The sequence below is a fragment of the Geodermatophilus sp. SYSU D00779 genome, from assembly GCF_054050595.1.
Window position 1 is genome coordinate 1 of the sequence record NZ_JBJGZQ010000002.1, and the last position, 56,175, is coordinate 56,175.

General features: G+C 74.9%; 58 protein-coding genes and 2 pseudogenes (1 of these 60 only partly in view). 10 read left to right on the forward strand and 50 right to left on the reverse strand.

Features of this window, described 5'->3' with window-relative positions; genetic code table 11:
* Positions 1-413: 413 nt before the first annotated feature.
* The 8 genes from dapB to ACI79G_RS01360 all read right to left on the reverse strand — a co-directional run bounded on the left by dapB (position 414) and on the right by ACI79G_RS01360 (position 8,681).
* Positions 414-1,220, reverse strand: coding sequence for a 4-hydroxy-tetrahydrodipicolinate reductase (gene dapB, locus ACI79G_RS01325; RefSeq protein ID WP_456879006.1), 807 nt, complete (start codon positions 1,218-1,220; stop codon positions 414-416).
* Between the two features lie 48 nt (positions 1,221-1,268).
* Complete coding sequence (locus tag ACI79G_RS01330) at positions 1,269-1,637, reverse strand: VanZ family protein (RefSeq protein WP_456879007.1); 369 nt, start codon at positions 1,635-1,637, stop codon at positions 1,269-1,271.
* Positions 1,637-3,016 carry a M16 family metallopeptidase gene (locus ACI79G_RS01335; RefSeq protein ID WP_456879008.1) on the reverse strand — a complete coding sequence of 460 codons (1,380 nt, stop codon included), beginning with the start codon at positions 3,014-3,016 and terminating at the stop codon, positions 1,637-1,639. The genes ACI79G_RS01330 and ACI79G_RS01335 overlap by 1 nt, the downstream gene beginning before the upstream one ends.
* On the reverse strand, positions 3,013-5,289 hold the full coding sequence (locus ACI79G_RS01340; protein WP_456879010.1) for a polyribonucleotide nucleotidyltransferase: 2,277 nt from the start codon (positions 5,287-5,289) through the stop codon (positions 3,013-3,015). Before ACI79G_RS01340 ends, ACI79G_RS01335 begins: the two co-directional genes overlap by 4 nt.
* A 241-nt stretch (positions 5,290-5,530) precedes the next feature.
* A complete protein-coding gene (gene rpsO, locus ACI79G_RS01345) occupies positions 5,531-5,800 on the reverse strand; it encodes a 30S ribosomal protein S15 (protein WP_091212269.1) in 270 nt (89 codons plus the stop codon).
* Positions 5,801-6,110: 310 nt separating this feature from the next.
* Entirely contained in the window at positions 6,111-7,088 is a 978-nt protein-coding gene (locus ACI79G_RS01350) for a bifunctional riboflavin kinase/FAD synthetase (protein WP_456879012.1), read from the reverse strand.
* Positions 7,089-7,107: 19 nt separating this feature from the next.
* Positions 7,108-8,247, reverse strand: a complete 1,140-nt coding sequence (locus ACI79G_RS01355; protein ID WP_456879014.1) for a branched-chain amino acid aminotransferase — start codon at positions 8,245-8,247, stop codon at positions 7,108-7,110.
* A gap of 110 nt (positions 8,248-8,357) precedes the next feature.
* Entirely contained in the window at positions 8,358-8,681 is a 324-nt protein-coding gene (locus ACI79G_RS01360; RefSeq protein WP_091445711.1) for an antibiotic biosynthesis monooxygenase family protein, read from the reverse strand.
* A 165-nt stretch (positions 8,682-8,846) separates the two neighbouring features.
* On the opposite strand from ACI79G_RS01360, the gene ACI79G_RS01365 reads away from it, so the two are divergent.
* Positions 8,847-9,539: an HAD family hydrolase gene (locus tag ACI79G_RS01365; RefSeq protein WP_456879016.1), complete on the forward strand. Its 693-nt coding sequence runs from the start codon at positions 8,847-8,849 to the stop codon at positions 9,537-9,539.
* Positions 9,540-9,609: 70 nt separating this feature from the next.
* On the opposite strand, the gene truB is transcribed toward ACI79G_RS01365, so the two are convergent.
* The 11 genes and pseudogenes from truB to rimP form a co-directional block, all read right to left on the reverse strand.
* Positions 9,610-10,524 carry a tRNA pseudouridine(55) synthase TruB gene (gene truB / locus ACI79G_RS01370; protein WP_456879018.1) on the reverse strand — a complete coding sequence of 305 codons (915 nt, stop codon included), beginning with the start codon at positions 10,522-10,524 and terminating at the stop codon, positions 9,610-9,612.
* Positions 10,521-11,837 (reverse strand): MATE family efflux transporter, encoded by a 1,317-nt coding sequence (locus tag ACI79G_RS01375; RefSeq protein ID WP_456879020.1) that lies wholly within the window; start codon positions 11,835-11,837, stop codon positions 10,521-10,523. The genes truB and ACI79G_RS01375 overlap by 4 nt, the downstream gene beginning before the upstream one ends.
* A gap of 34 nt (positions 11,838-11,871) precedes the next feature.
* A complete protein-coding gene (locus tag ACI79G_RS01380) occupies positions 11,872-12,891 on the reverse strand; it encodes a DHH family phosphoesterase (protein WP_456879021.1) in 1,020 nt (339 codons plus the stop codon).
* A complete protein-coding gene (locus ACI79G_RS01385; RefSeq protein ID WP_456879022.1) occupies positions 12,888-13,130 on the reverse strand; it encodes a hypothetical protein in 243 nt (80 codons plus the stop codon). The genes ACI79G_RS01380 and ACI79G_RS01385 overlap by 4 nt, the downstream gene beginning before the upstream one ends.
* Entirely contained in the window at positions 13,127-13,642 is a 516-nt protein-coding gene (gene rbfA / locus ACI79G_RS01390; protein WP_456879024.1) for a 30S ribosome-binding factor RbfA, read from the reverse strand. Before rbfA ends, ACI79G_RS01385 begins: the two co-directional genes overlap by 4 nt.
* A 130-nt stretch (positions 13,643-13,772) precedes the next feature.
* On the reverse strand, positions 13,773-14,066 hold the full coding sequence (locus ACI79G_RS01395) for a DUF503 domain-containing protein (RefSeq protein WP_456879026.1): 294 nt from the start codon (positions 14,064-14,066) through the stop codon (positions 13,773-13,775).
* Between the two features lie 119 nt (positions 14,067-14,185).
* Positions 14,186-16,018: a translation initiation factor IF-2 gene (gene infB / locus ACI79G_RS01400; protein ID WP_456879411.1), complete on the reverse strand. Its 1,833-nt coding sequence runs from the start codon at positions 16,016-16,018 to the stop codon at positions 14,186-14,188.
* Between the two features lie 1,041 nt (positions 16,019-17,059).
* A pseudogene (locus ACI79G_RS01405) lies at positions 17,060-17,200 on the reverse strand (translation initiation factor IF-2 N-terminal domain-containing protein); the annotation flags it as partial.
* 70 nt (positions 17,201-17,270) lie between these two features.
* The gene (locus tag ACI79G_RS01410; protein WP_456879027.1) at positions 17,271-17,687 is read right to left on the reverse strand and encodes a YlxR family protein; all 417 of its coding nucleotides are present in this window, start codon (positions 17,685-17,687) and stop codon (positions 17,271-17,273) included.
* An 8-nt stretch (positions 17,688-17,695) separates the two neighbouring features.
* On the reverse strand, positions 17,696-18,829 hold the full coding sequence (gene nusA, locus ACI79G_RS01415; RefSeq protein ID WP_456879029.1) for a transcription termination factor NusA: 1,134 nt from the start codon (positions 18,827-18,829) through the stop codon (positions 17,696-17,698).
* Positions 18,826-19,422: a ribosome maturation factor RimP gene (gene rimP, locus ACI79G_RS01420; RefSeq protein ID WP_456879031.1), complete on the reverse strand. Its 597-nt coding sequence runs from the start codon at positions 19,420-19,422 to the stop codon at positions 18,826-18,828. The genes nusA and rimP overlap by 4 nt, the downstream gene beginning before the upstream one ends.
* Before the next feature lie 220 nt (positions 19,423-19,642).
* On the opposite strand from rimP, the gene ACI79G_RS01425 reads away from it, so the two are divergent.
* The gene (locus tag ACI79G_RS01425; protein ID WP_456879033.1) at positions 19,643-20,128 is read left to right on the forward strand and encodes a hypothetical protein; all 486 of its coding nucleotides are present in this window, start codon (positions 19,643-19,645) and stop codon (positions 20,126-20,128) included.
* Between the two features lie 15 nt (positions 20,129-20,143).
* Entirely contained in the window at positions 20,144-20,602 is a 459-nt protein-coding gene (locus tag ACI79G_RS01430; RefSeq protein ID WP_456879035.1) for a ferritin-like domain-containing protein, read from the forward strand.
* Between the two features lie 130 nt (positions 20,603-20,732).
* Here ACI79G_RS01430 and ACI79G_RS01435 read toward each other — a convergent pair whose 3' ends face one another.
* The 5 genes from ACI79G_RS01435 to dxr all read right to left on the reverse strand — a co-directional run bounded on the left by ACI79G_RS01435 (position 20,733) and on the right by dxr (position 27,408).
* The gene (locus ACI79G_RS01435; protein WP_456879037.1) at positions 20,733-22,580 is read right to left on the reverse strand and encodes a penicillin-binding transpeptidase domain-containing protein; all 1,848 of its coding nucleotides are present in this window, start codon (positions 22,578-22,580) and stop codon (positions 20,733-20,735) included.
* Positions 22,581-22,769: 189 nt separating this feature from the next.
* A complete protein-coding gene (locus ACI79G_RS01440) occupies positions 22,770-23,621 on the reverse strand; it encodes a GNAT family N-acetyltransferase (RefSeq protein ID WP_456879039.1) in 852 nt (283 codons plus the stop codon).
* Positions 23,622-23,634: 13 nt separating this feature from the next.
* On the reverse strand, positions 23,635-24,795 hold the full coding sequence (gene ispG / locus ACI79G_RS01445; protein WP_456879041.1) for a flavodoxin-dependent (E)-4-hydroxy-3-methylbut-2-enyl-diphosphate synthase: 1,161 nt from the start codon (positions 24,793-24,795) through the stop codon (positions 23,635-23,637).
* Between the two features lie 65 nt (positions 24,796-24,860).
* Positions 24,861-26,210, reverse strand: a complete 1,350-nt coding sequence (locus tag ACI79G_RS01450) for a M50 family metallopeptidase (protein WP_456879413.1) — start codon at positions 26,208-26,210, stop codon at positions 24,861-24,863.
* Between the two features lies 1 nt (position 26,211).
* A complete protein-coding gene (gene dxr, locus ACI79G_RS01455) occupies positions 26,212-27,408 on the reverse strand; it encodes a 1-deoxy-D-xylulose-5-phosphate reductoisomerase (protein WP_456879042.1) in 1,197 nt (398 codons plus the stop codon).
* Positions 27,409-27,479: 71 nt separating this feature from the next.
* On the opposite strand from dxr, the gene ACI79G_RS01460 reads away from it, so the two are divergent.
* The 3 genes from ACI79G_RS01460 to ACI79G_RS01470 all read left to right on the forward strand — a co-directional run bounded on the left by ACI79G_RS01460 (position 27,480) and on the right by ACI79G_RS01470 (position 30,110).
* Complete coding sequence (locus ACI79G_RS01460) at positions 27,480-27,806, forward strand: DUF2631 domain-containing protein (protein WP_456879044.1); 327 nt, start codon at positions 27,480-27,482, stop codon at positions 27,804-27,806.
* Positions 27,807-28,167: 361 nt separating this feature from the next.
* Entirely contained in the window at positions 28,168-29,136 is a 969-nt protein-coding gene (locus ACI79G_RS01465) for a hypothetical protein (RefSeq protein ID WP_456879046.1), read from the forward strand.
* A gap of 2 nt (positions 29,137-29,138) precedes the next feature.
* On the forward strand, positions 29,139-30,110 hold the full coding sequence (locus ACI79G_RS01470; RefSeq protein WP_456879048.1) for an LCP family protein: 972 nt from the start codon (positions 29,139-29,141) through the stop codon (positions 30,108-30,110).
* A gap of 3 nt (positions 30,111-30,113) precedes the next feature.
* Here ACI79G_RS01470 and ACI79G_RS01475 read toward each other — a convergent pair whose 3' ends face one another.
* The 3 genes from ACI79G_RS01475 to ACI79G_RS01485 are packed head-to-tail and all read right to left on the reverse strand — an operon-like array spanning position 30,114 to position 33,460.
* Complete coding sequence (locus ACI79G_RS01475) at positions 30,114-30,830, reverse strand: VIT1/CCC1 transporter family protein (RefSeq protein ID WP_456879050.1); 717 nt, start codon at positions 30,828-30,830, stop codon at positions 30,114-30,116.
* Entirely contained in the window at positions 30,827-32,002 is a 1,176-nt protein-coding gene (gene rlmN / locus ACI79G_RS01480; RefSeq protein WP_456879052.1) for a 23S rRNA (adenine(2503)-C(2))-methyltransferase RlmN, read from the reverse strand. Before rlmN ends, ACI79G_RS01475 begins: the two co-directional genes overlap by 4 nt.
* 54 nt (positions 32,003-32,056) lie before the next feature.
* On the reverse strand, positions 32,057-33,460 hold the full coding sequence (locus tag ACI79G_RS01485; protein ID WP_456879053.1) for a hypothetical protein: 1,404 nt from the start codon (positions 33,458-33,460) through the stop codon (positions 32,057-32,059).
* Between the two features lie 125 nt (positions 33,461-33,585).
* Between ACI79G_RS01485 and ACI79G_RS01490 the strand changes: the two genes are divergently transcribed.
* A complete protein-coding gene (locus ACI79G_RS01490) occupies positions 33,586-34,350 on the forward strand; it encodes a polyphosphate kinase 2 family protein (protein WP_091212337.1) in 765 nt (254 codons plus the stop codon).
* On the opposite strand, the gene ACI79G_RS01495 is transcribed toward ACI79G_RS01490, so the two are convergent.
* Entirely contained in the window at positions 34,343-34,984 is a 642-nt protein-coding gene (locus ACI79G_RS01495) for a TrmH family RNA methyltransferase (protein ID WP_456879054.1), read from the reverse strand. The two genes, ACI79G_RS01490 and ACI79G_RS01495, sit on opposite strands and share 8 nt — an antisense overlap.
* Before the next feature lie 59 nt (positions 34,985-35,043).
* Here ACI79G_RS01495 and ACI79G_RS01500 point away from each other — a divergent pair, with 59 nt between their 5' ends.
* Positions 35,044-36,174, forward strand: a complete 1,131-nt coding sequence (locus ACI79G_RS01500; protein WP_456879056.1) for a GNAT family N-acetyltransferase — start codon at positions 35,044-35,046, stop codon at positions 36,172-36,174.
* Here the strand turns inward: ACI79G_RS01500 and ACI79G_RS01505 are convergent.
* The 5 genes from ACI79G_RS01505 to rpsB all read right to left on the reverse strand — a co-directional run bounded on the left by ACI79G_RS01505 (position 36,141) and on the right by rpsB (position 40,669).
* Positions 36,141-37,184 (reverse strand): phosphatidate cytidylyltransferase, encoded by a 1,044-nt coding sequence (locus ACI79G_RS01505; RefSeq protein ID WP_456879058.1) that lies wholly within the window; start codon positions 37,182-37,184, stop codon positions 36,141-36,143. The genes ACI79G_RS01500 and ACI79G_RS01505 overlap by 34 nt on opposite strands.
* A gap of 19 nt (positions 37,185-37,203) precedes the next feature.
* Positions 37,204-37,761: a ribosome recycling factor gene (gene frr, locus ACI79G_RS01510; protein WP_456879060.1), complete on the reverse strand. Its 558-nt coding sequence runs from the start codon at positions 37,759-37,761 to the stop codon at positions 37,204-37,206.
* A 70-nt stretch (positions 37,762-37,831) separates the two neighbouring features.
* Positions 37,832-38,581, reverse strand: coding sequence for a UMP kinase (pyrH, locus tag ACI79G_RS01515; RefSeq protein WP_091213638.1), 750 nt, complete (start codon positions 38,579-38,581; stop codon positions 37,832-37,834).
* A 242-nt stretch (positions 38,582-38,823) separates the two neighbouring features.
* Positions 38,824-39,639, reverse strand: a complete 816-nt coding sequence (gene tsf, locus ACI79G_RS01520) for a translation elongation factor Ts (protein ID WP_456879061.1) — start codon at positions 39,637-39,639, stop codon at positions 38,824-38,826.
* Between the two features lie 91 nt (positions 39,640-39,730).
* Entirely contained in the window at positions 39,731-40,669 is a 939-nt protein-coding gene (rpsB, locus tag ACI79G_RS01525) for a 30S ribosomal protein S2 (protein WP_456879063.1), read from the reverse strand.
* Between the two features lie 299 nt (positions 40,670-40,968).
* Between rpsB and ACI79G_RS01530 the strand changes: the two genes are divergently transcribed.
* Positions 40,969-41,463, forward strand: coding sequence for a M23 family metallopeptidase (locus tag ACI79G_RS01530; protein ID WP_456879065.1), 495 nt, complete (start codon positions 40,969-40,971; stop codon positions 41,461-41,463).
* 192 nt (positions 41,464-41,655) lie between these two features.
* Here ACI79G_RS01530 and ACI79G_RS01535 read toward each other — a convergent pair.
* From ACI79G_RS01535 to ACI79G_RS01615, 17 genes and pseudogenes are all read right to left on the reverse strand, one after another.
* Positions 41,656-41,874 (reverse strand): annotated as a pseudogene (locus ACI79G_RS01535) (DUF305 domain-containing protein); the annotation flags it as partial.
* Positions 41,814-42,614, reverse strand: coding sequence for an RNA polymerase sigma factor WhiG (gene whiG / locus ACI79G_RS01540; RefSeq protein ID WP_456879067.1), 801 nt, complete (start codon positions 42,612-42,614; stop codon positions 41,814-41,816). The pseudogene ACI79G_RS01535 and the gene whiG, both read right to left, overlap by 61 nt.
* 116 nt (positions 42,615-42,730) lie before the next feature.
* The gene (locus tag ACI79G_RS01545; RefSeq protein WP_456879069.1) at positions 42,731-43,666 is read right to left on the reverse strand and encodes a tyrosine-type recombinase/integrase; all 936 of its coding nucleotides are present in this window, start codon (positions 43,664-43,666) and stop codon (positions 42,731-42,733) included.
* Positions 43,667-43,749: 83 nt separating this feature from the next.
* Positions 43,750-45,009: a DNA-processing protein DprA gene (gene dprA, locus ACI79G_RS01550; protein WP_456879071.1), complete on the reverse strand. Its 1,260-nt coding sequence runs from the start codon at positions 45,007-45,009 to the stop codon at positions 43,750-43,752.
* A complete protein-coding gene (locus ACI79G_RS01555; protein WP_456879072.1) occupies positions 45,006-46,526 on the reverse strand; it encodes a YifB family Mg chelatase-like AAA ATPase in 1,521 nt (506 codons plus the stop codon). Before ACI79G_RS01555 ends, dprA begins: the two co-directional genes overlap by 4 nt.
* Positions 46,523-46,882: a YraN family protein gene (locus ACI79G_RS01560; protein WP_456879074.1), complete on the reverse strand. Its 360-nt coding sequence runs from the start codon at positions 46,880-46,882 to the stop codon at positions 46,523-46,525. The genes ACI79G_RS01555 and ACI79G_RS01560 overlap by 4 nt, the downstream gene beginning before the upstream one ends.
* 132 nt (positions 46,883-47,014) lie before the next feature.
* Positions 47,015-47,335: a DUF2469 domain-containing protein gene (locus tag ACI79G_RS01565; RefSeq protein WP_012949990.1), complete on the reverse strand. Its 321-nt coding sequence runs from the start codon at positions 47,333-47,335 to the stop codon at positions 47,015-47,017.
* Positions 47,332-48,108 carry a ribonuclease HII gene (locus ACI79G_RS01570; RefSeq protein WP_456879077.1) on the reverse strand — a complete coding sequence of 259 codons (777 nt, stop codon included), beginning with the start codon at positions 48,106-48,108 and terminating at the stop codon, positions 47,332-47,334. The genes ACI79G_RS01565 and ACI79G_RS01570 overlap by 4 nt, the downstream gene beginning before the upstream one ends.
* 259 nt (positions 48,109-48,367) lie before the next feature.
* A complete protein-coding gene (locus ACI79G_RS01575) occupies positions 48,368-49,081 on the reverse strand; it encodes a LuxR C-terminal-related transcriptional regulator (RefSeq protein ID WP_456879079.1) in 714 nt (237 codons plus the stop codon).
* Between the two features lie 267 nt (positions 49,082-49,348).
* On the reverse strand, positions 49,349-50,272 hold the full coding sequence (lepB, locus tag ACI79G_RS01580) for a signal peptidase I (protein ID WP_456879080.1): 924 nt from the start codon (positions 50,270-50,272) through the stop codon (positions 49,349-49,351).
* Between the two features lie 74 nt (positions 50,273-50,346).
* Entirely contained in the window at positions 50,347-50,703 is a 357-nt protein-coding gene (rplS, locus tag ACI79G_RS01585) for a 50S ribosomal protein L19 (RefSeq protein ID WP_012949994.1), read from the reverse strand.
* Positions 50,704-50,849: 146 nt separating this feature from the next.
* Complete coding sequence (locus ACI79G_RS01590) at positions 50,850-51,350, reverse strand: NUDIX domain-containing protein (RefSeq protein ID WP_456879082.1); 501 nt, start codon at positions 51,348-51,350, stop codon at positions 50,850-50,852.
* Complete coding sequence (trmD, locus tag ACI79G_RS01595; protein ID WP_456879083.1) at positions 51,347-52,090, reverse strand: tRNA (guanosine(37)-N1)-methyltransferase TrmD; 744 nt, start codon at positions 52,088-52,090, stop codon at positions 51,347-51,349. Before trmD ends, ACI79G_RS01590 begins: the two co-directional genes overlap by 4 nt.
* Before the next feature lie 47 nt (positions 52,091-52,137).
* The gene (gene rimM, locus ACI79G_RS01600; RefSeq protein ID WP_456879085.1) at positions 52,138-52,671 is read right to left on the reverse strand and encodes a ribosome maturation factor RimM; all 534 of its coding nucleotides are present in this window, start codon (positions 52,669-52,671) and stop codon (positions 52,138-52,140) included.
* A gap of 26 nt (positions 52,672-52,697) precedes the next feature.
* Positions 52,698-52,934: an RNA-binding protein gene (locus tag ACI79G_RS01605; RefSeq protein WP_091153035.1), complete on the reverse strand. Its 237-nt coding sequence runs from the start codon at positions 52,932-52,934 to the stop codon at positions 52,698-52,700.
* Positions 52,935-52,938: 4 nt separating this feature from the next.
* Positions 52,939-53,379, reverse strand: a complete 441-nt coding sequence (rpsP, locus tag ACI79G_RS01610; protein ID WP_456879086.1) for a 30S ribosomal protein S16 — start codon at positions 53,377-53,379, stop codon at positions 52,939-52,941.
* Between the two features lie 133 nt (positions 53,380-53,512).
* Positions 53,513-55,696 (reverse strand): molybdopterin-containing oxidoreductase family protein, encoded by a 2,184-nt coding sequence (locus ACI79G_RS01615; protein WP_456879088.1) that lies wholly within the window; start codon positions 55,694-55,696, stop codon positions 53,513-53,515.
* A gap of 218 nt (positions 55,697-55,914) precedes the next feature.
* On the opposite strand from ACI79G_RS01615, the gene ACI79G_RS01620 reads away from it, so the two are divergent.
* Positions 55,915-56,175, forward strand: partial view of a helix-turn-helix domain-containing protein gene (locus tag ACI79G_RS01620; RefSeq protein WP_456879090.1) — the beginning only. 678 nt of this gene lie beyond the right edge of the window; 261 of the gene's 939 nt are visible here — the first part of the coding sequence; the start codon lies at positions 55,915-55,917; its stop codon lies off the right edge, out of view.

The following is a 56,175-nucleotide window of genomic DNA, read 5'->3' on the forward strand; positions in this document are numbered from 1 at the left end:
TTCGAATCCGGGCGAGAACCGAGAACTGGACGCTCTCGTCAATCAACCCAAAGAAACCCACAAAAGGGGTTGTCACTTGCTTGGCACTGACTTTCGGCACGCTGTTGAGTTCTCAAGGAGCGGACGCGCAGCGACTCGACCCTCTCGGGCTTCGTCTCTGGCGGCTTGTCCCACTGTACGCCGTGTTCGGAGTCCTGCACCCGGGGGTGCTCTCCGCGGCCCTCCCGGGCCCGTCCGGCGCGTAGAGAACCATACACGACTCTCGGGGCCGGTGCGCAAGTCGGGGCAAGGCGTCCCGCGTCACAGGTGGCCCCGTCCCGGGTCGCGGCCGGGCCGGCGGAGGTGGAGAGGACGGTGGCCCGTCCAGGGGCTCGCCGCGAGCCTGCGGAGGCCGAGGGGGACGGGGCCCTCCCTCAGAGGCCCAGGAACCCCTCGATGCCGACCGTCAGGCCCGGGTGCAGGCCGATCTCCCGGACAGCGAGGAGCACGCCGGGCATGAACGACGCCCGGTCGTAGGAGTCGTGCCGGAGGGTCAGGGTCTCCCCCGCCGCTCCCATGAGCACCTCCTGGTGCGCGACCAGGCCGGTCAGCCGGACGGCGTGCACCGCGACGCCCTCGACGTCGGCCCCCCGGGCGCCCGGGAGCGAGTCGGTGGTGGCGTCCGGCGAAGCCGGGAGACCGGCCGCCCGACGGGCGGCGGCGACCAGGCGGGCGGTCCGCACCGCCGTGCCGGAGGGCGCGTCGACCTTGTTCGGGTGGTGCAGCTCCACGATCTCCGTGGACGGGAAGAAGCGCGCCGCCTCCTGGGCGAAGCGCATGAGCAGGACGGCGCCGATGCCGAAGTTGGGGGCGATGACGACGCCGACGTCGGGCTTGGGCTCGAGCCACGCGGCGACGGTGGCGAGCTTCTCGTCGTCGAAGCCGGTCGTGCCGACGACGCAGTGGATGTTGTTGTCGATGCAGAACCGGATGTTGTCCATGACGACGTCCGGTCGGGTGAAGTCGACGACCACCTGCGCGCCGGCGTTCGCCACGTCGAACAGCCAGTCCCCCGCGTCGACCATGGCGACCAGCTCGAGGTCCTCGGCGGCGTCGACCGCCTTGACGACCTCGGTGCCCATCCGCCCGCGGGCGCCCAGGACGCCGACGGGGATGAGCGGGGCCCCGCCGGTGGGGGCGGTGGATCCGTGCTGGTCGGAGGCGGCGGAGCTCGTGGTCACCGGGTCAGGCTTCCCGGCACCGGCGTGCGATGCAAGGCCGCCCCCCGGTCAGGCCGCGGCGCGCCGTCCGGCCCGGGCCCACGCCAGCAGACCGGCGAGGACGCCGACGACGTCAGCGACCCAGTCGGCCACCGACGCCGACCGCTCCAGCGCCGACAGCCCCTGGACCACCTCGCTGAGCGCGGCGTAGACGACCAGGAGCGCGCCGAGGACGGCGGCGCGGGCACCGGCCCACCTGCCGCTGCCCGCCAGCGCGGCGAACAGCAGCAGGTGCACCAGCTTGTCCACCCCTGGCGGCGCCGAGGGGACGTCGTCCGCAGGGGCGAAGAGCACGGCCAGCGACACCAGGACGACGACGGCGAACACGCCGCGCGAGAGCGCGCCGTGGACGGCGAGGGCGGGGTGCGGACGGGTCATCAGAGCCGGTCGAGGTCCGACTCGCGGTAGGGGCCCACCACGGCCAGGCAGGTCTCCCGCGTGAGCAGCTCGGCGGCGACCGCGCGGACCTGGTCCTCGTCGACGCCGTCCAGCCGGTCGAGCACCTCGCGCACGGGCAGGTACTCCCCGTAGGAGAGCTCGCTCTTGCCCAGCCGGCTCATGCGCGAGCCGGTGTCCTCCAGGCCGAGGACCAGGCCGCCCTTGAGCTGGCCGCGTCCCCGCGCGACCTCCTCGGCGGTCAACCCCTCGGCGGCCACGCGCGCGAGCTCCTCGCGGACCAGCCGCAGCACCTCGGGCACCCGCTTGGGCGAGCAGCCCGCGTAGACGGAGAACGACCCGGTGCCGGCGTAGTGCGACAGCGACGAGCCGACGCTGTACACCAGCCCGCGCTTCTCCCGGATCTCCTGGAACAGCCGCGAGCTCATGCCCCCACCGACGGCGGTCTCCATGACCGCCGCCGCGTAGCGCCGCTCGTCGAGCCGGCCGAGCCCCACCGACCCGAGCAGCAGGTGGGTCTGCTCCGTGCGGCGCCGCACCAGCCCGGTCGGCCGGGCGGGGCCGGTCGCCGCCCCCTTTTCGCCGCGCCTCAGCGGTGCCGGACGCGCCGGACCCGACAGCCGGTCGCCGAAGGCCGCGGTGACCAGGTCGAGCACCTGCTGGTGCTCCACCCGGCCGGCCGCGGTCACCACGATCGAGGGGAGGGTGTAGCGCCGGCGGTACCAGCCGTCGACGTCGTCCCGGGTCAGGGCCTCGATGGACTCGACCGTGCCCAGCACCGAGCGGCCCAGGGCGGTGCCGCCGAACAGCGTCTCGGCGAAGAGGTCGTGCACCAGGTCGGAGGGCTCGTCGTCGCGCATGGCGATCTCCTCGAGCACCACCGTCCGCTCGCTCTCCAGGTCCGCGGCGGTGTTGAGCGCGTCGGTGACCAGGTCGCCGAGCAGGGTGACGGCCAGCGGCAGGTCGCTGGCGAGCACGTTGGCGTAGTAGCAGGTGTGCTCCTTGGCGGTGAAGGCGTTCATCTCACCGCCCACGGCGTCCATGGCCGTCGCGATCTCCAGCGCGCTGCGGCTGCCGGTGCCCTTGAACAGCAGGTGCTCGAGGAAGTGCGAGGAGCCGGCGACGGCGTCCGTCTCGTCCCGCGAGCCGACGCCGACCCAGATGCCGACGGTCGCCGACAGCACCCCGGGCATCGTCTCGGTCAGCACCCGCAGGCCACCGGGCAGTTCGGTGCGCTCAACCCGGCCGCCGAACTCGTCGACGTCGAGGACGGCCGTCTCCCCGACACCGGCCGGGGCCGGGACGGGCGTGGTGGCACCCGTCCCGGCCCCGGTCAGAGCCTGCTGCGTGTCCGTGTTCACGCCTCCGCGGGAGCGGGCGCGGCGTCGCCGGCCGGGGCGGCCTCGGCAGCGCCGTCACCCTCGGCCGCGACGGGCACGAGGCTGATCTTGCCGCGGGCGTCGATGTCGGTGATCTCGACCTGCAGCTTGTCGCCGACGTTGACGACGTCCTCGACCTTGCCGATCCGCTTGCCGCCGCCCAGCTTGCTGATGTGCACCAGGCCGTCCTTGCCCGGGAGCAGGGAGACGAAGGCGCCGAACGGCGTGGTCTTGACGACCGTGCCGAGGAAGCGCTCGCCGACCTTGGGCATCTGCGGGTTGGCGATGGCGTTGATCCGGTCCACCGCCGCCTGGGCCGAGGGGCCGTCGGAGGCGCCGACGTAGATCGTGCCGTCGTCCTCGATGGTGATGTCCGCGCCGGTCTCGTCCTGGATCGCGTTGATCATCTGGCCCTTGGGGCCGATGACCGCGCCGATCTTGTCGACCGGGATGCGCACCGTGGTCACCCGCGGGGCGAACGGGCTCATCTCGTCGGGCCCGTCGATGGCCTCGTTCATCACGTCGAGGATGTGCAGCCGGGCGGCGCGGGCCTGGGTCAGCGCCTGGGCCAGCACGTCGGACGGGATGCCGTCGAGCTTGGTGTCCAGCTGCAGCGCGGTGACGAAGTCCCGCGTGCCGGCGACCTTGAAGTCCATGTCACCGAAGGCGTCCTCGGCACCGAGGATGTCGGTCAGCGCGACGTACTCGGTCTTGCCGTCGACCTCGTCGGAGACCAGGCCCATGGCGATGCCGGCGACCGGGGCGCGCAGCGGCACACCGGCGTTGAGCAGCGCCAGGGTCGAGGCGCAGACCGAGCCCATGGACGTCGAGCCGTTGGACCCCAGCGCCTCCGACACCTGCCGGATCGCGTAGGGGAACTCCTCGCGGTCGGGCAGCACCGGCACCAGCGCCCGCTCGGCGAGCGCGCCGTGGCCGATCTCCCGGCGCTTGGGCGAACCGACGCGGCCGGTCTCACCCGTGGAGTACGGCGGGAAGTTGTAGTTGTGCATGTAGCGCTTGCGGGTCACCGGCGACAGGGTGTCCAGCTGCTGCTCCATGCGGAGCATGTTCAGCGTGGTGACGCCGAGGATCTGCGTCTCGCCGCGCTCGAACAGCGCCGAGCCGTGCACCCGCGGGATGACCTCGACCTCGGCCGAGAGCGGGCGGATGTCGGTGAGGCCACGGCCGTCGATGCGGACCTTGTCCCGCAGGATCCGCTGCCGGACGACCTTCTTGGTCAGCGCGCGGAAGGCCGCGGAGACCTCCTTCTCGCGGCCCTCGAACCGGGCCGCGAGCGCGGCGACGGTGTCGTCCTTGAGCTCGTCGGTGGCGTCGTTGCGCTCCTGCTTGCCGGCGATCGCCTGGACCTCGGCCAGCCGCGCGCCCGCGTGCGCCTCGACGGCGGCGTAGACGTCGTCCTGGTAGTCGAGGAAGCGGGGGAAGTCCGCGACCGGCTTGGCGGCCTTCTCGGCCAGCGCCGACTGCGCGTCGCACAGCGCCTTGATGAAGGGCTTGGCGGCCTCGAGGCCCTGGGCGACGACCTCCTCGGTCGGGGCGGTGGCGCCGCCGGAGACCAGCTCGATCGTCTTCTCGGTCGCCTCGGCCTCGACCATCATGATCGCGACGTCGCCGTCCGGGAGGACGCGGCCGGCCACGACCATGTCGAAGACGGCGTCCTCGAGCTCGGCGTGGGTCGGGAAGCCGACCCACTGGCCGTTGACGAGCGCGACGCGGGTACCGCCGACCGGGCCGGAGAACGGCAGACCCGAGAGCTGGGTCGACGCCGAGGCGCCGTTGATGGCCAGCACGTCGTAGAGGTGGCCGGGGTCCAGCGACAGGACGGTGATGACCACCTGGACCTCGTTGCGCAGGCCCTTGGCGAAGGTCGGGCGCAGCGGGCGGTCGATGAGCCGGCAGGTGAGGATCGCGTCCTCGGAGGGGCGGCCCTCGCGGCGGAAGAACGAGCCGGGGATGCGCCCGGCGGCGTACATGCGCTCCTCGACGTCCACCGTCAGCGGGAAGAAGTCGAAGTGGTCCTTGGGCTGCTTGCTGGCCGTGGTGGCCGACAGCAGCATCGTGTCGCCGGTGCTGACGACGACGGAGCCGGCGGCCTGCTTGGCCAGCCGGCCGGTCTCGAAGGTGATGGTGCGGCTGCCGAAGCTGCCGTTGTCGATGACCGCGGTGGCGGTGGTGACCCCGTCCTCGGGGTCGAACTCCGCGGCAGCGGTGCTGTTCTGGGTGGTGGGTGCGGACACGGTGTCCTCTTCCTACGTCGCATGCGGCGACGTCCTCTTGTGGCGTCTGCGCCGAACTGCGCCCGGGTGACCGGTCTTCGATCGAAGCCCACGGGAGACGTTCCCCCTCGCCTGGAGGGGCATGCCCGGGGGCCACTACCGAGGACCGACCACCGTCGGGCCGCCGCCGCGCTGCCTGGGTTCGTGCGGCGGGACCCGCACGAGAGAGGGGACCGTCCCGGCCGGGACGGTCCCCTCTGGTTCACCGGCGCAGGCCGAGCCGCTCGATGAGCGACCGGTACCGGTTGATGTCGGTCTTGGCCAGGTAGTTCAGCAGCCGGCGACGACGACCGACCAGCAGGAGCAGCCCCCGCCGGCTGTGGTGGTCGTGCTTGTGCTGCTTGAGGTGCTCGGTCAGGTCGCTGATCCGGCGGGTCAGCATCGCGACCTGCACCTCGGGCGAACCGGTGTCCTTGTCGACCGTGGCGTACTCGGTCATGATCTGCTGCTTCGTCGCGCTGTCGAGCGCCATGGATCGCCTCCGGAGGCAGGTCACGTGTGGCCCCCGGTCTCTGTCACGGAGGCAGGCTGCACACAGGTCGGGTCGACCCGACCATCGATCAGGTTACCCCACGCTCCGTGGTCCTCCGGTCGACGACCGGGGACGACGGCACCGTCGCCCTGCGGACGATGACATCGTCGTGCTCCGGACGAGGACATCGCCGTGCTCCGGACGGCACCGCGGCCAGGTGCCGTGCCCCTGCGGCGCTGGGCCGCTGCCCGCGTCCCGATCCGGAGGCCCTCCGGACCCCCGCGAGCGATCCGGAGCGTCCCCCACCCGGTCAGGGCGCCGACTGCGGGGTGGCTCCCAGGACCCTGCGCGTGTCGGCGATGTCGCGGTCCATCTGGGCGACCAGCTCGTCGACGCCGGAGAAGGCGGCCATCGGGCGCAGCCGCTGCACGAACTCCACCCCGACGTGCTCGCCGTACAGGTCGCCGTCGAAGTCGAGCAGGTACGCCTCCACCGTGCGCCTGCTGCCTTGGAACGTGGGGTTCGTGCCCACCGAGATCGCCGCCGGCGAGGTGCTCACGCTGGCCCCGGTCCGCGGGTCGAGGATGACCAGACCGCCGGCGTAGACGCCGTCCGCGGGGATCGCGGTGAAGGGCGGGGACTCCACGTTGGCCGTCGGGTAGCCCAGCTCGCGGCCACGCCGGTCCCCGCGGACGACGACGCCCTCGATGCGGTGCGGCCGGCCCAGCGCCCGCGCGGCCGACACCATGTCCCCGGCCGCGACGCAGGCCCGGACGTAGGTCGAGGAGATGGTGATCTCGCCGTCCGCCGAGGAGTCGCCGGCCAGCGGGACCGGCTCCACGGTGAACCCGAAGCGCCGCCCCTCCTCCGCGAGCGTCGTGACGTTGCCGGCTGCGCGGTGGCCGTAGGTGAAGTTCTCCCCCACCACCACGGAGGCGGCGTGCAGGTGCTCCACCAGCACGGTGTGGGTGAACGTCCCGGGCGGGAGCCGCATGAACTCCGGGGTGAACGGCAGGACGCACATCTCGTCCACGCCCAGCTCGGCGACCAGCTCGGCCTTGCGGTCCAGCGAGGTGAGGATCGCCGGGTGCGACCCCGGTCGCACCACCTCGGAGGGGTGCGGGTCGAAGGTGAGCAGCAGGCAGGGCCGGTCCAGCGCGCGGGCCCGCGCCACGGCCGTGCCGATCAGCTGCTGGTGACCACGGTGGACACCGTCGTACATGCCGACGGTGACCACCGTGCGTCCCAGGTCGCCGGGGGTCGCCTCGAGCCCCCGCCAGCGCCGCACGTCGATGCGTCCGGGCCGCTCAGGCGACCCGGTGCAGCCAGCCGTGGGTGTCGGGCACCCGGCCGTGCTGGATGTCGAGCAGGTGCTCGCGCAGCCGCATGGTCAGCGGCCCGGGCTCCCCGTTGCCGACGGTGAAGTCACCGGTGCGCGCCTTGACCTCGCCGACCGGGGTGATGACCGCGGCGGTGCCGCAGGCGAAGGTCTCGGTGACCGTGCCGTCGGCGACGCCGGACCGCCACTCCTCCACGCTGAACCGCCGCTCGGTGACCCGGTGGCCCATCTCCCGGGCGACGGTGATCAGCGAGTCGCGGGTGATGCCGGGCAGCAGGGTGCCGGTGAGCTCGGGGGTGACCAGCTCGGCGTCGTCCCCGGAGCCGAGGACGAAGAACAGGTTCATCCCGCCCATCTCCTCGACGTAGCGCTTCTCCACCGCGTCGAGCCAGACGACCTGGTCGCAGCCGGCGTCGATGGCCTGCTCCTGGGCCAGCAGGCTGGCCGCGTAGTTGCCGGCGCACTTGACGTCGCCGGTGCCACCCGGCGCGGCCCGGATGTAGTCCTCCGACAGGTACACCGAGACCGGGTGGACGCCGCGGGGGAAGTAGGCGCCGGCCGGGCTGGCGATCACCAGGAACAGGTACTCGTGCGCCGGGCGGACGCCGAGGAACGGCTCGGTCGCCAGCTGGTAGGGGCGCAGGTAGAGGGTCTGGTCGGGGCCGGTGGGCACCCAGTCGCGGTCGGCGTCGACGAGGGCGTCGACGGCGGCGAGGAAGGCCTCCTCGGGCACCGGCGGCATGGCCAGCCGCTTGGCGCCGCGGACGAAGCGGGCGGCGTTGGCCTCGGGGCGGAAGGTGGCGACGCTGCCGTCGGGCTGGGCGTAGGCCTTGAGCCCCTCGAAGATCGACTGCGCGTAGTGCAGTGCGGCGGTGGCCGGGTCCACCTGCAGCGGCGCGTAGGAGGTCAGCCGGGCGTCGTACCAGCCCTCGCCCACGCGGTAGCGCGCCACGAACATCGAGTCGGTGAAGTAGCGGCCGAAGCCCGGGTCGGCGAGCAGCTCGTCGCGCTCCGCGGCGGGGCGGCGCCGCACGTCCTCCACGACCACCGGCACGCCCTCGGTGAACACCCGGGAAGTGGTACGGCTGTCGGCGAGCGTGTCGGTCATGGCTCCCACCTGCGGCGTGCGCGGATCCGAGGGGCGGTCCGGCGGCTGCCGGACCGCCCGCTCACCCTAGCTCCGCCACCGGCCACACCGGCGAGGGCCGCTGTGGGCGGTCACGGCCGGTCGGGTGCCGCGCTCTCGATCACCTCGTAGGACCACAGGTGGGAGGAGTTGCTGGCCGCCGGCGCGAGCTCGGACCCGCCGCCCTCGTGGGCGCGGGCGAAGTCCTGACCGGACTCCCACGCCCGGTAGGCCTCCTCGCTCTCCCACCGCGTGTAGACCAGGTACTGGTCAGTGCCCTCCAGGGGGCGCAGCAGCTCGAACCACTCGAAGCCCGGGGTGCTCTCCACGGCACCGGCGCGGCCCTTGAAGCGCTCCTCGAAGCGCTCCTGCTTGTCCTTGGGCACGGTGATCGCGTTGATCTTGACGACGCTCATGGACGCCCCCTTCCCGGCGGGGCGGCCGGTCAATCCCGCGACGCCGCGGGGCGGGCGGTCGATCCCGCGACGCCGCGGGGCCAGCGGTCGATCCCGCGACGCCGCGGAGCGGCCGGTCGGTCCCGCGACCCTGCGTGCCGGTCGGCCCCAGGTGAGGATGGCGCGATGACCGATGCCGCACCGGCGCCGCGGCCCGGCGTCCTCCTCGACGTCGACGGCACGCTGCTGGACACCAACTACCTGCAGGTCCTCGCCTGGTGGCAGGCCTTCCGCGACACCGGTCACCCCGAGGTCTCGATGGCCGACTGCCACCGGGCCATCGGCATCGCGAGCGCCGAGCTGGTCACCCACCTGCTGGGGGACGACGCTCCCGACACCGAGGAGGTCGTCGAGGCGAAGGAACGGCGCTACGAGCCGCTGCGGGAGCTGGTCGTCCCCTTCCCCCGCGTGGACCGGCTGCTGGCGGCGTGCCGCGAGCGGGACCTGGCCGTGGTGCTGGCGACCAGCGGCATGGAGTCGGACCTGGAGTGGATGGTGCCGGCGATCGGGGGCGAGGACGTCGTCGACGGGGCCACGACGTCGGCCGACGTGGAGTCGGCCAAGCCCGCACCGGACCTGCTGCGGACCGCCGTCACCGACAACGGCCTGGACGCCGCGCGCACCGTCGCGGTCGGCGACACGGTCTGGGACGTGCGCTCGGCGCGGGACGCCGGCCTGCCGTGCATCGCGCTGACCTGCGGCGGCATCTCCCGGGCGGAGCTGGAGGACGCCGGCGCCGACGAGGTCTACGACGACCCGGCTGACCTGCTGGCCCACCTCGACGACTCGCTCGTCGGCCGGGCGGCGCGCGGCCGGTGACGGGCGGCAACGGCCCCGCGTCAGGGGCCCGTCCCGAGCCTGCGAGGGATGGGGGACGCGGGCTCCTCCCTCAGCCCGGCGGGAACCCCACGGCGACGCGGGCGTCGGCACCGGCGTCCTCGACCAGCGCGACCAGCCGGCCGGCGCCGTCCACCGCGGCGTGGAGGCCGGGGGCGCCGGTGGCCGGGATCCGCTGCCCGTACCCGAGGGCGCGCGCCTCCGCGTCGGTCAGCGTGCGCACCGGGAAGACGGCGCGGGCGGCCTCGGTGAGACCGAGCACCCCCGCTCCCCCACCGGCGGCCAGGGCCTGCCCGGCCTCCTCGACCGGCGCGGCTCCGGCCACCGTGAACGGGCCGGAGGCGGTGCGGCGCAGCGCGGTGAGGTGCCCACCCACACCGAGCGCGGCGCCGGCGTCGCGCGCGATGGCACGGACGTAGGTGCCTGCGGTGCAGGAGACGGTCACGTCGACGTCCACCAGGTCCGGCGTGGGACGGGTGACGCGGTGGACGTCGAGCCGGTGGACGGTCACCGCCCGCGGCTCCAGCACCACCTCCTCGCCGGCGCGCACCCGGTCGTAGGACCGGCGGCCGGCGACCTTCACCGCGCTCACCGACGAGGGCACCTGCAGCAGCGGGCCGGTCTGCGCGGCCAGGGCGGCGGCGACGGCGTCGTCGTCGAGGTGCCCGGCCGGGGTGGTGCCGAGGACCTCGCCCTCGCGGTCGTCGGTGACGGTGGTCTGGCCGAGCCGGATGGTGGCCTCGTAGGTCTTGTCGTGCCCGCCGACGTACCCGAGCAGCCGGGTCGCCGTCCCGACCCCGAGGACCAGCAGGCCGGTGGCCATCGGGTCGAGGGTGCCGGCGTGCCCGACCCGGCGGACCGAGAGCACCCGCCGGGCCCGGGCCACGACGTCGTGCGAGGTCATGCCGCCGGGCTTGTCGACCAGCAGCAGGCCCGGGGGGACGTCGGCGTCCGTGCGTCTGCTCACGCCGTCACGGTGTCAGGCGCCCGCAGCCACCTCTCACCCGCCACCCGGACGAGCACGCCGACCAGCCGGAGCGCGATGAAGAGGGTCAGGCCGGTCCACACGCCGGCCAGCCCCCACCCCAGCGGGCCCGCGAGCAGCGACAGCGGGACGAAACCGACGAGGGCCGCCCCGATGGTCACCGAGCGCAGGTAGCCGACGTCGCCGGCTCCCATCAGCACGCCGTCCAGGGCGAACACGACACCGGCCAGCGGCTGCATCGCGGCGAGGAACCACCAGGCCACGGTCGCCTGCGCCACGACCGCGGGGTCGTCGGTGAACAGCGGCAGCACCACCGGCCGCAGCGCCAGCAGCGCGGCTGCGACCACCACGCCGGTGCCCAGGCCCCAGCAGGTGACCCGTCGCGCGGTCTCGCGGGCGGCGTCCGGGCGGGCCGCGCCGAGGGCCTGGCCGACCAGCGTCTGCGCGGCGATGGCATAGGCGTCGAGCACCAGGGCGAGGAAGAAGAACAGCTGGATGGCGATCTGGTGCGCCCCGAGTCCGGCGGTGCCGGCGCGGGCGACCACGCCGGTCGCCACCAGGAAGGACACCTGCAGGACGGCGGCCCGCAGCAACAGGTCGCGGCCGATGACCAGCTGGGCCCGGAGCGCCCTGAGGCGGGGCCGCCAGGCGACGCCCTCGCGCAGCAGCGAGCGGACGAAGAGGGCGGCGGTGAGCGCCTGCCCGGCGACGTTGGCGACCGCCGAGCCGACCAGCCCGAGTCCTGCGGGGTGCACGAGCAGCGGGCAGAGCACCAGGCTGGCGAGGCTGCCGGCCAAGACGTAGCGCACGGGGCGGCGCAGCTCCTGCACCCCGCGCAGCCATCCGTTGCCGGCCAGGGAGACCAGCAGCAGCGGCGCGCCCAGGGAGGCCACGCGCAGCCAGCTCTCCCCCGCCGCGGCCACCGGTCCGTCGCTGCCGGCGAGCAGCCGGGTGAGCGGGCCGGCGAGCAGCTGGAACAGCACGAGCACCACCAGGCCGAGCGCCAGCGCCAGCCAGGTGGCCTGCACGCCCTCGGCGACCGCGCCCGCCCGGTCGCCGGCACCGGCACGGCGGGCGGCGCGGGCGGTGGTGCCGTAGGCGAGGAAGTTCAGCAGCGCGGCGGCCCACGCCAGCAGTCCGCCGCCGACGGCGAGCCCACCCAGCGCGACCGTGCCCAGGTTCCCGACGACGGCGGTGTCGACCAGCAGGTACAGCGGCTCGGCGGCCAGCACGACGAGCGCCGGTGCGGCCAGCGCGAGGACGCCGGGAGCCCGCCGCCCGCTCTCGACGGTCATGGCGCGGTGACCACTCCCACGGTTCCGGAGGTCGTCACGACGCCATGATCGCGGGGCCGTCCAGCAGGGAGCGGATGGCGGCCATGGTGGCCTCGCGGTCGTCGTGCGAGGTGAAGCCCGCCGCCGCGCGGTGACCGCCACCGCCCAGTGCCATGGCGACGCGGGCGACGTCCGTGGCGCCGCGGGAGCGCAGCGACACCGACCACGAGCCGTCGTCCTGGCCCTTGAGCACGCAGGCGACGTCGGCCTCCTGGGTGCAGCGGACGACGTCCACCAGCGCCTCGAGCTGCTCGCCGGGCAGGCCGTGCTCGGCGGCCTCGGCCGTGCTCGACCAGGTCCACACCAGACCCGCGCCGACCTCGGCCTCCAGCACGGCGCGACCGGCAGCGACCGAGAGCAGCCCCAGCCAGCCGAACGGGGCGGTGTCGAACAGCCGCTGGCTGATGGCGGCGTGGTCGATGCCGGTCGCCAGCAGCCGGGCGGCGAGGTGGTGGGTGTCGGGGCGGGTGTTGCCGAAGCGGAAGGAGCCGGTGTCGGCGGTGAGCCCGGCGTACAGGCAGGTGGCCAGCCGCTCGTCGAGGGTCACGCCCAGGCCGTCGAGCAGGTCGGCGACGAGGACGACGGTGGCCGGTGCGGCCGGGTCGACCACGCGGACGTCGCCGAAGCCGGGGTTGCTCGCGTGGTGGTCGACGACCACGGAGGTGGCCGCGCCGTCCAGCAGGGGGGCCAGCTCGCCGAGCCGGCCCGGCGAGGCGGCGTCGAGGCTGACGAACAGGTCGGGGGACGCCGGCACCGCCGAGGAGGGCACCAACCCCTCGGCCCCGGGCAGCCAGGCCAGCGACGCCGGCAGCGTGAAGGGGGCGGGGAACGTGGCCAGCACCCGGGCGCCGCGGCGCCGCAGGCCCTCGGCGAGGGCCAGCGTGCTGCCGAGGGCGTCGGCGTCGGGCTGCACGTGCCCGGAGAGGACGACGGTGGCCCGGGCCGCGGCCGCCTCGGCGAGGACGGCGGCGGCCCGGTCGGTCACCTCCGTGCCGCGCGGGAGGGAGACCGTCACGATGCCGGGCCGGGGTCGGCGACCGGGGGCGCGTTCTCCTCCTCGGTCACCAGGCCGCCGCCGACCGGGTAGCCCTCCCCGTCGTCGGGCTCGTCGGAGGCGATGCTCGGCGCCTCGCCGATCTCGCCCCGCTTGCCGCCCCGGGTGGGGTCGCCGGCGTCGGGCTCGGGACGGCCGCCCAGCTCGGAGCGGCCCTGTCCCTCGTCCGGCAGGTTGGGGTCCGGGTCGTTCTCGCTCATGACACGCTCCTGCGCTGGGTGGACTCGTCGGCGGTGTCATCGGCAGTCCCGCCGTCCGCCCGGTCCTCGGCGGGGTCTCCCTCGTCGTCGTCCTCGGGGGGACGGCGGTACGGATCGGCGTCACCGGCGTACGTCGCGCCGGCGCGGATGCGGGCGAGCTCGGCGTCGGCGTGCCGCACCCGCTCGAGCGCGGCGTCGAGCTCACGCGCGGTGTCGGGCACGTGGTCGGCGACGAAGGTGAGCGTGGGCACGAACTTGATGCCGGTCTGCCTGCCGACGGTCGAGCGCAGCACGCCGGTGGCCGACGTGAGGGCCTTGGCGGAGTCCTCGACCTGGGTCGCGTCGCCGTAGACGGTGTAGAAGACCGTCGCCTCGCGCAGGTCGCTGGTCACCCGGGCGTCGGTGACGGTCACCATGCCCAGCCGCGGGTCCTTGATCTGCGTCTCGATCGCGGCGGAGACGATCTGGCGGATGCGCACCGCGAGCTTACGGGCGCGGGCCGGGTCGGCCACGGCGGACCTCCGTGGGTCGGGGCGTCACGATGTGGACGCCGGGTTGGTGAGACGTGGGCCGCGGCGGTCGGCCCCCTCGCAGGGGCCCGCGGCGAGCTCGCGAGTCGTGGGCGGGGAGGGGGTCCTCCTGCTAGTCGGTGTCGCTGAACAGCTGCCGGTGCGTCGAGAGCAGCGTCACCTCCGGCCGCTCGGCCAGCAACCGCTCGCAGGCGTCGAGGACGTCGGTCACCTGAGCGGCGTCGCCGGCCACCGCGGCCACCCCGACCCGCACGCGGCGGTGCAGGTCCTGGTCACCGACCTCTGCGGCGGCCACGGCGTACCGGCGCCGCAGCTCGGCCACGATCGGCCGGACCACGGCGCGCTTGCCCTTGAGCGAGTGCACGTCGCCGAGCAGCAGGTCGGCGTTCAGCGTGCCGGTGAACACCGGGACTCCCCCGTCCTGCTGCTGGGCGATGTGACCCCGCCCCCACTGCTCGCGCGCGGAGCCGGCCCCTTCGCAGGGGCCCGCTGCGAGCGTGCGAGCAGTGGGGGGCGAAGGGGTCCTTACACGCGCGGCTTCTCGCGCATCTCGAAGGTCTCGATGACGTCCTCGACCTTGATGTCGTTGAACGACCCGAGACCGATACCGCACTCGTAGCCCTCGCGGACCTCGGTCACGTCGTCCTTGAACCGGCGCAGCGACTCGACCGTGAGGTTGTCGGCGACGACCACGCCGTCGCGGACCAGCCGGGCCCTGGAGTTCCGGGTGATCGTCCCGCTGCGGACGATGGAGCCCGCCACGTTGCCGATCCGCGGCACCCGGAAGACCTCGCGGACCTCCGCCGTGCCGAGCCCGACCTCCTCGTACTCCGGCTTGAGCATGCCCTTGAGGGCCGCCTCGATCTCCTCGATCGCCTGGTAGATGACCGAGTAGTACCGGACGTCGATGCCCTCGCGGTTGGCCAGCTCGGTGGCCTGCCCCTCGGCCCGGACGTTGAAGCCCAGGACGATGACGTCGTCGGCCAGCGCCAGGTCGATGTCGCTCTTGGTGATCGACCCGACCCCGCGGTGGATGACCCGCAGCGAGACGTCGTCGCTCACCTCGATCTTCATGAGGGCCTCCTCGAGCGCCTCCACGGTGCCCGAGTTGTCGCCCTTGATGATCAGGTTGAGCTGACGGTTCTCCTTGAGCGCCGCGTCCAGGTCCTCCAGGCTGATCCGCTTGCGCATCTGCGCGTTCTGCGCGTTGCGGATGCGGGCCTGGCGGCGGTCGGCGATCTGCCGGGCGACGCGGTCCTCCTCGACGACGAGGAAGGTGTCACCGGCACGCGGCACCGAGGTGAGGCCGACGACCTGCACCGGACGCGCCGGCAGGGCCTCCTTGAGCTTGTTGCCGTACTCGTCGAGCAGCGAGCGCACGCGGCCGTAGGCGTCGCCGGCGACGATCGAGTCGCCGGTGCGCAGCGTGCCGCGCTGGACCAGGACGGTCGCGACCGGGCCGCGGCCCTTGTCCAGCTTGCCCTCGATGACCACACCCTGCGGGTCCATCTGCGTGTTGGCGCGCAGGTCCAGCGAGGCGTCGGCGGTCAGCAGGATCGCCGCGAGCAGGTCGTCGATGCCCTGACGGGTGGTCGCGGAGACGTCGACGAACATCGTGTCGCCGCCGTACTCCTCGGCCACCAGCCCGTACTCGGTGAGCTGCTGGCGGATCTTGGCGGGGTTGGCCCCCTCCTTGTCGATCTTGTTGACCGCGACCACGATCGGCACCTCGGCGGCCTGGGCGTGGTTGAGCGCCTCGACCGTCTGCGGCATGACGCCGTCGTCGGCGGCCACGACCAGGACGACGATGTCGGTCACCTTCGCGCCACGGGCACGCATGGCGGTGAACGACTCGTGACCCGGGGTGTCGATGAACGTGATCGGGCGCTCCTCGCCCTCCAGCTCGGTGGTGATCTGGTAGGCGCCGATGTGCTGGGTGATGCCGCCGGCCTCGCGCGCCACCACGTTGGTGTTGCGGATGGCGTCCAGCAGCTTCGTCTTCCCGTGGTCGACGTGACCCATGACGGTCACCACCGGCGGACGGGCCTCCCAGTCCTCCTCGTCACCCTCGTCACCGAAGGTGAGGTCGAAGGTCTCGAGCAGCTCGCGGTCCTCGTCCTCGGGGCTGACCACCTGGATGTCCCAGCCGATCTCGGCACCGAGCAGCTGCAGCGTCTCGTCGTTCACCGACTGGGTCGCGGTGACCATCTCGCCCAGGTGGAACAGGGCGGTGACCAGCGCGGCCGGCTGGGCGCCGATCTTCTCGGCGAGGTCGGTCAGCGACGCACCGCGCGGCAGCCGGACGACCTGCCCGTTGCCCCGCGGCAGGCTGACGCCACCCATGCTGGGCGCCGCCATCTGGTCGAACTCCTGGCGCCGCTGCTTCTTGCTCTTGCGCCCACGGACCGGACCACGCCCGCCGGGACGGCCGAAGGCACCCGCGGTACCGGCACCGGAGCCACCACGTCCCCGGCCGCGGCCACCGCCGCCACCGGCACGGAAACCACCGCCGGCGGGAGCGCCACCGCCGCCACCACCGGGACGGAAGCCGCCGCCACCACCACCGGGGCCACCCCCGGGACGGCCACGACCGGCAGGTGCGCCGGGACGGCCGGCACCGGCCGGCCGCGGCGGCATCATGCCGGGCGAGGGACGCTGCGGCATCATGCCCGGGTTCGGACGCGGACCACCGGGACCGGCCGCCGGACGCGGACCGCCGGCACCGGGACCCGGACGCGGGCCGCCGGCCGCGGGACGCGGACCGCCGGCACCGGGACCCGGGCGGGGACCGCCGGGGCCGGCCGGGCCGGGACGCGGGCCACCGGCAGCGGGACCCGGACGCGGGCCACCGGCCGGGCCGGGACGCGGCGCGCCGCCGGCCGGAGCCGGACGGGGAGCGCTGCTGAAGGGGTTGTTGCCCGGACGCGGAGCCGGGCGCGGGCCCGGTCGCGGACCGGCACCCGGGGCGGCCGGACGCGGACCCGGGGTGGGGCCACCGGCCGGACCGGGGCGCGGGGCACCCCCCGGACGCGGGCCGCTGGGCGCCGCGGGCGGCTGCTGGGTCGGCGCGCTGGCCGCCGGGGCCTGGGGCTCCGGAGCGGTCGGCCGCGGGCCGGGGACGGGCGCACCGGGCCGGGCCGCGCCGGGACGCGGGCCCGGGGTCGGGGCACCGGGGACACGGGTCACCGGTGCCTGCGACGCGGGGGCCGGAGCCGGAGCGGGGGCCGGAGCCGGAGCAGGGGCCGGGGCGGGCGTCACAGGGGCGGACGGCGCGGCCGGAGCCGTGGCGGCCGGGGCCTGCGGGGGACGCGGACCCGGGCGCGGGGCGGGCCTGGGAGCGGCCGCCTGGCCACCACCGTTGCCGCCGCCGTTGGCACCGGACGCGACGAAGGCCTCCCGGAGCCGCCGGGCCACGGGGGCCTCGACGGTCGAGGAGGCGGACTTCACGAACTCGCCCTGCTCCTTGAGCTTGGCGAGCACGGTCTTGCTGTCGACACCGAACTCCTTGGCGAGTTCGTGTACGCGGGCTTTGCCTGGCACGGATCTCCTCTTTGTGAGGCCGGCGGCTGGCCCGCGCGACCTCGTCGTCAGTACTGCATGGTCTGGCTTGTCATCGTGGGGACTTCACGGCTTGCTCATCCGACGACGTCTCGCTCTCGACGTGCGGCCCCGCCGGGTGCGGGTCCGTCTGTGTTGGTGCGGTGGTCGTTCGTGCGTGCTCGCCCGTCCGGGACCCGCTCCCCGGAGGCGCCACAGGCGCGCCGAGGACGTGCTCCCGGAGCGGACCGGCCTCCACCGGGGAGCCGCCGCCTCCGGGGAGGCGCAGCGCCCGGGGGAAGGCCCGGCGTCGCTCCGCTGCGTGCAGGCACTCCGGGGTGGGGTGCAGCGAGGCACCCCGGCCGGGGAGCCTCCGTCGCGGATCGGGGACGAGTGCCCCGTCCCGCGCGACGACGCGCAGCAGGTCGGTGACCGGAGCGCGCTTCCGGCAGCCCACACAGGTGCGCACCGGGATCGACGTTTCGGCCACCCTGCACTCTAGCGCGCTGAGGGCCCCGGGTGTTCCGGGCTCCGGCCACCGGGCACCCGACCGGGGCGTGCGCCCCCACCCGGCCCCCCCAGGCGGCCGCCGCGCGCGGGGGCCGCGCCCGAGCGCAGCGGCGCGCGCCCGACGCCCGGCGAGGGCGTGGCGTCGTCGAGCTGGGCGTCGCTGCGGATGTCGATCCGGCAACCGGTCAGCCGCGCGGCCAGGCGGGCGTTCTGGCCCTCCTTGCCGATCGCCAGCGACAGCTGGTAGTCGGGGACGACGACCCGCACGGCCTTCGCCTGGCGGTCGACGAGCTGGGCGCTGGAGACCCGCGCCGGGCTCAGCGCCGAGGCCACGAAGGTCGCCGGGTCGTCGGACCAGTCGACGATGTCGATCTTCTCGCCGTGCAGCTCGCTCATGACGTTGCGCACGCGCTGCCCCATCGGGCCGATGCAGGCGCCCTTGGCGTTGAGCCCCGGCACCGAGGTGCGGACGGCGATCTTCGAGCGGTGGCCGGCCTCGCGCGCGACCGCGACGATCTCGACGCTGCCGTCGGCGATCTCGGGGACCTCGAGGGCGAAGAGCTTGCGGACCAGGTTCGGGTGGGTGCGCGAGACGGTGACCTGCGGGCCGCGGTAGGTCCGGGCGACCGAGACGACGTAGGCCCGCAACCGGCTGCCGTGGGGGTAGCTCTCCCCCGGCACCTGCTCGGCCGCGGGCAGCACCGCCTCGACCTTGCCGATGTCGACGAGCACCGTGCCGCTGGCGTTGCGCCGCTGGTCGGCCTGCACGATGCCGCTGACGATGTCGCCCTCCTTGCCCGCGTACTCGCCGAAGGTCTGCTCGTGCTCGGCGTCGCGCAGCCGCTGGACGATGACCTGCTTGGCGGTGCTGGCCGCGATCCGGCCGAAGTCCTGCGGGGTGTCGTCCCACTCGCGGACGACCTCTCCGTCCGGCCCCAGCTCCTGGGCGAGCACCGCGACCTCGCCGGTCTTGCGGTCGACGTGCACCCGCACGTGCTTGCTCGCGCCGTCGGCGTGCCGGTACGCGGTCACCAGGGCCGTCTCGATGGCCTCGATGACGGTGTCGGCCGGGATGCCCTTCTCCCGCTCGACCGCCTTGAGGGCGGTCACGTCGATGTTCACTGTCCTCCTCCGTCGTCGTCGTCCGCGGGATCCGGCTGCGCCGTGGCGTCCTGGGGCTCCCCACCCGCCTCCGGCTCGTGCCGGCCGAACTCCACCTGCACCCGTCCGGTGCCCAGCTCCTGCCACGGCACCTGCCGTCGGGTGGGCGGCCGCTTCTTCGCGCCGGGCTTGCCCTTCGCCTCCACCGCGAGGGTGACCCCGTCGCCGTCGACCTCCAGCACCCGCGCGGTCACCTGCTCGGTCGAGCCCGCGGGGCCCACGGCCACGGTGACCAGCCGCCCGGTGTTGCGCCGCCAGTGCCGCGGCTCGGTGAGCGGCCGGTCGACCCCGGGGCTGGTGACCTCGAGCACGTAGGGGGCGCTGCCGAACCCGCCGTCGTGCTCGTCGAGGGCCGTGGACACCGCGCGGCTGACCTCGGCGACGTCGTCGAGGGTCACGCCGGCGTCCCGGTCGACCACGACGCGGACGATGCTGCGCCGGCCGGCAGGGGTGACCACCAGCTCCTCGAGGTCGTACCCGGAGGCCTCGACGACCGGCGCGACCAGTCCGGCCAGCCGGGTGGCGACGGGGTCGGTGCGGGGGGCGGCGGACACGGCTCCCTCCCTCTCCTGGGCTCGGTCGGCGACACGCACGCGGTGGTGTGGAGCCGGTGTCCCGGCCCGCCGGGGGGACGGCGGACACGCCGTCGGCCCGGGACCGGGCAGAGGGTCAGGCTACCGCTCCGGCGGCGGACCCGAGACCGGGCGGCCGGGGAGGGACCCGCCCGCCGTGTGCTCCCGGCCCGGCAGAGGCCGGGCTGGGAGGATGGGGCCGATGGTCCCCCTCGCTCCGCCCGCTCCCCCGGGCTTCCCCCGTCGCGCCTTCCTCGCGGCCTCGACCGGGCTGGCACTGCTGGCCACCGGCTGCACCGCGGGCTCCTCGGGCGCCCCGGCGGTGAGCACCGAGGAGGCCGACCGGCTGGCCGGGCAGGTCGCCGTCCAGGAGGCGGTGGTCGCGGCCTACGCCGTGGCGACGACCGCCGATCCCGCCCTGGCCCTCAGCGACCTGGCCGCGCAGGCGGGCGAGCAGCTCGACCGGCTGCGCGCCGCCGCGCCGTCCTCGACGTCGTCGCCGGCCGCGTCCTCCTCCGCACCGCCGTCCCCGCCGCCCGGCGGGGACGTGCGCACCTGGCTGCGGGAGCAGGTGGCGGGCGCGGCCGCCTCCCACGCCGCCGCCTGCGTCCGGCAGACCGGTGCCCGGGCGGCCCTGCTGGGGGCGGTCGCCGCGGGGCTGCGCGGTCACGAGGCGGCGCTGGCGTGAGCGGAGGGCGGGCACGTGGCTGACGACGGCGTCCTCGACGAGGGCACCGAGACCGCGGCGCTGCGCGAGGTGCTGGCCGCCGAGCACGCCGCCGTGTGGGGGTACGGCGCGGTGGGCGCGGCGCTGCCGCCGGACGCCCGCGAGCCCGTGGTGGCCGGCGACGTCGCGCACCGGGACGTCCGCGACCGGCTGGCGGCGCTGCTGGTCGCCCGCGGCGCCGAGCCGGTGCCCCGCGAGGCCGGCTACACCCTGCCCTTCCCGGTCCTGTCGGCGGTGGACGCCGCCGCGCTGGCCGTCGTCCTCGAGGAGGGCGTGTCCGCGGCCTGGGTGCGGCTGCTCGACCAGGCGACCGAGCCGTCGGTGCGCGAGCTGGCGGTCGAGGAGCTGGGCGCCGCCGAGGTGCGCGCGGTCGGATGGCGCGCCGCCGCCGGCCGGACGCCGGTCACCAGCGCCTTCCCCGGCCTACCGCGGTAGGGACCCTTCGGACCCTTCGCCCCCGCTCGTCGACGATCACGGGGTCCGGGTGGCGACACGCGGTGCGGACCCGGCGTGTCGCCACCGCAGCTCCATGGTCGTCGGGAGGTCGCCCTGACCCGGCAGCCCCTCAGCTGCCCAGTCCGCCGAGGAAGGAGTCGGTCACGTCGACGGCCACGCTGCTGGACTGACCGGTCTCCACCAGGACGGCGAAGGCCAGGTCGCCCTGCGGTCCGCCCAGCTGGTAGCCCATGAACCAGCCGTGGGCGTCGGGCGGGGTGCTGGTGCCGAACTCGGCGGTGCCGGTCTTGCCGTAGACCTCGCCGCGGTCGGCCAGCGCGTTGGCCGTGCCCGACAGCACCACCTCGCGCATCATCGGCCGCAGCGCGTCGAGCACGGCGGGGTCCGGGCCGGCGGGGACCTGTCCGGCCGGCTCCGCGCCGACGACCTCGACCGGCACCGCCGGGGTACCGCTCGCGATCCCCGCGGCCACCAGGGCCAGCTGCGCGGGGCTCATCAGCACCTGGCCCTGGCCGATGGCGTTGGCCGCCTTCGTCGTCCCGGTGCTGTCCGCGGGCACCTCGCCGCTGAACAGGTCGACCGGCAGCTGCCAGTCGGTGCCCACGCCGTAGGAGGTGGCGGCGTCGGCCAGCGCGTCGTCGGGCAGCTGCAGCCCCTGCTGCATGAAGGTCGTGTTGCAGGACTCGGCGAAGGCCTCGGTGAACGGGACCGTGCCCAGGTCGAACTGGTCGGCGTTCTCGAACTCGCGCCCGTCGACGACGAAGGTGCCGGGGCAGGCGACCGGCGTCTGCGGGGTCAGCGTGCCGGTGGCCAGGAGCGCGGTGGCGCTGATCGTCTTCATGCTCGAGCCCGGCGGGTACTGGCCGGTGAACGCGTTGCCGGCCGCGGCGGCCTCGTTGGAGGAGGCCGCGACGATCTCGCCGGTCCCGGGCCGCACGACGACCAGGTGGGTCGGCAGCTGCTGGGTGGCGACGGCGGCGTCGGCGGCGGTCTGCACCGCGCGCACCAGCGGCGTCTGCACCGGCTCGCCCGGTACCGGCTCGACCGCGTCGACCTGGCGGCCGGCGTCCCCGGTCGCCTCGTCGGTGCTGACGACGGAGACGGTGAAGCCGGGGGTGCCGGTCAGCTGCTCCTGCAGGGCGCGCTGCAGCCCGGACAGGCCCAGCTCGTCGCCAGCGGCGTACACCGGGGTGCCGTCCTGCGCGGTCTCCTCGAGCACCTCGGCGGTCGCCGGGCCGACCCGGCCCAGCAGGGCCGAGGCGAAGCGGGGGCTGGGGGCCAGCAGCCGGGTGTCGGTGGGGAACACCGCGCCGGGCAGGTCGAAGACCTGCGCGCGGATGGCCTCGAAGTCCGGACGGCGCAGCGTGATGACCGGCACGAACTGGCCCGCGGGCGCAGCCTGGACGTCGGCGACGATCTCCTCGGCAGGGATCCCGGTGGCCGACGACAGCCCCGCCGCGAGCGCCGGCAGGTCGGTGACCTGGGCGGGGTCGACGCCGACGTTGACGACCTCGGTCGGGGCGAACAGCGGCTGCCCGGCGGCGTCGGTGATGTCGGCCCGCTCGGGCAGCTCGCGCTCCAGCAGCAGGCGCTGGCCCTCCCCCAGCTCCGGGTGCACCAGGGTCGGCTCGGCGACGACGTCCCAGCCCTCCTCGGCCTCCTGCAGCCGCAGGGTGGCGGGGTAGCTCCAGTCGGGGGCGGCGGCGAGGTCCCAGGTGGCGGTCCAGTCGACGGTGGCGGTGCCGTCCTCGACGGTCACCTGCCCGACCTCGGGGCTCAGCACGGCCTCGGGCAGGTCGGCCGCGGTCTGCTCGAGCAGGGCGGTCGCGACGTCGGGGTCCGTGGTGGCGCCGGCGGCGGCCGCGGTGTCCCCGGCCGCCCAGTCGGCGAGGAAGGCGTCGGCCGCGGAGCGGACGTCGTCCTCGGCGTCGCCGGAACAGGCCGCCAGCACCGGCACGGCGAGCAGTGTGAACGTGGACCCCAGGACCGTCCCCCGACGTGTGCGCACGGGGAGACAGCGTTCCAGACCGGGACGTCGATCCCGAGGAGGCGGGCCCCCTCCCGGGCTTGGTGACGGGCTGGAACGGCCACCCTTCAGGGCCCGCGCCGAGCTCGCGAGGCGTGGGGGAAGGGTGGCCCTACTTCCTCAGAACAGGACGCTGGCGAACTGCCCGACCTCGCGGAACCCGACCCGGGCGTACGCGGCGCGGGCGGAGGCGTTGAAGTCGTTGACGTAGAGGCTGACCACCGGCGCGATCGCGGTGCGCGCGTATTCGACGACGGCCGCGGTGCCGGCAGCGCCGATGCCGCGGCCGCGGTGGGCGGGGGCGACCCAGACGCCCTGCACCTGGCAGACGCCGCGGGAGACCGCGCCGATCTCGGCCTTGAACAGCACCTCGCCGCCCTCGATCCAGGCCAGCGACTGGCCGGCGCGGACCAGGTCGGCGACGCGGGCGCGGTAGCCGACGCCGCCGTCCACCCGCAGCGGGCTGACCCCGACCTCCTCGGTGAACATGGCCACCGCGGCCGGCAGCAGGACGTCGAGCTCGACCGGCCGCACCGGGCGCACCCGCGGCTCCGGGGGGATCGCCGGCGGGCCCTCGATGGCCAGCAGCGGCTGGCGGGGCCGGTGGTCGCGGGCCGGTCCCCACGAGGGCTCCAGCAGCTCCCACAGCGGGCCCACGGAGGCGGCCGGGCCGACGATGGTCGAGCAGCGCCGTCCGGCGCGGCGGGCGCGCTCGGCGAAGGCCGTGGCGGCCGGCCGCTCGGTCCCCGGCAGGGCGAACGGGATCAGGTTCGCCCCGGCCAGGCAGATCGCGTCCAGCGAGCGCCCGCTGTCCAACCCCCACAGCGGGGCGCCGAGGGCCGCGGGGGAGGTGCCGACGGCCTCGACGCGCCCGGCGATGACGCAGGCCGCCACCGGGTCGCTGGCGAGCAGGGCGCGGACCGCGGGCTCGTCGGTCTCGTCGAGGACCCGCGCCGTCGGCGAGCGCAGCACCGGACCGGACCGGTCAGCTGACGGTGACGACGGGCGGGCCGGACGGCGTGCCGTCGTCGACGGCCGCACCGGCGAGGCGCATGGCCTCCTCGATCAGGGTCTCGACGATCTGCGACTCGGGCACGGTCTTGACCACCTCGCCCTTCACGAAGATCTGCCCCTTGCCGTTGCCCGACGCCACGCCGAGGTCGGCCTCGCGGGCCTCGCCCGGGCCGTTGACGACGCAGCCCATGACGGCCACCCGCAGGGGCACCTCGAGCCCGTCGAGGCCGGCGGTGACCTCGTCGGCCAGCGTGTAGACGTCGACCTGGGCGCGCCCGCAGGACGGGCAGCTGACGATCTCCAGGCCGCGCTGGCGCAGGTTCAGCGACTCGAGGATCTGGGTGCCGACCTTGACCTCCTCGGCCGGCGGGGCCGACAGCGAGACGCGGATGGTGTCGCCGATGCCCTGGGAGAGCAGCGCGCCGAAGGCGACCGCGGACTTGATGGTCCCCTGGAAGGCCGGGCCGGCCTCGGTGACCCCGAGGTGCAGCGGGTAGTCGCACCGGGCGGCCAGCAGTTCGTAGGCGCGCACCATGACCACCGGGTCGTTGTGCTTGACCGAGATCTTGATGTCGCGGAAGTCGTGCTCCTCGAACAGCGAGCACTCCCACAGCGCCGACTCGACCAGCGCCTCGGGCGTGGCCTTGCCGTACTTGGCCAGCAGCCGCTTGTCCAGCGACCCGGCGTTGACGCCGATGCGGATCGGGATGCCGGCGCCCTTGGCCGCCCTCGCGATCTCGCCGACCTTGTCGTCGAACTTCTTGATGTTGCCCGGGTTGACCCGGACGGCGGCGCAGCCGGCGTCGATCGCCGCGAAGACGTAGCGCGGCTGGAAGTGGATGTCGGCGATGACCGGGATCTGCGACTTCTTGGCGATGATCGGCAGCGCCTCGGCGTCGTCGGTGTCCGGGACGGCGACCCGCACGATCTGGCAGCCCGAGGCGGTGAGCTCGGCGATCTGCTGCAGCGTGGCGTTGATGTCGGCGGTCTTGGTCGTCGTCATCGACTGCACGCTGACCGGGTGGTCACTGCCGACGCCGACGTCGCCCACCATGAGCTGACGCGTCTTGCGCCGGGGAGCGAGGACGGGCGGGGGTGCAGCGGGCATGCCGAGACCGACGGGGATGGCCATGACCACGAGTATCGCCCTCCGTCACACGTCGGTGCCGGTGACGTGGGGTGGAACACGCGCCGCGGCTACTGCAGGGTGACCGGGTTGACGACGTCGGCGATCAGCAGCAGGCCCGACAGCGCGATGAACAACCCGGCGACGACGTAGGCGACCGGCATGAGCCGGGCGATGTCGAACGGCCCCGGGTCGGGCCGGCCGCGCAGCCGGGCGACGACCGAGCGCGCCTTCTCGTACAGCGCGCCGGCCACGTGCCCGCCGTCGAGCGGGTAGATCGGCAGCAGGTTGAACAGGAACAGCACCAGGTTGACGCTGGCCAGCAGCTGGAAGAAGAAGCTGACCTTCTCGGTCGTGGTGAAGTCCTCGAAGGCGAAGACCTCACCGGAGATCCGGCTGACGCCGACGACGCCGATCGGCCCGTTCGGGTCGCGCTCCTCCCCCAGGAAGGCCGCGCGGAACAGCTGCGGGATCCGCTCGGGGATCTCGATCAGCCGGTCCACGGAACGGACGAGGACGTCGCCGATGTAGCCGGGGACGGCGGTGACCGGCTGCCGGACGTAGGTCTGCGCGGCGCTGACCCCGATGTAGCCGACCGTCTGGGTGCCGTCGGCCTCGCCGTCGCCGTCCCGGTCGACGCGGATGGTGTTGGCGATGGGGGTGACCGTGAGGTCCAGCCTCTGGGTGTCGCCGTCGACGTCGCGGTCCACGGTGAGGACGATCGGCGTGCCCGTGCTGACCCGGATGGCGTCCTGGACCTGCTGCCAGCCGGTGGCCCGGTCGTCCTGGGCGGCGTCGGGGACCTGGCTGACCGGCCGGCCGTCGATGGCGACGATCGTGTCCCCGGCCCGCAGACCGGCCGCGGCCGCCGGCGAGAGGGCGGCGTCGTCGGGGCAGGTGGTGGCGCTCGAGGTGGCCGGCAGGACGCACTCGGGGACCGAGGCGATGGTGGTCGTCGTCCCGGGGACGCCGAAGCCGACCAGCACGACGGTGAAGAAGACGACCGCCAGCACCAGGTTGTGGAAGGGGCCGGCGACCATCACGATCACCCGCTGCCACCAGGGCTTGGCCCAGAAGACCCGCCCCTCGTCACCAGGGCGGACGTCGTCGAGCGCCGCGCCGCGGACCTCGGCGATGAACGAGCGCATGCGGGTCGCCCGCTTGCTCTCGTTCTCCTCGGCCGGCGGGATCATCCCGATGATGCGGATGTAGCCCCCGAGCGGGACGGCCTTGAGGCCGTACTCGGTCTCCCCGCGCGTGCGGGAGAAGACGGTCGGGCCGAAGCCGACCATGAACTGTGGGACCCGCATGCCGAACTTCCGGGCCCAGGCGAAGTGCCCGTACTCGTGGAAGGCGATCGAGAGCAGCAGTCCGAGCGCGAAGAGGACGATCCCGAGGACGGTGAGGAGTGCTCCGCTCAGTTCAGCCTCCGGCGATGACGCCCCGGGCGTGCTCCCGGGCCCACTTCTCCGCGGCCAGCACGTCCTCGACGCAGGTGGGTGCGCCGAGGTCCGGCGCGTCGTCCAGGGTACGCGCGACGAGGTCGACGATGCCCCGGAACGGCAGGCGACCCACCAGGAAGGCGGCGACCGCCTCTTCGTTGGCGGCGTTGTAGAGCGCCGGCACCACGCCCCCCGCCTCACCGGCGGAGCGGGCCAGCGACACGGCCGGGAACGCCGCGTCGTCCAGCGGGGCGAACTCCCAGCTGCTCGCCGTCGACCAGTCCAGCGCCGGCTGCACGTGCGGCAGCCGGTCGGGCCAGGCCAGGGCCAGCGCGATCGGCAGCCGCATGTCCGGCGGGCTGGCCTGGGCGATGGTCGCGCCGTCGGCGAAGGTCACCATCGAGTGCACGATCGACTGCGGGTGCACGACCACGTCGATGTCGGCGAAGGGGACGTCGAACAGCAGGTGCGCCTCGATGAGCTCCAGGCCCTTGTTGACCAGGGTCGCCGAGTTGATCGTCACGACCGGGCCCATGTCCCAGGTCGGGTGCGCCAGCGCCTGCTCGACGGTGACGTCGGCCAGCTCGGCGGCGCTGCGGCCGCGGAACGGCCCGCCGCTGGCGGTGAGCACCAGCCGGGCCACCTCGCCGCGCGCGCCGCCGCGCAGGCACTGGGCCAGCGCCGAGTGCTCGGAGTCGACCGGCACCAGCTGCCCGGGTGCGGCCGCGGCGGTGACCAGCGCCCCGCCGGCCACGAGCGACTCCTTGTTGGCCAGCGCGACGGTGCGGCCGGCCCGCAGCGCCGACAGCGTGGGCCGCAGCCCGATCGAGCCGGTGATGCCGTTGAGGACGACGTCGGCCGGGCGGGCGGCGAGCTCCTCGGCCGCCCGCGGTCCGGCGAGGATCTCCGGCAGCGCGAACTCGCCCCTCGACCAGCCGCGCGTGGAGGCCGCGGCGTAGAAGGCCAGCTGCAGGTCCTGGGCGGCGGTCGCCCGCGCGACGGCGACGGTGCGGACGCCGAGGGACAGCGCCTGCTCGGCCAGCCGGGCGACGTCCCCACCGCCGGCGGCCAGACCGGTGATCCGCAGCCGGTCGGGGTTCTGCTCGGCCACCGCGATCGCCTGCCGGCCGATCGACCCGGTGGAGCCCAGCACCGTCACCTCGCGCACGCCGTCCACGGGCGCATCCTCCCCGACGCGCCGCCCTCCCTCGGTGGGTGCCGCCGACAGGGTGCTGGCAGGATGGCGGTGTGAGCGAGCAGACCCACCGCGAGCGGATCTCCGTGGACCACCCCGCGACCGGGCGGGTCAACCAGCCGGGGCGCGAGGAGGGCGTCGTCCGGGCCGGGGCCCCGCCCGTCGAGCACGAGCGCCCCGAGGACTGGGGCTGGCACGGCGAGACCGGCAGGTGGGGCCGCGTGGGCGGGGTCATCGCGACGCTGTTCATGCTCGCCTACCTCTTCGGCAACCACGAGGGCCGGATCGAGGACCTCTGGGTGGTCTGCATCGCCGCCCTGATGGTCCTGATCCTGCTGCTCGACTGGCGGCGCCGCCGCAACGCCTGGCGCGCCAAGTAGCGCTCAGACCTCGAGAGGCCCGTCCCCTGCCGCAGGGGGCGGGCCTCTCGCCGTCCGCGGGGAGTCGCGGGGGTCGCCGCGGGCCTCGGTGGTGACCGATGCACCAGGTGGGACGCCCGGTCGGAAGGCAGGCGGTGCGCTGCGGGCCCCACCGGGAGCGGATGTCAGTTGTTGCCCCCATTCCGCCCGCCCACATGTGACGGATGTGCCGCCTGAGCCTGCCGGGGCGGCGTTGTCAGACATGGCCGATGATCCGCCGGAGCTTGGTGGTTCTCAGCTACAGCTCCGGCGGCTCCCAGTCGATAGACAGGTCGAGAGAAGTCCGGAGCGCCCGGACTCCTGACCGAGCGGAGAGCCGCCGATGTCCCGCACCACCCGCGCCGCAGCCCTGACCGGGATGACCGCCACCACCGTGGCCACCGGTCTGCTGCTCGCCCCTGCCGCGTTCGCCGCGCCGGCGCTGACAGCCCCCACGGCGCCCTCCACCGCCGTCGCCGGTGCGACGTTCCAGGTCAGCGGTACCGGCTGCGTCGCCGATGACCCCGCGCACCCGGACTGGGAGGCGCTCGTCGTCGTCGCCACGGACAACGCCGACTTCGACACCGAGGAGGGTCTCGCCATCGCGGACCCGGCCGACGACGGCTCCTGGTCGACGACCCTGGCGTTCCCGGCCGACAGCACGGGCGGCCCGCACGCCGTCTACGCCGCCTGCGCGACCACCTACGCCGGGGAGCCGGTGGAGTACCCGGAGATCACGGTGACCGTGTCGACGGGCACCTCCGCGCCCGTGACGGAGACCCCCACCACGTCCGCTCCCAGCGAGCCGACCCCCGGCAGCGGGTGGGGCACGCCGACCAACGTCCTGCCGACCGGCAACGTCCGCGGCACTGAGGCCAACACCGCCGGTGTCGCCAGCCCGGACAAGGGCTCGGCCACCGGTGACAGCGCGGCCCCGGGCCGCAAGGTCGTCAAGGTCCTCACCGGCTTCAAGCCCGGCGAGGTCGTCACGGTGACCCTGCACTCGACCCCGCAGACCATGGGCACCTTCACCGCCGACGCCAACGGCACCGTGACGGTCGAGTTCACCGTCCCGGCCGGCACCCCGACCGGCGATCACACCCTGGTTTACGAGGGCAACATGGGCACCTACTTCCAGGAGTCCTTCACGGTGACCACGGCCGCGGCGACCTCGAACGCGTCGTCCTCGAGCCTGGCCTACACCGGCGCCGACGTCGCCCTCCCGCTGGGCCTGGGCGTGGGTGCCCTGGCGCTCGGTGGCGGCCTGGTGTTCGCCGCCCGCCGCCGGTCCGCGGAGGGCTCGCAGGCCTGAGCGTGACCGCACCGCACGACCCCGACGCCGGCCAGGGCTCCCCTGGCCGGCGTCGGCCGTTCCCGGGACGGCGGTGGTGGACGCGCACCGTCCTCGCCGTCCTCGTCCTGCTGCTGGTCGCGGCCGGCGTCGACGTCGCGCTGCTCGCCGGCCGCGTCGACGAGGTGGCCGTGGCCCTCACCGCCGACGACTCCGACGGCCGCACCTGGGTGCTGGTGGGCCTGGACTCGCGGGAGCGGCTGCCCGCTGGCGCCGACCCCGCCGACTTCGGCACCGCCGCGGACGTCCCCGGCGCCCGGGCCGACGTGGTGGTCGTCGTCCACCAGACCGACCGCGGGACCACGGTGCTGTCGGTCCCGCGCGACCTGGTCGTCCTCTCCGGCCGCACCGGCGAGCGCCTCGCCCTCACCTGGCTGGACGGTCCGGAGGCCACCGTCGACGCGCTCTGCGGCCTCGGGATCCCCACCGACCACCTGGTCACCGTCGACCTGGCCGGCTTCGCCGCCGTGGTCGACGCTGCCGGCGGCCTGGACGTCGACGTCCCGGAACCCGTCCGGGACGAGCCGGCCGGCCTGCTGCTGACCCGCGCCGGCCGGCAGCACGTGGACGGCGCCACCGCGCTGGCCCTCGTCCGCTCCCGGCACCCCGAGCACCGGGTGGACGGCGCGTGGGTGCCCGCGCCGGTCGACCCGGACGGGCGAGCCGACACCGCCGGCACCGTCCTCACGGCGTTGATGGACCGGGTGGAGGGAGCGCGCCCGGTGAGGCTGCAGTCCCTCGCCTGGGCCGCCTCCGACGCGGTCGCGGTCGACCCGGGGACCTCGGTGATCGACCTGCTCGCACTGGCCCGCGCCGAACTCGGAGCGGTGACCGTCCTGCCGGCCGCCGAGCCGTTCGGCGGGACGCTGGCCCGTCTCCCGACTGCCGACACCACGGCCACGGTCGCCGCGGCCGGGATGTCCTGCCAGCGGTGAGGCTCAGGACACGCCGACGCCGATCGCCAGCCCGATCGCGTAGGTGACCCCGGCCGCGACCGCGCCGAAGAGCAGCTGCCGGAGGGCTGCGTACCACCAGGGCCGGGGGGTGAAGCGCGACGACAGCGCGCCCGCCGTGGCCAGGCCCACCGCCCCGCACACCAGGGCGGCGGCGAGGACGGAGAAGCCGAGCAGGTAGGGCAGCAGCGGGATCACCGCGCCGGTGCCGAAGGTGAGGAACGAGGAGACCGCCGCCGTCCACGGCGAGGGCTTGTCGGCCGGGTTGAGCCCCAGCTCGGCGACCACGTGCAGCCGCAGCGCGGTGTCGGGGTCGCGGTGCAGCTGGACGGCCACCTGCTGGGCGAGGTCGGCGTCCACGCCGCGGACCCGCAGCATCTGCACCAGCTCGGCGAGCTCGCCGCGCGGGTTGCGCTCGAGCTCCCGGCGCTCCTTCTCCACCTCGAGGTCGAGCTGCTCGTTCTGCGTGCGCACCGAGGTGTACTCCCCCAGCGCCATGGAGATGGCGCCGGCGACCAGGCTGGCCACGCCGGAGAGCACGATCGTCCGGGACGAGGCGCCGCCGCCGCCCACGCCGGCCACCAGGGCCGTGTTGGTCACCAGCCCGTCCATCGCGCCGAAGACCGCGGCGCGCAGCCACCCGCCGGAGACGTCGGCGTGGCTGTGCTCGTGCGCCTCGGCCTGCGGGGCCTCGGCACTCACGCGTCGGCCTCGGCGCCCAGCTCCACGGGCGGCTCGAGGGACGGCTGCGGCAGGGCCACGGTCGGGACGCCGTCCACCCGGTCGGCCGCGGCGAGCTGACCGCACGCGCCGTCGATGTCCTGGCCGCGGGTGTCGCGGACCGTCGTCGGCACGCCGTGCGCCCGCAGCCGCGCGACGAACTCGCGCTGCGCGGGCAGCGGGCTGGCGTCCCAGCGGCTGCCCGGCGTCGGGTTCAGCGGGATGAGGTTGACGTGCGCCCGCCGGTCGGCGAGCAGCCGGCCGAGCAGGTCGGCGCGCTCGGGCTGGTCGTTCACGTCGCGGATGAGGGCGTACTCCACCGAGTACCGGCGGCCGGTGCGCGCGGCGTAGGCGTCGGCGGCGTCGACGACCTCGTCGACCTTCCAGCGCGTGTTGATCGGCACCAGGGTGTCGCGCAGCTCGTCGTCGGGCGCGTGCAGGCTCACCGCGAGGGTGGCGTGCAGCCCCTCCTCGGTCAGCCGCCGGATCGCCGGGACGACGCCGACGGTGGACACCGTGATCGAGCGCTGGGACAGCCCCAGCCCGTGCGGCGCGGGCGTCACCAGGGCGTCGAGGGTCTTGCGGACGCGCGCGTAGTTCGCCAGCGGCTCGCCCATGCCCATGAAGACGACGTTGGACAGCCGGCCGGGCCCGCCGGGGACCTCGCCGTTCGCCATCGCCGCGGCCGCGGCCACCGCCTGGCCGATGATCTCCGCGGCCGAGAGGTTGCGGGTCAGCCCGTTCTGGCCGGTGGCGCAGAAGGGGCAGGCCATGCCGCAGCCGGCCTGGCTGGAGATGCAGACGGTGGCCCGGTCCGGGTAGCGCATGAGAACGCTCTCGACCAGGGCGCCGTCGTGCAGCCGCCACAGCGTCTTGCGGGTGCGGCCGCCGTCGGCGCTGAGCGTCCGCACCGGCGTGAGCAGGCCGGGCAGCAGCGCGCCGGTGAGCTCCTCGCGCACCGCGGTCGGCAGGTCGGTCATCTGCGCCGGGTCGGTCACGCCCCGGTAGAAGTGCCGGGCGAGCTGGTCGGCCCGGAAGGCCGGCTGGCCCAGCTCGGTGACCGCGGCGCGAGCCTCCTCGCGGGTGAGGTCGGCGAGGTGGCGTGGCGGCTTGCCCCGGCGGGGGGCCTCGAACACGAGGGGGAGAGCAGTCATGGCACTCCCATGCTCCCACCCCGGAACTCCCGTCGGGCCGGCCCGCGGGGGAGATCACGTTCCCGGACCGGGCACCTCCGGCGGGAGCGGGAGCTCGGTGGGCCCCGGCACGTCGGACGGCGTCGGGGTGGCACCGCCCCCAGGGACGACCGGCTCCCCCTGCTCCTCCGATCCCTCGGGGTCCTCCCCCGATCCCTCCGGGTCCTGCGTGTCCTCCGGGTCCTCCTGGTCCTCCGGGGACGGTGACTCGGGTGTGGTCGGGGTCTCCGGATCGCCGGTCCCGTCCTTCTCCGTCGAGTCGTCGGGGGCGTCGTCCGCCGTCTCGTCGGGGCCGCTCCCGTCGGTCGTCTCCACGACCGGGGCGTGGTCCGGCGCGGACTCGGGGCCCTCGGGCTCCGGGAGGGCGACGCCGGTGTGGGCCGGGTCCTTCGTCCCCGGGACGGCGACCGGCACGACCGGTGCCGCGGTCCCGGCGGGGCGCGGGAGTGCCACGACCGCGACCCGCGGGGGTGTCCTGGTCACGTCAGCGGACCGCGGGGATGCTGGAGCGGCAGGTGCCTGCGGCGCGGGCGGCGGCGGTGCCACCGTCGTCGCGGGTGGGGTCACCAGCGCGGGGGCCGGCGTCGGTCGAGGGGTGGCGCGGCCGGTCACCGCCGGTGCGGAGGTGGTCGGCGCGGCCGCGTCCGCGGCCGGGACCGGGGCCTCGGACCGGGCGGTCAGCAGCGACGCCGCGGCGACCGCCCCGGCGACGAGCAGGCCGACCGCCACCGAGAGCGCGCGCCGACGCGAGGGGGCACGGGCGCCGACGACGACGCGGACGGGCGCGGGCTGCGGGAGCGCGTCGGTCACCTCGACCAGCTCGGCTGGCTCGATCACCTCGGCCGGCGCGGCGGTGGCCTCGACCGGTTCGGCGTCCGCTGGCCCGGAGGGTGTGGCCGGCTCGTCGTCGGGGTCCGCGGTCGGGAGGTCTTCGGCGGGGACCGCCACCGGTGCGAGGTCCGGCTGAGGGACGGGCTGGTCCTCCGCGTCCGGCGCCTCCTCGACGTCCGGCTGGTCCTCGTGGTCTTCCGGCTCCTCCTGGCCCCCCGCGTCGAGCGTGTCCTCGACGTCCGGCCGGTCCTCCTGGTCCGGCTGTGGCTCGGCGTCCGGCTCCCCCGCAGCCGGCATGGCGTCGGCGTCCGGCTCCCCGGCAGCCGGCATGGGGTCGGCGTCCGGCTCCTCGGCAGCCGGCACGGGGTCGGCGTCCGGTCGTCCGCGGTCGGGCTCGGGTCCGGGGTCCGGCTCCTCGGCGCCCGGCTCGGGAGCGGCGTCCTCGACGGGCGTCCCGCTCGTCTCGTCGCCGAGCCAGTCGGGCAGCCAGGCGTCGTCCCAGTCGACCGGCTCCTGCGCCCCGTCGGGAGCGGCGGGATCGGCCGGGACCAGCAGCTCGTCGACGTCTTCCGGATGACTGGAGCCCATGTCCTCCCCTGCCTCGCCGGGTGCGGTGCCGTCTCCCTGTCATCGGCAGCCGCGACCCGGGACGGCACCTGGCGCGCTGTGGGCTCGGCAGGTGAGCCGCGCCACGTCCTGCCACGCTGGCCGGCATGAGCCGGCTCGCCGACGTGGACCTGACCCTGCAGCTGTCCAAGAGGGAGGAGAAGGAGCAGCTCAAGGCCGTGCAGAAGCGGCTGGTGCACCTGCGTCTGCTCCTGGGCGGGCAGATCGGGCCGGGCGAGATCGGGCCGCCGCTGCTGGTGCTGTTCGAGGGCTGGGACGCCTCGGGCAAGGGTGGCGCGATCAAGCGCCTGGTCGAGCGGCTCGACCCACGGCACGTCCGGGTCGCCCAGTTCGCCGCCCCCACGCACGACGAGAAGCGCCACCACTTCCTGTGGCGCTTCTGGCCGGTCCTGCCCGGCTGGGGCGGGATGGCCGTGCTCGACCGCACCTGGTACGGGCGGGTGCTCGTGGAGCGGGTCGAGGGCTTCGCGACCGAGGAGGCCTGGCGCCGTGCCTACGGCGAGATCGTCGACCTGGAGTCGACCCTCGCCGCCGAGGGCACCGTGGTCGTCAAGTTCTGGCTGCACCTCTCACCCGAGGAGCAGCTGCGCCGTTTCGAGTCCCGCCGCGGCGACCCCTACCGCGCGTGGAAACTCACCGACGAGGACTGGCGCAACCGCGAGAAGCGCCCGGCCTACGAGGCGGCGGTCGAGGAGATGCTGGAGCGGACCGACACCCCGGCGGGCCCCTGGCACGTGATCGCCGCGGAGGACAAGCGGTGGGCGCGGGTGGCGGTGGTCCGCACGGTCTGCGAGGCCGTGGAGGCGGCCCTGACCGCCCGGGGCATCGACCCGGACCCCCCGCTCACGTGAGACCCGACCGGGCGTGCTGCCGGATCCAGGCGTGCATCGCGATGCCCGCCGCCACGCCGGCGTTGATCGACCGCGTGGAGCCGAACTGGGCGATGGAGACGGTCATCGAGGCGGCCGCGCGGGCCTCCGGTGTCAGCCCCGGCCCCTCCTGGCCGAAGAGCAGCACGCACCGCTCCGGCAGGTCGGTGGTCTCCAGCGGGACCGCGCCCGGTCCGTTGTCGACGGCGACCAGCGGCAGCTCCTCCCGCGCCGCGTGGGCGGCCAGCGCGCCGACGTCCGGGTGGTGGCGCAGGTGCTGGTAGCGGTCGGTGACCATCGCCCCTCGGCGGTTCCAGCGACGGCGGCCCACGATGTGCACCTCGGCGGCCAGGAACGCGTTCGCCGTCCGCACCACCGTCCCGATGTTGAGGTCGTGGCCGAAGTTCTCGATCGCGACGTGGAACGGGTGCCGGCGGGCGTCGAGGTCGGCGACGACCGCCGCCACCGTCCAGTAGCGGTAGCGGTCGGCGACGTTGCGCCGGTCGCCGTGCGCGAGCAGCTCGGGGTCGTAGCGCGGGTCCGCGGGCCACGGCCCGGGCCAGGGACCGACGCCCACCGTCGTCCCCCACTCCGTCGGGCCCGCCTCGCCGTCCACGCGGCCGATCGTCTCCCACGCACCGGGCGGCCGTGCGCTCCGGGGCAGGATCGGCGGACGTGACCGACGGCGTCCTCGTCCACCTCACCGACCCGGCGGCCTGGCGGGCGGCCTTGCACACCGGGGCGCTGCGCCCACCGTCCCTGGCGGGTGAGGGCTTCGTGCACCTCTCCACGCCGGAGCAGGTGCACCTGCCGGCCGGGCGGCTGTTCCCCGGACGGCGGGACCTCGTGCTGCTCGTCGTCGACCCCGCACGGCTGACCGACCCGGTGCGCTGGGTCCCCGGCGTGCCCGGCGACCCGCCCGGCACGCGCTTCCCGCACCTGCACGGTCCGCTGCCGACCAGCGCCGTCGTCGCCGTCGTCCCGTACCGGCCGCCCGCCGAGCCGGTGCTCCCCCGGCCGGACGACGCGCTCGGCCGCGCGCGGGCGCTGTGGCTGTCGGTGCGGACCCGGCGGGCCGCCGAGGTGCGCGACGTCCCCGGTGGGGTGGCGGTGCTGGACCCGCGCTTCCCGTACTCCTGGGACGACAACCGGCTGGTCCTGTCGCACCCGGTCGATGCCGACACGGTGGCGGCCGGTGTGGCCGCGGTCGCCGCGGACGCGGGATGGACCCACCTCGCCGCCACGCTGGCCTGGTCCGGTGCGGACGACGTGGCGCGCGAGCTCACCGGCCACGGGTGGCGGGCCGAGGAACTGGTGGTGATGGCCCGCCCGGCCACGCCGCCGCTCCCGGGACGCCGGGCGGAGGCCGTCGACCAGCGCGAGGTGCACGACCTCTGGGAGCGCTCGTGGCGGCGCGACCTGCCGACCTCGGAGGCCGACCTGGACGAGGTGGTGGCCCAGCTGATCGGCCGGGAGCACCGGAACGACCGGGTCGTCGCCGTCACCGACCTCGCCGTCCGGGAGGAGGGGCGGGTCGTCTCGGCCGGTCAGCTGCGCGTCGACGGCGCCACCGCCGCCTTCGAGTCGTTGAACACCGACCCCGCGGCGCGCGGCCGCGGGCACGGCGACGCCGTCCTGGCGACCGCGCTGGACCTCGCCGCCGAGCGCGGCTGCGACCTCGTGGTGCTGGAGGCCGACGCCACCGACTGGCCCCGGCACTGGTACGCCCGCCGCGGCTTCGTCGTCGTGGGGACGACGTGGGAGGTCTCGGCTCAGGCCGGGGCGACGACCGAGAGCAGCAGGTAGGCGACGGCGGCCGAGGGCAGCAGCGAGTCCAGCCGGTCCATGATGCCGCCGTGGCCGGGCAGCAGGTGGCCCATGTCCTTGATGCCGAGGTCGCGCTTGATCAACGACTCCCCCAGGTCGCCGACGGTCGCGCTGACGGCCAGGGCGACGCCGAACAGCACCCCGCCCCACCACGGCCCACCGAGGGCGAGGGTGACGATCGGGGTGGCGACCAGCACGCAGGCGACGATCGAGCCGGCCATCCCCTCCCACGACTTCTTGGGGCTGACCGACGGCGCCATCGGGTGCTTGCCGAACAGCACGCCCGCGGCGAAGCCGCCGACGTCGTTGCCGACGACGGTGGCGATGAAGGCCAGCACGCGGGCCGCGCCGTCGTCCGGTACCAGCAGCAGGACGGCGAACCCGGCGAGCAGCGGGACGTACAGCGCCACCAGGACGCCGGCCGAGGCGTCGCGCAGGTAGCCGTCGGGACCGTCACCCAGCCGCCACAGCAGGACGGCGAGGACGGTGAGCAGGAACGCCACCACGAGCCCGGAGGCCCCGCGGGTCCAGGCCAGCACGATCATCGCGACCGTGCCGACGAGCAGGGGCACAAGCGGGGCGCGCACGTTCCCGGCCTGCAGCGCCCGGGTCAGCTCGACGACGCCGGTGAGGATCGCCGCACCCAGCACGAGCAGGAACGCCGGGCGGTAGACCAGCAGCGAGACCAGGATGACCGCGCCCAGCCCGAGGCCGACGCCGATGGCCGCGACCATGTCCCGACCGGCGCGGCCGGACTTCTTCCCCCGTGTCGGGACCAGGTCGGGGCCGACGGACTCGGTCGTCGACGTGGGGGGCTCGCCCCGCGTCGTCCCCGGCCCACGCCCGGACGGCCCGGCGGTCGCCGGCTCCGGCACGGCCAGCGGGGCCGTCCGCAGCTCGGTGACCGCCCGCGGCGGCAGTGGCGGCGGAGGCGGGGCCGGGCGCCGGCCGACGATCGGGATCGGCCCGGTGTCGGGGTCGGGGGTCATGGCAGGAGGGCCGGACGGTTCAGACCTCGAGGAGCTCGGACTCCTTGTGCTTGACCGCCTCGTCGATGCCGTGCACGTGCTTGGCGGTCAGGTCGTCGAGCTCCTTCTCGGCGCGGCGCACGTCGTCCTCGCCGGCCTCGCCGTCCTTGGCGATGCGGTCGAGCTCTTCCTTGGCCCGGCGGCGCACGTTGCGGATGGCGACCTTGGCGTCCTCGCCCTTGGCGCGCGCCTGCTTGACCAGGTCGCGGCGGCGCTCCTCGGTCAGCTGGGGGAACACCACGCGGATGATCTGGCCGTCGTTGGTCGGGTTGACGCCGAGGTCGCTGTCGCGGATGGCCTTCTCGATGGCCGACAGCTGGCTGGTGTCGTAGGGCTTGATCACCGCCATGCGGGCCTCGGGCACCGTGATCGACGACATCTGCGGCACCGGCGTCGGCGAGCCGTAGTAGTCGACCAGGACCTTGTTGAACATCGACGGGGCGGCGCGCCCGGTGCGCACCGAGCCGAGGTCCTCGCGCGCGACCGACAGGGCCTTGTCCATCCGCTCCTCGGCGTCGAGCAGGGTGTCGTCGATCACGGGTCTCTCCTCCTGGTGCGGCGGAGCACTCCGCCGCGGGTGCGGGTCTGCGGGCTGGCGACAGCGGCGCTCAGGCCGGGTCGCTGATCAGCGTCCCGATCCTCTCACCTGCCACGGCACGGGCGATGTTGCCGTCGCGCAGCAGGTTGAACACGACGATCGGCATGCTGTTGTCCATGCACAGGCTGATGGCCGTCGCGTCGGCGACCTTCAGTTGCTTGGCGAGCACGGTGCCGTAGTCGAGGTCCTCGTACATGACGGCGTCCGGGTTGGTGCGGGGGTCGTCGTCGTAGACGCCGTCCACCCCGTTCTTGGCCATGAGCAGCACCTGGCAGCCGATCTCGAGGGCGCGCTGCGCGGCCACCGTGTCGGTCGAGAAGTAGGGCATGCCGGCGCCGGCGCCGAAGATGACCAGCCGGCCCTTCTCCAGGTGCCGCACCGCCTTGCGCGGGATGTAGGGCTCGGCCACCTGTCCCATCTCGATCGCCGTCTGCACCCGGGTCTGCAGGCCGACCTGCTCGCAGAAGGCCTGCAGGGCCAGGCAGTTCATGACCGTGCCGAGCATGCCCATGTAGTCGGCGTGCCGGCGGTCCATGCCGGCCTGGGACAGCTCGGCACCGCGGAAGAAGTTGCCCCCGCCGACCACCACGGCGACCTGCGTGCCGCCGTGGACGACATCGGCCAGCTGGGTCGCGATGCTCTGCACGATGTCGGAGTCGACGCCCACCTTGCCGCCGCCGAAGGCCTCTCCGGACAGCTTGAGCAGGACCCGCTTGTAACCCGCGCCGTCAGCGGGCTGGAACGCGGTGGGGGCGGACATGGGCGCGGTGGTGCTCGGCGCGGCGGTGTCGGTCAACGGGTTCTTCCCTCGCTCGGCGTCGTTCCCCTGATCCTGCCGCACGGGGCGTGCGGCAGCTCGCGGGCGGGGGGTCTCCCGCACCGGTGCCCGGACACGCCACCGGCCCCGTCCCAGGGGCGGGACGGGGCCGGTGACGTGCGGGAACGGCCACCCTCCAGGGACCCGCGCCGGGCGTGCGAGGCGCGGGGGGAAGGGTGGTCCTCTCAGGCCTGGCCGACCTCGAAGCGGGCGAACCGCTCCACGGTCAGGCCGGCCTCGTCGACGATCTGCTTGACCGTGCGCTTGGGCTCGGTGATCGACGGCTGCTCGAGGAGGACGAAGTCCTTGAAGTAGGCGTTGACCCGACCCTCGACGATCTTGGTGATCGCCTGCTCGGGCTTGCCCTCCTCCTTGGCCGTCTGCTCGGCGACGCGGCGCTCGGTCTCGACCGCCTCGGCCGGGACCTCGTCGCGGGAGAGGTAGCGCGGGCGGGCCGCGGCGATGTGCATCGCCAGGCTGCGCGCCGCCTCCTCGCTGCCGCCGCTGTACTGCACCGCGACACCGATCGCCGGGGGCAGGTCGGTGGCCCGCTTGTGCAGGTAGGTGGCGGTCTGGCCGTCGAAGACCACGAACCGGCTGAGCACCAGCTTCTCGCCGATGCGGGCCGACTCGCCCTCGACCAGGGCGGCGACGGTCTGGCCGTCGACCTCGGTGGCCAGCAGCGCGTCGACGTCGGCCGGCTTCTGCGCCAGGACGACGTCGAGCAGGCGCTCGGCCAGCGTGACGAAGTCCGCGTTCTTGGCGACGAAGTCGGTCTCGCAGTCGAGCTCGAGCAGCGCGCCGTCCTTGCTGACGACGACGCCGTTGGTCGTCGAGCGCTCCAGGCGCTTGCCGACGTCCTTGGCGCCCTTGATGCGCAGCAGCTCGACGGCCTTGTCGTAGTCGCCCTCGGCCTCGGTGAGCGCCTTCTTGCAGTCCATCATGCCGGCGCCGGTGGCGTCGCGGAGACGCTTGACGTCGGCCGCGGTGAAGTCAGCCATGCCTTGATTCCTTCTGTGTCAGTGCCTGAGCGGGAGGGCGGCCCCGCTTCCCTCACCCCGGAGTGCCGGGCGAGGGGAGCGGGGTCCTCGTTCAGCCGTTCTGGGCGCCCTGGGTGCCGGTGTCCGTGCCGCCGGTGGCGGGCACGCCCTCGACCGGGGCGATCTCGTTCGCGGTCACGGCCGGGGGCTCGGCGGGGGTCTCCGGCAGCGGGGAGGCCGTCGCGTCGCCGGCGGCGTCGCCCTGCTGGCCGGTGAGCAGCTCGCGCTCCCAGTCGGCCAGCGGCTCGTCGCCGCCGATGGCCTGCTCGCCGCCGTCCTCGCGGCCGGCGTTGGCCTGCGAGGCCGAGCGGGCCATGAGGCCCTCGGCCACGGCGTCGGCGATCACGCGGGTCAGCAGCGCGGCGCTGCGGATGGCGTCGTCGTTGCCGGGGATCTTGTAGTCGACCTCGTCCGGGTCGCAGTTGGTGTCGAGGATCGCGACGACCGGGATGTTGAGCTTGCGGGCCTCGCCGACGGCGATGTGCTCCTTCTTGGTGTCCACGATCCAGACGGCGCTGGGCACCTTCTGCATGTCGCGGATACCGCCGAGGCTGCGCTCCAGCTTGGCCTTCTCGCGGGTGAGGCCCAGCTGCTCCTTCTTGGACAGGCCGGCCATCACGCCGGTCTGCTCCATGTCCTCGAGCTCCTTGAGCCGCTGCAGCCGCTTGTGGACCGTCGAGAAGTTGGTGAGCATGCCGCCCAGCCAGCGCTGGTTGACGTAGGGCATGCCGACGCGCTGCGCCTGCTCGGCGATGACCTCCTGCGCCTGGCGCTTGGTGCCGACGAACAGGATCGTGCCGCCGTGCGCGACCGTCTGCTTGACGAACTCGTAGGCGTTGTCGATGTACCCGAGCGTCTGCTGCAGGTCGATGATGTAGATGCCGTTGCGCTCGGTGAAGATGAACCGCTTCATCTTCGGGTTCCAGCGACGGGTCTGGTGCCCGAAGTGGACGCCGCTGTCGAGCAGCTGCTTCATGCTGACGACTGCCATGGCCGCAGCCTCTCTGTGCTCTGCGCGCGGCCACGCGGGGCCGCGCTCCTCGGTTGTCGCGGGCGCCGGGTGGCGCTCCGCCCTGGCGTCCGGGCCGCCACGACCCCGCGAACGGGGACCGGGGTGGCGACCGTCCCGCTGCTGCCAGCGGGGAGAGGACGCGCGAAGTCGACCCGCCACAGACGGGTCGCGACTCTCAGCATACGCCCCGTGGCCGATGGCCCTCCCCGGCGGCCGGCGCCGTCCACAGACCGCGGCGGTGCGGCCCGTCCGGCGTCCCGCAGGAGCACGCTCCGCAGGTGCGCCGATCGGTCCTCGCCGTCCTGCTCCTGGTCCCGCTGCTGCTGCCCGCCGGAGGGGCCGTCGCCGCACCGGACGACGTCCCGGGGGGTCTGTGGTCCCGGCCGGTGGAGGGGGCGGTGACCCGCCCGTTCGACCCGCCGCCGGACCGGTACGGGGCCGGGCACCGCGGCGCGGACCTGGCCGGGGCGCCGGGGACGCCGGTCCTGGCCGCCGGGGACGGCGTCGTCGTCTTCGCCGGGATGGTCGCCGGGCGACCGGTGGTCAGCGTGGACCACGCCGATGGCCTGCGGACGACGTACGAGCCGGTCGACGCCGTGGTGGGCGCCGGGCGGCCGGTCGCCCGCGGCACGGTGCTCGGGACGCTGGCCGGCGGCCACGCCGGCTGCCCGGTCGCGGCCTGTCTGCACTGGGGACTGCGGCGCGGGGAGGTCTACCTCGACCCGCTGTCGCTGCTCGAGCCGCCGGAGGTGCGGCTGCTGCCGATGGGCTGACCCCCGACCCCGTGGCCGCGCCGTCCGCCGGGGGGCGGCACCTCGCGGAAGTGCTCTCAGGCGTGCCGGTACCCCCACGCCCCGGCGCTGGGTGTGGCCGTGGCGGCCGGGGCCGCCACGGCCACACCGGTCAGCTGCCCAGGTCCTGCGACAGCTGCTCCATCTGGGCGGTCTCGCGGTCCGGTCGTCGCGGACGGTCTCGGCCATCCCCACGGCGCCGCGGTGGTGCACGGTCATCTGCTCGACGAACAGGCGGTGGAACTCCGCGCCGGTGGCGTCGGCCAGGGGCGCCGGAGCACCCGGCGAGCTGCAGAGCCCCGGCGAGGAGGGTCGCGGCCCGGGGCTGTGGGTCAGGCGATGTCGGCCAGCTTGGTGCGCAGCTGCAGCACGGCCTTGGTGTGCAACTGACAGATGCGGCTCTCGGTGACGCCGAGGACGCGGCCGATGTCGGCCAGGGTCAGGCCCTCGAAGTAGTAGAGGCTGACGACGACCTTCTCCCGCTCGGGCAGCTGCTCGACCGCGCGGGCCAGCAGCTGCCTGGCCTCGCTGTGCTCGGCCATCGCCTGCGGGTCGAGGGCGCTGGTGTCCTGCAGGGTGTCGACCAGGCGGGGCGCGCCGCCCTCGTCGTCGGAGAGCAGCTCGTCGAGCGCGACGACGTTGACCAGGGAGAGCTGGCCGAGGAACTTGCGGACGTCCTCGACGTCCATCCCCATCTCGGCGGCCACCTCCTCCTCGGTGGGGCTGCGCTGCAGCCGGCTCTCCAGCGCCGCCACGGTGCGCTCGAACTGCCGGGCCTTCATCCGCACCGACCGCGGGATCCAGTCGGTGCTGCGCAGCTCGTCGATGATCGCGCCGCGGATGCGGGCCATCGCGTAGCTCTCGAACTTGACCTCGCGCGAGGGCTGGTAGCGGGTGATGGCGTCGATGAGGCCGAAGGTGCCGTAGGAGACCAGGTCGGCCTGCTCCACGTGCGCGGGCAGGCCGCTGCCGACGCGGCCGGCGACGTACTTCACCAGCGGCGCGTAGTGCAGGATCAGCCGGTCGCGCAGCTCGGGTGCCCGGTCGGCGACGTAGGCGGCCCACAGGTCGGCCAGCACGGCGTCGGCGTCGTCCGGGGTCTCGTCGAGCCGGTCGATGGCGGCCTCGGTCACGGTCTGCGCTCCCGACTGTCGGAGGCCTCTGGCGGAGGACCTCGGGGTGGGCTCGGTGGTGGTGCGCGAACCGATGGCGCGCAGGGCAACTGTGTCAGACACAGGCGGCGGTCCTCTCAGGCGCGCGGGTGCGCTCGGGCGTGGACGGCACGGAGCCGGTCGACGGTCACGTGCGTGTAGAGCTGGGTGGTCGCGAGGCTGGCGTGGCCGAGCAGCTCCTGCACGAGCCGCAGGTCCGCACCGCCCTCGAGCACGTGCGTGGCCACCGAGTGCCGCAGCCCGTGCGGGCCGATGTCGGGAGCGCCGGGGGCGGCGGTCACCGCCGTGTGCACGGTGCGACGCGCCTCGCGCTGGTCGAGCCGGCCGCCGCGTACGCCGAGCAGCAGCGCCGGCCCGGAGCGCTCGGTCGCCAGAGCAGGGCGGCCGCGGGTGAGCCAGGCGTCCAGAGCCCGCTCGGCGGGGGCGCCGTAGGGAACGGTGCGCTCCTTGCGGCCCTTGCCCAGCACCCGCAGCAGGCGGCGATCGCGGTCGACGTCGTCGACGTCCAGACCGACCAGCTCGCTCACCCGGATGCCGCTGGCGTAGAGCAGCTCGAGGACGACGGCGTCGCGCAGGCCCACCGGGTCCTCGGCCCCGGCGGCCGAGTCCACCACGGCCCGCGCCTGGTCGGGGGCGAGCACCTCGGGCAGGGTGCGGTGGGCCTTGGGGCTGACCAGCCGCAGGCCCACGTCCTCGGCGGTGAGGCCGCTGCGTCGCAGCCAGCGGGTGAAGGAGCGAGCGGCCGCCGCCCGGCGGGCGATGGTGGCGCGCCCGGCACCACGGGTGCGGTTGTGCGCGAGCCAACTGCGCAGCGTGGGCAGGTCCAGGTCCTCGATGCGCGTGCCACCGCGCCGCACCAGGTGGTCGAGCAGCCAGACCGCGTCGCCGACGTAGCCGCGGAGGGTGTGCGCGGACAGGTCGCGCTGCCAGCGCAGGTGCTCCTCGTAGTCGGCCAGCACCTCCGCCAGCGCCGGCGGCAGCGCGGCCCGCGCGTCGGCGGTGCGGGCAGTCACCCCGAAACGGTCGGCCGGGCGCGGCCGGGGGTCAAGCCGAAGCGCCGACGCCGCGTGAGCTCATGCCGCCTCCTCCCCTGCCGTCACCCCCGTCCCTCCCCGGCGCGCGCTGCCCGGCCCAGCCGCCACCCGGCGTCGGTTGCCTCGACGAGGTCGGCGAGCTCGAGCACGGGCAGCACCCGCAGCACGTCGAGGACGTCGCAGCCGGCCACCCGGGCCAGCCGCTCCGGGCTGACGCCGTTGCGGACCGGACAGGCGTCGAGCACGCGGACGGCGAGGTCGGAGAGCCCGTCGCGGGGACCGGTGGGGCGCTCCGGCGGGTCGGCGAGGTCCTCCCCCAGCCGACCCACGGTCTCCACCACGTGCGCGGCGTCGGCGACCAGGACCGCGCCCAGCTCGGGATCGCGCAGCAGCTCGTGGCAGCCCACGCTCAGGGCCGAGGTGACCGGGCCGGGCACGACCATCACCTGCCGGCCCAGCTTCTGCGCCCGCCGCGCGGTCGCCTGCGCACCGGACCGGGCCGCCGCCTCCACGACCACGGTGCCCTGGGTCAGCGCCGCGATGAGCCGGTTGCGGACGAGGAAGCGGTGCTTGAGCGGAGCGGCTCCGGGTGGCCACTCGCTGACCAGGAGCCCGGACTCGGTGATGCGGTGGAACAGCGCCCCGTGCGCGGCCGGGTAGGCGCGGTCGACGCCGCAGGCCAGGACCGCGACCGTCGGGGCGTCGGCGGCCAGCGCGCCCCGGTGGGCGGCCGCGTCGATGCCGAAGGCCCCGCCGGAGAGCACCGTCCAGCCCCGCTGACCCAGCTGGTGGCCCAGCTCGCCGGCGACGTGCTCGCCGTACGCGGTCGACGCCCGTGCACCGACGATCGCCACCGACCGGTCGGCCAGCTCGTCGAGCCGGGCCGGGCCGCGGACCCACAGCGCCAGTGGCGGCACCGGAGCGGTGGCCCGCGGGGACTGGTGCCGCGGGTCGTCGGGCTCCTCGCCGGTGGCCAGCGTGAGGCAGTGCAGCAGGTGCGCGGGCCACTCGTCGTCCTCGGGGACGACCAGCCGCGCGTCGCAGCGCTCGGCCCGCAGCAGGTCCTCCAGCGAGGCGTCCTGGCCGGCGCGGGCACCGACCAGCGCCCGCACGACGTCGGGCGCCCGGCCGGACCGCAGCCGGCGGACCGCCTCCACCGGGCCGACGTCGTCGACGAAACGCCAGAACGCGACGCTGCCGGGTTCGGCCGCGCGGCTCAGCCAGGCCCGCGCCCGCCGCACCGCGGGCCCGGCGCGCCCGTCGGACGCCGCCTCGGAGAGCCCCTGCTCCATGTCCTCGTCGAGGCTCGGCAGGGCGCTCATGCCGCCGTCCGCTGCAGCCGCAGACCGAGGGCCTCGGCCACCTCGTCCGGCCCCGGCACGGTGCGTCCGGCCAGGTCGCTCAACGTCCACGCGACCCGCAGCACCCGGTCGTAGCCGCGCACCGACAGCGCCCCGCGCTCCAGCGCCCGCTCGACCAGTCGCAGCGCCGGCCGCGGCGGGGACCACCGCTCGCGCAGCAGCCGGCCCGGCACCTGGCTGTTGACGTGCAGGCCGGTGCCGGACAACCGCGCCGCCGCGGCCGCCCGGGCCCGGGCCACGCGGCCGGCGACGGCGGCGGTCGGCTCGGGCGCCGTCCCGGCCTCCAGCCAGGCAGCCCGGGTGACCGCCGGGAGGTCGACCCGCAGGTCGATCCGGTCCAGCAGCGGCCCCGAGAGGCGAGCCTGGTAGCGCCGTCGCTCCAGCGGGCTGCAGGTGCAGGCGGCGTCGCCGGCGGCACTGGCGCACGGGCACGGGTTGGCCGCGAGCACCAGCTGCGCGCGGCACGGGAAGGTGGCGGCGCCGCTGGCGCGGGAGATGGTCACCGAGCCGCGCTCGAGCGGCTGGCGCAGCGTGTCGAGGACCGCCCGCGGGAACTCCGGCGCCTCGTCGAGGAAGAGCACCCCGCGGTGGGCCCGGCACAGCGCACCGGGGCGGATCAGCCCCGATCCCCCGCCGACGAGGGCGGCGATCGTCGCCGAGTGGTGCGGCGCCTCGAAGGTCGGGCGGGTCACCAGCGGGGCGTCCGGCGGCAGCGTCCCGGCGACGGAGTGGATGGCGGTGACCTCCAGCGCCTCCAGCTCGTCCAGCGCGGGGAGCAGCCCCGGCAGCCGCTCGGCGAGCATCGTCTTGCCCGCGCCCGGCGGCCCGCTGAGGAACAGGTGGTGCCCGCCCGCGGCCGCGACCTCCACCGCCCGGCGGCCGATCGGCTGGCCCACGACATCGCCCAGGTCCGGCCCGGGCGGGGCCGGCGGCAGGGCGCCCCGGGTGTGCCGGGGCAGCGGCGTCCGGCCTCGGAGGTGGGCGACCACCTCGGCGAGCGCGCCGGCGGCCAGCACCTCGACCCCCTCGACCAGCGCGGCCTCCCCCGCGTTGCCCGCGGGGACCACCACCGTGGTGTGGCCGGCGCGGGCGGCGGCGAGCACGGCCGGCAGCACCCCGCGGACGGCGCGCACCGAGCCGTCGAGCCCCAGCTCGCCGAGCAGCACCAGGCGACCCACCGACTCGGCCGGGACCGCGCCGTCGGCCGCCAGGACCGCCGTGGCCAGCGCCAGGTCGAAGCCGCTGCCCTGCTTGGGCATCGACGCCGGGGACAACCCGATGGTGATCCGGCGCAGCGGCCACCTCCCGCCGGCGTTGACCACCGCCGCCCGCACGCGGTCGACCGACTGGCGCACGACGGCGTCGGGCAGCCCGACGAGCACCACGCCGGGGACCCCGGCCGACAGGTCCACCTCCACGTCGACCATCGCGCCGTGCACCCCGGCCAGGCCCACCGACCAGGTCCGCGCGAGCGTCACGAGAACGCCGCCCGCAGGTGGGTGACCAGCGCCGGCCCGTCCGGACGCACCAGCACGCCGACGACGTCGAACCGCAGCTCCGGCGCGTGCTCGTCGTGGGCGGCCAGCCAGCGCTGGGCCAGGGTGCGCAGCCGGCGCTGCTTGACGTGCCCGACCGCCTCCACGGGGTGGCCGAAGCCGACCGCCCGGCGGGTCTTGACCTCGCAGAAGACCAGCGCGTCGCCGTCGCGGGCGACGATGTCGAGCTCACCCTCCCGGCAGCGCCAGTTCCGGTCGAGGACCCGCAGGCCGCTGTCGGTCAGGTAGGCGGCGGCGATCCGCTCGCCGCGGGCGCCGAGGTCCGATGTCGTTCGCACCCGGCCGACCGTCGTCCGCCCGCACCGGCCGGGACAGCCGCGCAGCGGATCTGTGGACGGGACGACCGCCTGTGGACGCCGGGTCCCGGGACGTCACCCGGCGCGGTCAGCCTCCACGCCGTGACACACGGATCAGGTCAGTCGGGGACCGTCGGGCAGCTCGAGGTCGGGCTTGTCCAGCTCCTCGACGTTGACGTCCTTGAAGGTCAGCACCCGGACGTTGCGCACGAACCGGGCCGGCCGGTACATGTCCCAGACCCAGGCGTCGGAGAGCTTGAGCTCGAAGTACACCTCGCCGCCGGCCTCCCGGACCTGCAGGTCGACGGAGTTGGCGAGGTAGAAGCGCCGCTCGGTCTCCACCACGTAGGTGAACTGCCGGACGATGTCCCGGTACTCGCGATAGAGCTGCAGCTCCATCTCGGTCTCGTACTTCTCCAGGTCCTCGGTGCTCATCGCGGCTCTCCGGACACGTGGCGCATGGCCCCATCATCGACCATCGCGCCGGAGCCGGTGAGCTGGAGTCCCCGAGCGGCGTGTGCGTCGCGGGCCCGGACCACGTTGACGAAGCGCTTCCGGTGCTCCGGGCACGGCCCGTACCGCTGCAGGGCGGCGTCGTGGGCGGCGGTGCTGTAGCCCTTGTGGACGGCGAAGTCGTACTCCGGCCAGCGCTCGTGCAGGTCGAGCATGATCCGGTCCCGCGTGACCTTGGCCAGCACCGACGCCGCCGCCACGCACGCCGCCACCCGGTCGCCCTTCCACACCGCGAGGGTGGGGCAGGCCAACCCCGGGACGGGGAAGCCGTCGGTGAGCACGTAGTCCGCGCCGAGGTCGAGGGCCCACACCGCACGGCGCAGCGCCTCGATGTTGGTCACGTGCATGCCGCGCGCGTCGAGGTCGGCGACCGGCAGGACGACCACCGACCACGCCTGGGCGCGGTCGACGACCTCCTCGTAGACCCGCTCGCGGGTCGCGGCGGTCAGCAGCTTGGAGTCCGCGAGGCCGGGGACCCTCCCCCGGCGGCCGGCCGGCAGCACGCAGGCGGCGGCGACGAGCGGACCGGCACAGGCACCGCGGCCGGCCTCGTCGGCACCGGCGACCGCTGCGAAGCCGCGGCGGCGCAGGGAGCGCTCCATCTCCCACAGGGCGTCGGCCCGGTCGTCGGCGGCCGGGACGGCGCGGACGCGGTTCCGCCGCCCGGGAGGAGCGGGGGTGGTACGGACAGCCATCGCGGTCCGACAGTACGACGCCGGCGAGGGACCGTGGGCGGCTGTCGCCGGGCGGGAACGCCAGGGGCCGGCGCCGGGGTCAGAGGGGCCGGCCCGTGGACGGTCGGCCGCCGGAGCGGCCGGGAGCGCCCGTGCGGATCGCCGAGGAGGCGGACGGTCCGCACGGCCCCTGCAGGTTGGAGGACCCCGTCCTCTCCACCCCTCGCAAGCTCGGGGCGGTGCCCTGGACGGGGCCAGGGCAGGGGCAGGGGGTCCTCCCTCAGGCCTCGACCTCGGCCGGGGTCAGGGCGTGGGCGCCGCAGGTGCAGGCGGCGGGGGTGCGGGAGGAGAGCACCAGGGAGACGGCGTGCGCCCGGTCGCGGGCACCGAGCTTGCGCAGGATGGCCTTGACGTGGGACTTGACGGTGTCCTCGCTGATGAACAGGTTGCGGCCGATCTGCCGGTTCGACTGGCCCTGGATCAGCTCGTCGAGGACGTCGGACTCGCGGCGGGTCAGCGGCACCTCGGGGGTGAACGGCTTGGCGGCCGGAGCGGCCGACGGCTCGACCCGGCGGATCTGCGGGTCGACGACGGTGCGGCCGGCGCGGGCGGCCAGGATGGCCCAGCCGAGCAGGGTCGGCGAGGTGTTGATCATCAGGTAGCCGCGGACGCCGGCGGCCAGGGCCTCGTTCACCACGGCCGGGTCCTCGGAGGTGCCCAGGGCCACGATGGTCACCCGGGGGTACCGGCGGCGCAGGTCGCGGCAGGCGTTCAGGGTCGCGGCGCGGCCCTGGCCCAGCTCCACGACCACCGCGTCGGGGCGGGCGGTCTCGACCAGCGTGAGGGCGCGGCGCAGCTCGCCCGGAGTCCCGACCGACTGCATGCCGGCGGTCTCGTTCACCATGCTCACGAGCCCACGGCGCAGGACGGGGGCGTCGGCGAGGATGAGCACGCGGGTGACGCCGCGGGCGGCGCTCGCCATGGGTGCGGACACAATGACTCCGTTTCACACGTTCGGGGAACTTCTCACGAACTCCATCGGACGGGTGAGACGGGTGCTTGAATGGTTTTCCAACATTTTCCGAGAAATCTTCGGGACACCACTTCGAGCCGCGACCAGTCACACGAGAAACGCCGGAATGGCGACCCGCTGCATTCGTGTCGACATGGCGACGCCATTCCGCGGGGAGCCCGGGAACGACTCGACCCGCACGCCCCGGGGTGCCGGGAGGTGCGGGTCGAGGGAGGAGCGCGGGATCCGTCAGTCGCCGCGGGACCGGCGTCGTCGCCGTCGCCAGGCGGTGAGCGGCACCGCGCCCACCAGACCCATGGCGTACGGGGCGGCGACCGCCGCGGCACCGGAGACCGGCACGCCGGCCGCCTCGGTCCCCTGGATGTCGGGCGAGCCGAGCGTGCTGAAACGGTCGAGCGGCCAGACGATCAGCGCGGCCTTGCCGACGACGTCGTCCACGGCGACCGTTCCGGACCACTCGTCGCCGATGTGCGCCTTCGAGTCCGCCGACGCCGAGCGGTGGTCACCCATGACCCACAGCCGACCCTCGGGGACGGTGACCGGACCGAACGCCCGGCTCTCCAGCGGGGTGTTCTCGAAGACGTAGGGCTCGTCGAGCGGCTCGCCGTCCACCGTGACCCGGCCCTCGGGGTCACAGCACTGCACCGTCTGGCCGCCGGTGGCGATGACCCGCTTGACGAAGTCGTCCTCGCTCGGCGGCGCCACCCCGATGGCGCGGCCCAGCCACAGCAGGCCGCTGGAGAGCCAGTTGCCCGGCTCTTGGACGTCCACCTCCGGCGACCAGCTCTCCGGCCCCTCGAAGACGACGATGTCGCCGGGCTCGGGCTCGCCGAACCAGTAGGGCACCTTGTTGACCAGGACGCGGTCGCCGGTGCAGCCCGGGCAGCCGTGCAGCGTCCGCTCCATCGAGCCCGACGGGATGAAGAACGCCTGCACCAGGAAGGTCTTCACCAGCAGGGCGAGCACGAAGGCGATGAGCAGGAGCACCGGCAGCTCGCGGATCAGCGAGCCCTTGTCGGCCTCCTCGCGCCGGCGGGCGGCACGGCCACCGGGACGGCGGACGGGGCCGGCATCGGCTGTGGACCCGGTCGCCTGGGGGTCCTCCCCCTCCGGAACGACGTCGGCGGGCCTCCCGGGCCGGTCACTGCTCATCGGAGCCAGCGTACGGCCGCGGAGGACCCGCCGTGGTCAGGCCGGACCGGCCTGCGTCGTGTCAGCGCGGAGTGTCAGCGCGAGACGGTCTCGCGCTTCTCCTTGATCTTGGCGGCCTTGCCGCGCAGCTCGCGCAGGTAGTACAGCTTGGCGCGACGCACGTCACCGCGGGTCAGCACCTCGATCTTCTCGACGACCGGCGTGTGCACCGGGAAGGTGCGCTCGACGCCGACACCGAAGCTGACCTTGCGGACGGTGAAGGTCTCGCGGATGCCCCCGCCCTGCCGGCGGATGACCACGCCCTGGAAGACCTGGATGCGGGAGCGGTTGCCCTCGATGACGCGCACGTGCACCTTGACGGTGTCACCCGGGCGGAACTCGGGGATGTCGTCGCGCAGCGAGTCGGCGTCGAGTACGTCCAGGGTGTTCATCGCGGCAGTCCTGTCCTAGCGGTCATGTCGTTGCGGTGCGGACAGCAGGCGCCCCCGGCTGTCCGATCCGGGGCGCTGCGCTCCGGGAGGAGCTCGCCGTCGACGGGGGCGATGCGTCCGCAGCAGCTCTCTACTGTGCCACATCTTCAGCCGACGAAGCGCGGCGGCCCCGTCCACGGGCCGGTGGACAGCTCCGGCAGCAGGTCGGCCAGCTCTCGCGGCGCGAAGGTCTCGCCACTCACGGCGACCTCCTCGGCGCTCCACCAGCGGTGCGGCTCGGCACCGAGCAGCTCCAGCTCGGTGCGCCCGCTCGCGTCCACCTCGTGCACCACGTCCCGCAGCACGAAGAAGGTCTCCCGCGAGTCGATCTGCACGCCGGCGAACGGGCCGACGTGCCGGCGGAACCACACCGGCCCCTCGAGCTGCACGGGGTCGACGACCAGGCCGATCTCCTCGGCGAGCTCCCGGGCGGCGGCCTCCCGCACGCCCTCCCCCGGCTCCACGCCACCGCCGGGGGTGTACCAGAACAGCACGTCGCCCGGCGGGACGGCGGGGTCGGTGAGCCGGGCGCCGAGCAGCAGCACCCGCCCGGACGGGTCGAGGACGACGACCCGCGCGGTCGGCCGCACCACCGCCCGGGAGGTCACTCGTCGAGGACGGCGCGGTCGGCGGCGGTGAGCGCGTCCTCGGGCAGCGCCGCGAGCAGGTCCGGACGGCGCTCCGCCGTCCGTCGCAGCGACTCCGCGCGCCGCCACCGGGCGATCGCGGCGTGGTCGCCGGACAGCAGCACCGGCGGGACGTCGTGGCCGCGCCAGGACGCCGGGCGGGTGTAGGACGGCCCCTCGAGCAGACCGTCGGCGTGCGAGTCGTACTCGACGGACTCCCGGTTGCCGACGACGCCGGGCAGCAACCGGGTCACGGCCTCGACCATGACCAGCACCGCCGACTCGCCGCCGGCCAGCACGTAGTCGCCGATCGAGACCTCCGACACCGGCCCGGCCTCGGCGGCCCAGTCGGCGACCCGCTGGTCGATCCCCTCGTAGCGGCCGCAGGCGAAGACCAGGCCGGGCTCACGCGCCCACTCGGCGGCCACGGCCTGGGTGAACGGACGGCCGGCGGGGGTCGGCACGACCAGGCGAGTGCCGGGCGGGCGGACGGTCTCCAGCGCCCGGGCCCACGGCTCGGGCTTCATCACCATGCCCGGGCCGCCGCCGTAGGGGGCGTCGTCGACGGTGCGGTGGACGTCGTCGGTCCACTGCCGCAGGTCGTGCACGCCGACGCTGACCAGGCCGCGCTCGGCGGCCTTGCCCAGCAGCGACTGCCGCAGCGGCGCCAGGTACTCGGGGAAGATCGTGACGACGTCCACCCGGAACGGCGGGCTCGACACTCCCGCTCCGCTCCCGCCCGGCCGAGCCGGCCCGGTCACAGAGCCGCTCACAGGTCGAGCAGCCCCTCGGGCGGGTCGACCACGAGGGAGCCGCCGGCGAGGTCGACGGTCGGGACGATCGCCGTCACGAACGGCACGAGGAGCTCCCCGCCCTCGACCCGGCGGACGACGAGCAGGTCGGCGCCCTCGTGGCGGACGGCGTCCACCGTGCCCAGCTCGGTGCCGTCGGGCAGGCGGGCGGTCAGGCCGACCAGCTGGTGGTCGTAGAAGACGTCGGGGTCCTCGAGGGCGGGCAGCTCGGCCACGGGGACGTGCAGCTCGGTGTTGCGCAGCTCCTCGGCCGCCTCGCGGCTCTCCACGCCCTCGATGGCGAGCAGCAGCACCTCGCGGTGCCAGCGTCGGCCGGCCACGGTGAGCGGCCCGCGGTCGACGGGGTCGGTGCGCAGGACCGCACCCGGCGCGAACCGGAGGTCCGGGTCGTCGGTGCGGACCTCGACGGTCACCTCACCACGGACACCGTGGGGCCGGCCGATGCGGCCGACCACCACGGTGTCGGTGGGGTCGTTCGGTTCTGCGTTCACGAGCGGTGGTGCTCAGGAGGAGGCGCTCAGCGCCCGTCGGTGTCGACGACGTCGACCCGCAGGCCGCGGCCGCCGACGCCGGTCATCACCGTGCGCAGCGCCTTGGCGGTGCGGCCGCCGCGGCCGATGACCTTGCCGAGGTCGTCGGGGTGCACCCGGACCTCGAGGGTCTTGCCGCGACGGTTGGTGAGCAGGTCGACCGTCACGTCCTCGGGGTGGTCGACGATGCCCTTGACCAGGTGCTCGAGCGCCTCTTCGAGCACGGTCTCACTCGGCGGGCGTCTCGGCGGGGGCGTCGCTCGCCGCCGCGTCGTCGGCCTTGGGAGCGGCCTTCTTCCTCGGGGTGGTGGCGCCGGCGGCCGGCTCCTCACCCGAGGCACGGACGGCCTCCTCGTAGAGGGCCTTCTTGTCCGGCTTCGGGGCGGCGACCTTCATGGGCGGCGGCGCGGCCTCGCCCTTGAACTTCTGCCAGTCACCGGTGACCCGGAAGATGGCCGCGACCGGCTCGGTCGGCTGCGCGCCGACACCCAGCCAGTACTGCGCCCGCTCGGAGTCGACCTCGATGAAGGAGGGCTCCTCCTTGGGGTGGTACTTGCCGATCGTCTCGATGACGCGACCCTCGCGCTTGGTGCGGGAGTCGGCGACGACGAGGCGGTAGTACGGCGCGCGCATCTTGCCCAGGCGCATGAGCTTGATCTTGGTGGCCACGGTGTGTGGTGTTCTCCTCGAACGCAGGTCGTGTGCCCGCCCGGAGCGACGCGTGGGGGTACGCCGGGGGCGGTGCGGCTGGACACGGCCGGCAACGGTGAGAGGGCCGCCCACCGCCGTGTTCGACCGTCCATCATGCCAGATCCGCGCGACCGGCCACTCCGGCCGGGGCAGCGGCGTCCACCGGTCGCACCGGCTCGACCTCCACGCGGTTGTCCGAGAAGGTCGGCGCGCGGCCCAGGTCGGCGAAGACCGAGGGGCTCAGCGCGTTGACCGTGGCACCGCGGGAGTGCTTGCGCCACGCCCCCATCGGGGAGACCACCACGCCGGGCGCGACGTCGGCCGTGACGTGCAGCCGGGCGGTGAAGCGGCCCCGGTCGTTGACCACGGAGACCTCCGCACCCTCGACGAGGCCCCGGGCGGCCGCGTCGTCCGGGTGCATGTGCAGGGCCGGTCCCCCCTGCACGCGCTGCTGGCCCGGCCGGTCGGCGAAGCTGGAGTTCAGGTAGGCGTGCGACTTCGGCGACAGCAGGGTGAGCGGGTGGCGGCCGGAACCGGCGGACTCCCGCGGCGGCACGTAGTGCGGCAGCGGGTCCACCGGCTCACCGGGCTGGTGCTCGTTCGAGCCCTGGCGGAACAGCGGTAGCACGAAGTTGCCGCCGGCGGCCGCGGAGGAGACGAACTCCACCTTCCCCGACGGCGTCGGGAAGCCGCCCTCGGCGTGCGGGGCGTACTCGTCGGGGCCCGGCAGACGCAGCCGGGCCCAGCCGTCGCGGGCCAGGGTCTCCGGCGTGATGCCCGCCATCACCGGGGAGGACCAGTCGAACGCCTCGGCGATCATCTGCTCGTCGGTGCGGGTGAACACCGGCTCGGTGAAGCCCATCCGCGCGGCCAGCCGGCGGAAGAGCTCGGTGTTGGACACCGCCTCCCCCAGCGGCGCCACCGCGGGCTCGTTCATCGTCACGTAGAAGTGGCCCCACGAGAACATCAGGTCCCGCTGCTCGAGCTGCGTCGTCGCGGGCAGCACGATGTCGGCGTAGTCAGCCGTGTCGGTGAGGAAGTGCTCGCTGACGACGGTGAACAGGTCCTCGCGCGACAGCCCGGCGACCATCCGGTCCTGCTCGGGGCAGACCACCAGCGGGTTGCTGTTGTAGACCACCAGCGCCCGGATCGGCGGGTCCAGCGCCAGCTCACCGGTCAGCGCGCGGCCCAGCAGCCACTGGTTGACCACGCGGGTGCCGGGCCGGATGAACTCCGCGCCGAGGAAGGCCGGCCAGTTGACCGGGAAGGCCCACAGCGGCAGCTGCAGCAGTCCGCCACCGGGCTCGCGCCAGGCGCCGGTCAGCGCCGGTAGGCAGGAGATCGCCCGCACGGTCTGCCCGCCGCCGGCCTGCCGCTCGATCGCGACCCCGATGCGGATCACCGAGGGGCTGGCCGCGGCGTACTCGCGGGCCAGCGTCCGGATGTCCTCGGCCGGGATGCCGGTCTCCCCGCTCGCCCACTCCGGGGTGTACTGCCGCACCCGCTCGGCCAGCTCGTCGAAGCCGACGGTGTAGCGCGCGACGTAGTCCTCGTCGGTCAGCCCCTCGCCGATGATCACGTGCGCCATGGCCAGGGCCAGCGCCCCGTCCGTGCCCGGACGGATGGGGATGTACCAGTCGGCGTGCTGCGCGGTCCGGTGCCGGACGGGGTCGATGACGACGACCTTGGCCCCGCGCCGCTGCGCCTCGGCGACGAAGGGCCACAGGTGCAGGTTGGTGCTGAGCATGTTGTTGGCCCAGATCACGATGTAGCGGGCGTGCACGAACGACTCCGGGTCGACGCCGGCGGTCGCCCCGACCGTCATCGCGTAGGCGGTGCACGAGCCGGAGTCGCAGTACGTGCGCTCGCTGATGGTCGCCCCGAGCCGGTTGAAGAACGGGTCGCCGACGTTGAGGCCGTTGAGGATGCCCTGGGTGCCCAGGTAGCTGACCGGCATGATCGCCTCGGGCCCGGAGGTCTCGGCGATCTCCCGGAAGCGGCCGACGATCTCGTCCAGGGCGTCGTCCCAGGAGATCCGCTCGAACTGCCCGCCGCCCTTGGGGCCGGTGCGCCGCAGCGGGTGCAGCACGCGGTCCTGGCTGTAGACCGTGCGCTCGTAGTCGTTCATCTTCACGCAGAGCCCGCCGCGGGTGAACGGGTGCGAGCGGTCGCCGCGGACCCGGGTGGCGCGACCGTCCTCGACGGTCACCTCGAGCGCGCAGGTGTCCGGGCAGTCGCACGGGCAGGCGCCGCGGACCGTCGTCGTCCCCGGCATCGGCAGGTCGGTCACCGACATGGTCGCCTCCTCCCCAGGCGCCGGTGGCCCGGCGCGGTGCGGCGATCGTGGCGCGCGGGGTCCCGCCCGGCTCGACGCTGCGTGCCAGGTCCTCGACCGCAGGCGCCTTCCCCCGGCCGGGGGCGCATGGCACCCTCGGGCCGTCGTCCGCCGGATCCGGGGCGCCGGGCCCGGCACGCGCCGCGCGACTCCCGCAGCCGACCGCCAGCGAGGCCGCCATGCCGACATCGAGGACCGGTCGCTCGACCGGGGTGCGGTCCTGGCAGGATCTGCTCGGCGAGCACTTCGTGGACCTCGACGTCGTCCCCTCCGCCGAGGGGCCGCTCCCCGGCGAGGTGCGCAGCCGGGCGGTGAGGTCGCTGCAGCTGTCGCGGGTGCGGTCGGTCGACCAGCGGGCGGTGCGCACCGCCGGCCTGGCCCGCACCGACCGGCGGCACTACGTGCAGGTCGGTCTGGTCGAGCGGGGCAGCGCCCGGGTG

Excerpts from the sequence above, each read along its gene's own strand:
- ACI79G_RS01330 (WP_456879007.1), bottom strand. The coding sequence starts at position 1,637 with ATGACCCGTCCGCACCCCGCCCTCGCCGTCCACGGCGCGCTCTCGCGC.
- rpsO (WP_091212269.1), bottom strand. The coding sequence starts at position 5,800 with ATGGCGCTCGACAGCGCGACGAAGCAGCAGATCATGACCGAGTACGCC.
- ACI79G_RS01355 (WP_456879014.1), bottom strand. The coding sequence starts at position 8,247 with ATGACCGACACGCTCGCCGACAGCCGTACCACTTCCCGGGTGTTCACC.
- ACI79G_RS01360 (WP_091445711.1), bottom strand. The coding sequence starts at position 8,681 with ATGAGCGTCGTCAAGATCAACGCGATCACCGTGCCCAAGGACAAGCAG.
- ACI79G_RS01365 (WP_456879016.1), top strand. The coding sequence starts at position 8,847 with ATGACCGATGCCGCACCGGCGCCGCGGCCCGGCGTCCTCCTCGACGTC.
- ACI79G_RS01375 (WP_456879020.1), bottom strand. The coding sequence starts at position 11,837 with ATGACCGTCGAGAGCGGGCGGCGGGCTCCCGGCGTCCTCGCGCTGGCC.
- ACI79G_RS01385 (WP_456879022.1), bottom strand. The coding sequence starts at position 13,130 with ATGAGCGAGAACGACCCGGACCCCAACCTGCCGGACGAGGGACAGGGC.
- infB (WP_456879411.1), bottom strand. The coding sequence starts at position 16,018 with ATGGCGGCGCCCAGCATGGGTGGCGTCAGCCTGCCGCGGGGCAACGGG.
- ACI79G_RS01425 (WP_456879033.1), top strand. The coding sequence starts at position 19,643 with ATGGTCCCCCTCGCTCCGCCCGCTCCCCCGGGCTTCCCCCGTCGCGCC.
- ispG (WP_456879041.1), bottom strand. The coding sequence starts at position 24,795 with ATGGCCATCCCCGTCGGTCTCGGCATGCCCGCTGCACCCCCGCCCGTC.
- ACI79G_RS01465 (WP_456879046.1), top strand. The coding sequence starts at position 28,168 with ATGTCCCGCACCACCCGCGCCGCAGCCCTGACCGGGATGACCGCCACC.
- rlmN (WP_456879052.1), bottom strand. The coding sequence starts at position 32,002 with ATGACTGCTCTCCCCCTCGTGTTCGAGGCCCCCCGCCGGGGCAAGCCG.
- ACI79G_RS01485 (WP_456879053.1), bottom strand. The coding sequence starts at position 33,460 with ATGGGCTCCAGTCATCCGGAAGACGTCGACGAGCTGCTGGTCCCGGCC.
- ACI79G_RS01490 (WP_091212337.1), top strand. The coding sequence starts at position 33,586 with ATGAGCCGGCTCGCCGACGTGGACCTGACCCTGCAGCTGTCCAAGAGG.
- ACI79G_RS01505 (WP_456879058.1), bottom strand. The coding sequence starts at position 37,184 with ATGACCCCCGACCCCGACACCGGGCCGATCCCGATCGTCGGCCGGCGC.
- pyrH (WP_091213638.1), bottom strand. The coding sequence starts at position 38,581 with ATGTCCGCCCCCACCGCGTTCCAGCCCGCTGACGGCGCGGGTTACAAG.
- tsf (WP_456879061.1), bottom strand. The coding sequence starts at position 39,639 with ATGGCTGACTTCACCGCGGCCGACGTCAAGCGTCTCCGCGACGCCACC.
- rpsB (WP_456879063.1), bottom strand. The coding sequence starts at position 40,669 with ATGGCAGTCGTCAGCATGAAGCAGCTGCTCGACAGCGGCGTCCACTTC.
- dprA (WP_456879071.1), bottom strand. The coding sequence starts at position 45,009 with ATGAGCGCCCTGCCGAGCCTCGACGAGGACATGGAGCAGGGGCTCTCC.
- ACI79G_RS01565 (WP_012949990.1), bottom strand. The coding sequence starts at position 47,335 with ATGAGCACCGAGGACCTGGAGAAGTACGAGACCGAGATGGAGCTGCAG.
- ACI79G_RS01570 (WP_456879077.1), bottom strand. The coding sequence starts at position 48,108 with ATGGCTGTCCGTACCACCCCCGCTCCTCCCGGGCGGCGGAACCGCGTC.
- lepB (WP_456879080.1), bottom strand. The coding sequence starts at position 50,272 with ATGAGCAGTGACCGGCCCGGGAGGCCCGCCGACGTCGTTCCGGAGGGG.
- rplS (WP_012949994.1), bottom strand. The coding sequence starts at position 50,703 with ATGAACACCCTGGACGTACTCGACGCCGACTCGCTGCGCGACGACATC.
- ACI79G_RS01615 (WP_456879088.1), bottom strand. The coding sequence starts at position 55,696 with ATGTCGGTGACCGACCTGCCGATGCCGGGGACGACGACGGTCCGCGGC.